The sequence below is a fragment of the Bacillus sp. MYb56 genome (assembly GCF_002976445.1).
GTDB lineage: Bacteria > Bacillota > Bacilli > Bacillales > Bacillaceae_G > Bacillus_A > Bacillus_A mycoides.
In genome coordinates, this window is sequence record NZ_PCOH01000002.1 from 288358 (window position 1) to 346028 (window position 57671).

Genomic DNA, 57671 nt, shown 5'->3' on the forward strand with positions numbered 1-57671 from the left:
TTTCTCGTTTACCAAAGTTAGAAAGCTTCTTTTCCATTCAAATGATGTTTTTAGGAAATACGGAAGCACTTGCAGTTGTTCGTGATCAATTATCTGTGTTAAAAGAAAATCGTTTGTTGACTTTTGGAATTATGAGTATGAGTAGCGTCAGCGGATCCATTCTTGGTGCTTATCTATCAATGGTTCCAGCAACATATATTTTCAGCGCTATTCCTTTAAACTGTATTAATGCATTAATCTTGGCTAATGTTTTAAATCCTGTAGAAGTTACTAAAGAAGAGGATGTTATTTATTCACCTTCAAAAAATGAAAAAAAAGATTTCTTTTCTACTATTTCAAACAGTATGTTAGTTGGGATGAATATGGTTATTGTTATTTTAGCGATGGTAATTGGCTATGTAGCATTAACAGCATGTTTAAATGGTATTTTAAGCTTTTTTGTAGCAGGGTTAACAATTCAAAAAATCTTCTCGATTATCTTTAGTCCCTTCGCTTTTTTACTCGGTTTATCAGGAAAAGATGCTATGTATGTAGCTGAATTAATGGGGATAAAAATAACAACGAATGAATTTGTTGCAATGATGGATTTAAAATCAAACCTAAAATCTTTACAACCACATACAATTGCAGTTGCAACTACATTTCTAGCTTCTTTTGCAAACTTTAGTACAGTAGGTATGATTTATGGAACATACAATTCTTTATTTGGTGGGGAAAAATCATCAATAATCGGTAAAAATGTTTGGAAGCTTCTTGTTAGCGGAATGGCTGTTTCCTTATTAAGTGCTATGCTTGTGGGGCTTTTTGTGTGGTAAATGAATAATTGTAATAAGATGAAGACACTTAAACTGAATTGGGTGTCTTCATCTTATTACTTGTTCTTTTATAATTTTTATCTTCGAATTTGTCCATTTCCACGAATCACATATTTTGTGGAAGTTAATGCAGGAAGCCCCATTGGTCCCCTTACATGTAGTTTTTGCGTACTGATGCCAATTTCTGCGCCGAAGCCGAATTCAGATCCATCTGTAAAACGAGTCGATGCATTATGGTAGAGTGCTGCGGCATCAACAGATGTGAAAAACTTGCTGACATTTCCCTCGTTCTCTGTAATAATCGCTTCGGAATGCATGGATCCATACGTATTTATGTGATGAATCGCTTCTTCCGCAGATGAAACCACTTTGACTGCTAGCGTGAGAGATAAAAACTCTGTTTCCCAGTCTTCTTCTGAAGCTAATGCAATAGAAGAATCAATTGCCAATGCTTTATTATCACCACGTAGCTCCACGCCTCTTTCCTTCAAGGAAGAAAACAGCTCGCTACCAAATTGCTGCGCCCAATTCTCATGAAGTATAATCGTTTCAATTGCATTACATACAGATGGACGCTGCGTTTTTGCGTTTATAATAATATTAAATGCCATTTGTTTATCCGCTGTTTCATCAATAAAAATATGACAATTTCCCGCACCTGTTTCAAGTACTGGAACAGATGCTTCTCTCACTACAGTATCAATTAATTGTTTGCCACCTCTTGGGATAAGAACATCCAAGTACTCATTCAATGTAAACAACTGCTTTGCACTATCGCGCGTTGTATCTTCTATGAGCTGCACACTTTCTGAAGGCAAGCTTGTTTGTTTGAGCGCCCTGTGAATAACGCTAACGATGGCTTTGTTAGAATGAATAGCAGAAGAACTACCACGTAGTATTACTGCGTTTCCTGTTTTTAAGCAAATTGTAGCAGCATCCACTGTCACATTCGGCCTTGCCTCGTAAATCATTCCGACAACACCAAGTGGTACGCGCATCTCCTGAATAGATAATCCATTTGGTCGTTCCCATGCACTAACACATTCTCCAACAGGATCACGTAAATCAATTAGTTGCTTAATACCTTCAGTCATATCAATGATACGCTGTTCATTCAGCATAAGACGATCAAGGAGTGACTCAGAAAATCCTTTTGTCTTCCCTTCTTCAATATCCCGTTTGTTTTCCTCTAAAATATAAGCTGTTTCTAATATCAGCTGATCAGCAATTACGGCAAGTGCTTCATTTTTTTGATCTGTAGATTTAAGCACAAGTTCTCTAGCAACCTCTTTCGCCTTTTTCCCCTTTGCCAACACTTCATTCATTTTTATTTCCTCCTTTTTAAGGTTAATCAGTTTTTATTTGAGAACCATTTAACACCAGTATCTAAATCTTTCCTGCCCATTAAAATTTGAGTGCTCTCTTTTCTTAAAATGAAACCCAGTGATCTCTATGGATGACTTCATAATTATGCCTTTCGCCTCTTGCTTGAATATCTTGGCTTTGCATACCTTTTAAATTCCTTAGTTCCTCTGCGCTATATGTGCATTGTCCTTTTCCTATTACGCGCCCTTGTTGCGTAACTACTTCCACGACTTCACCCACTTGGAAAAATCCAGACACACTAGTAACACCAGCAGGAAGAAGACTCTTACCATGCTGAATGATGGCAGAAGCTGCCCCCGCATCTACTTCAATTTGTCCGCTAACAAGCGAATGCAAGGCGATCCATTGCTTGTTCATCTTAATCACTTTTTGAGGAGCATTCCCGATATATGTTCCATCACCTTTGCCCTTCATAACATCTAAAAACTTCTCCTGTCCACATCCCGTTCCGATAAATACACTCACTCCAAGAGATAGTGCCATCTTTGCAGCATCGATTTTTGATTTCATACCGCCAGTCCCAAGTTTTGAGCCAGCATCTCCTGCAAGAGAAGCAATTTCTTCCGTTACCTCAGGAAGGAAATGATATTTTTTCGCATCCGCATTTTTCTGAGGATTTTGGTCATATAAACCGTTCACATCTGTAAAAATCATGAGCATATCCGCCGATACAAGCCCGCTTACTAAAGCTGACAGCATATCATTATCACCGAACGTTAGCTCTTCTAAAGAAATGGAATCATTTTCATTGATTATAGGAAGAGCAGAACGGTTTAGTAGCTCTCCTAAAGTAGCGTAAGCGTTACTGTATTGTTCTTTTCTAGAAAAATCACTTCTCGTTAGTAAAAGTTGTGCAGTAACGATACCATATTTACGGAATTCCTCCGTGTATGCCTGCATTAATAAACTTTGCCCGACAGCGGCAGCAGCTTGTTTCCCTTTAATTGTCACAGGTCTGCTAGGATACCCTAGAGCAGAAAAACCTGCAGCGACTGCCCCGGATGTAATTAGTAAAACTTCATGCCCTTCCTCTTTCAATCGAGCCAATGCGGCAACGTGATCTGAAAGTTGTTCTTTAGAAATGCCTCCGTGACTATCTGCCAAGGAACTACTCCCAATCTTTACAACAATTCGTTGTTTTTTCACTTTTGTATCCCCCAAGTCTAAAATCAAAGTTTTTTATAAATTTCACTTCTATTCATACAGCTTACAGCGGCTTCTATTCTTATCAGTGCTGCACCTAGCCTATTAAAGAGCAAAATAAAAATGACCACTTCGCCCTTAATAAAATAAAAAGGACGAAACGGTCATTGTTCCGCGGTACCACCTTAATTGATATACATAGATATCCACTTGGCGCCTATAACGCAGGCGAACGCCTAAACTTTCATTTAAGACTCAGGGATAGGTTCGATATATTCTATACGAGGAATCTTTCAGCCGGTGAATTCCACTCTCTTTCGCAAGAAGACATATGTACTATTTCCCTTCAACGATTTTCGGTTTAATTTTTTATATTATGCGATATAATTTGATTTGGTGTCAAGAAGTATTTTTAAAAATAAATAGAGCGGCAAGTTACTTGTATGAAATTATTACCCTACTGAATGAAAATACAAATCGATATAAGTTTAACTCATATTCATCAACATAAAACCTAAAATTAAAGTGTATATATTTACATATTGTCGAATATAATTGATTTTCAACTTTTGGTGTTGCAAAAAGGAATATATTCTCTTAGAATGTTTCTTTATATTGCATGGAGATGTTATTGTTATTTTAAGATAACAATTTCAAAATGATATAATTTATTATAAAAGGAGCAAGATTGAGTTATTATGGATAAACAAATTGGATTCATCGGTTGCGGAAATATGGGAATGGCTATGATTGGTGGGATGCTAAACAAAAAGATAGTGTCTGCAAATAATATTCTTTGTTCGGATTTAAACACTACGAATTTAAAAAATGCTAGTGAAAAATATGGGCTAACTACAACTACTGACAACAATGAAGTAGCTAAAAATGCTGATATTTTAATTTTATCAATTAAACCTGACCTATACGCATCAATCATTAACGAAATAAAAGAAATAATCAAAAACGATGTTATCGTCGTAACGATCGCTGCCGGGAAAAGCATTAAAAGTACTGAAGAGGCTTTTGCTAAAAAATTAAAGGTTGTAAGAGTAATGCCTAACACCCCTGCTCTTGTTGGAGAAGGAATGTCTGCGTTATGCCCTAATGAAATGGTGACAGAAAAAGATTTAGAAGATGTGCTAAACATTTTCAATAGCTTTGGTCAAACAGAGATCGTAAGCGAAAAATTAATGGACGTTGTAACATCTGTAAGTGGTTCGTCGCCAGCATACGTATATATGATTATAGAAGCGATGGCAGATGCAGCTGTATTAGATGGTATGCCTAGAAATCAAGCATATAAATTCGCTGCTCAAGCTGTGTTAGGCTCTGCAAAAATGGTACTAGAAACAGGCATACATCCAGGTGAATTGAAAGATATGGTTTGTTCTCCTGGCGGAACAACGATAGAAGCTGTAGCAACATTAGAGGAAAAAGGCTTACGAACAGCCATCATTTCAGCTATGCAGTGTTGTACGCAAAAATCTGTTGAACTATCTAGGCAAACTAAAAAGTAATAAATTAGTGTAAAGGAACCCACTTTAAATACATTCACATATCTTTAAACAGTTTTAGACTATATACACATTTCATTTACATACTCCTCCTTTTTCACCAGTAACTGAACGGACAAATTCAAGGGTAATTGAGTTTGTCTGTTTTGCATTTTATTATCCTAAAATAATTAGCCTGTTCTTATTATCATTTATTTTATAGCGTAATACCCTTTTATTATTAAGGGAACATCATTTTCATATGTATTTGCTGCAGATTTTATCAAGTTTTAAATTATACGTTTCTTGTAAGACATGATACACACCAGATGAAATATACTCAAAGACTAAGCATCATATCTATTGAAAAAAGTAATATCAATCTCCTCAAATTGTTAACATAATATTTTTATCGTCCTCTAATATTAATTACTATTTCCTAATCCACCTCCATTACAATTTAAATCATTTAAGTTTTCTCCATATCGTGCATCTACTAGTTAAACAAAAACTCCCCTTAAATCGAAAATGATTAAGGGGAGTCAGTCATATTTGATGAAGTTATAGTTCTGATTTCACTGGAATAGAAACATTATTTTTCACTAAATTTTTAACTTCTTTAAAGCTAACAAAATTGTTGTTTTGCTCATCCCAAAGACGGAAACGGAGTGACCGCAAACTTGTAGCAAGAGTAATCGTTGGTACATTCTTTAAAGGAAGCGTATTATTGTGTGCCTCTTCTAATTTATAATTAGGTACTCTTGGACTTAAATGGTGAACATGATGAAATCCAATATTACCAGTTAAAAATTGCAAGATTTTAGGTAGTTTATAAAAAGAACTTCCTTCCACTGCCGCTTTCACATATTCCCACTCTTTATCTTCTTCAAAATAAGAATCCTCGAATGTGTGCTGTACGTAAAACAGCCAAATACCTATTGAACCTGCTATTAAGAATATGGAACCATGTACTAAAAGAAACGATTGCCATCCGAGTGTCCAGCAAAGTAACCCTACTAAAGCAACGATTAAAACATTCGTCAAATAGGTATTCATGCGTTCCTTCTTTCTAGCACCTTTTCTGTTAAATCTATTTTTAAGTAGGAAAACATAAATCGGACCTAACCCAAACATAACCAATGGATTGCGATATAAACGATATGCTAAACGGAGTCTAAATGGCGCTGCCAAATATTCATTCACTGTAAGTGTCCAAATATCTCCTGTACCTCGCTTATCCAAATTACCACTTGTAGCGTGATGAACGGAATGCTCATGCCCCCATTGATCAAACGGGAATAAAGTTAAAACACCCATACATGTCCCTACTATTCTATTTACACGACGGCTTTTAAAGAAAGAATGATGGGTACAATCATGAAAAATAATGAAAACCCGTGTCATAAATCCCGCGGCTAACACAGCTGGAACTAATGCTAACCAATAAGAAACGGACAAACTTTTATAAGCAAGGTACCATAAGATAATAAATGGCACTACCGTATTGATGATTTGCCAAACACTTTTTTTTGCCGTTGATTTTTCAAAAGGAGCAACTTGTTTTTTTAAATTTTTAGTATTTTGTAAGGTCATTTTTTCTAATTCCTTTCCTTTATGTTGCTAATTTGTATTATAACACATTATTAGTAGTAGGTGTTATACGTAGGTATAATAAATATTTTATACTATGAAAATCTCTTTTTTCTTACTCATTCCTTACAAATTACTTACGTCCAGAATAGCTTCTATTATAGGATAGAAGGAGCATTTGTGCCGGAAATTTCGAAGTTTTTCCCAATAAATATATTAATTAAAAAGAAACACAGAATTTTTCCACTTCTGTACTGCCCCGTTTCCACAATCAGAAGTGAACTGTCCCATAAGTCGGTGTCACCGACTTTGATATGCTCCTCTTAGTTTCGTAATGTTCACTTGTTGCAATTGATTTTACCGGAACTGGATCTATTTCATGAAACTAATCAAATTACATTTCAAATAAAAAACTAGTCTATTTTGAAAACTTCCCTCACTTTTATTCTATATAAAATGTAAAAATTTAATGTCCGTTTATTTAATTTCAAATCTATGATATATTCAAAATATTAATCAAATAAAGTTAATAAAATGAAACTAAGGGAAATTTATGAAAAACACATTTTATATTCATACTAAAATCATATGTTTTTAGTATAGAAAGGAGATTCAAAATTTGAATAAGAATTTAACCAAAATTACATTAATAAGCGGTATCGCTCTTATACTTTATCATTTTTTCAAATGGTATTTAGTTGAATTCCTTACCCCATTTGTTATGCCATTTCTTTCAATAATAGTTCATGGATTGTTTTTTTAAATATTAATTTTTACAATCATACATCTCATTAAATACAAAAATTGGAAACCGTTAATTGTTCAACTAATCATAGTGATTACTTGGATATGTATACCATTTAATGAGATTTATATAAATTTAGATTTTATTATCTATAAAGAAGACCGTGAAAAAGTTATAGCACTTATAGAACATAAAGAGTTAACTCCTAATGTTCATTATGATAGTAGACAAATTCATTTACCTAAACAGTTTGCATCCACTTCCAAAAACGGTGGGGATGTAATTATTCAACAAAATAAAAATGGTATTTCTGTTTTCTTTTTTACTTATCGTGGTATATCAGATAATTTTTCAGGATTTATTTACACACCAAATGATACTAGACCAAACAAATACGACTTTAATAATGAATATAAAGAGATCACAAAAATAGAAAAAAACTGGTATTATGTCACATCATATTAAAGAACACAAAAATCTTCTTTTAATTATATTAAAAACATACCGTATTTATAGAAAGGGAATGCTTGTATACTATATACTGATTTGTACTGCATTCCCTAATTAGGCCCGACACGAATTCTTGTCGTATTAGCTCATTCAAGGCGATACATCTTTTTTATCATATACGTCGCTTTAACACCACTCAATATAGAGGTTGCTGTTTCAAATGACTCGAACCTTAACATAGGAGTAGCATCATACATACATCAACTTAAGAATTTTCTCGTTTTGGATTATTTGTTTTTCTCAGCTTGATTGTGACAGGGCACTGCCAACAAAAAGCGATTTTCGTACGCTAAGCGATCTTTTATATAAAAAAGTCGATTTCCTGTAATCTAAAGGATAATCGGCTTTTTACTATTCATTTATTTGTAGTAGTTGAAGACATTCTAAGGGTATAATCATATTAATTATTATCTATAAAATAATTCGCTTCTCAGTTTTAGAGTCGAAACAATGAACTTTATCCATATTCAAAACTAAATCTATATTAGATTGACTTTGCACATCTAAAGATGTGTCCACACGTGCAACAAAAGATTGACCATTAATGTTAGAATATAAATATGTTTCTGTCCCCCATTAATTCTGCTACATCAATCGGTACTGTTACTTTTGCGTTATATGGTAAGGCCTCGATTGCTTTTCCATAATAAAAGTCTTCCGGACGTATCCCTATTATGATTTCTTTATTCGTATATCCATTGTTTCGCAAGCTCTTCATCTTCTCTTCTGGCACTTCAATTTTCCACTTATCAATAATTACTGCATTATCTGTTAATACTCCTTTGAAAAAATTCATTCCAGGAGAGCCAATGAATCCTCCGACAAATACATTCTCTGGATTATCATACACTTCTTTCGGTGTACCGACTTGTTGTACAATCCCGTCTTTTAGCACAACAAGGCGAGTGCCATCGTCATAGCTTCTATTTGATCGTGAGTAACTTTGTTCGGTGCCTTTTTTCATAAAGAGCAGTACTTTTTATTTTCATCTAAAATTTAAATTTACTTAACAATAAAAACAAGATTAAAATAAATAAAAGCTTATTGTTAAACGATAAATTTCATGTTAGATTAAATAGATAATATTTAAATGAGGTGCTTTATATGAAACAAGGATCAACACTCTTTTTAAAGACAGCTATTATTCTGATTGGAATCCCTGTTCTTGCTTTATGTATATTTTTAGTTCCTAACATAGGGAAATATGCAGCGGAATTGTTCCCGGATATTGCATTTATAAAATATCTTGTTTTAATCAATCTATATGCAACCGTGATACCTTTTTATTTTGCTCTATATCAAGCCTTTAAACTTGTAAGCTTCATTGACAAGGGTAACGCTTTCTCGAAATTATCTGTTAGTGCTTTAAAAAAGATAAAAAACTGCGCAGTAACAATCAGTATTTTATATGTGGTAGGTATGCCACTCTTCTATCTTGTAGCAGAGAGAGATGACGCACCAGGTATTATTATACTTGGCATGCTCCTAATCTTTGCTTCAATGGTTATCGCAGTCTTTGCTGCCGTTCTCCAAAGACTTTTAAAAGATGCGATAGATATAAAATCAGAAAATGATTTAACGGTCTGAGGTGAATAACATGGCAATAATAATTAATATTGATGTAATGTTAGCTAAAAGAAAAATGAGTGTAACAGAGCTTTCGGAGAAGGTTGGAATTACAATGGCTAACCTTTCTATATTAAAAAATGGAAAAGCAAAAGCAATTAGAATTACAACTTTAGATGCTATTTGTAAAGCATTAGAATGCCAACCTGGGGATATTTTAGAATATCAACCTGAAGATACCGAATAAAAAAGAGTCCTTCTATTAATGAAGGACTCTTTTTATTGCTCATTACGGCGCGAAGCTAACTTGACCCGTCAAAACTAAAATAATTGCGATGATCCAAAATATAAAAAATGATGAGGACAGTACTAATGAAATAATAGCTATCCCCTTTTTCTCTGTTTTTTTCGTCATTGTGATTATTGAAAGTATAATACCTACACCTGTAAGAGCAATCGTTACATAATCTCCAACTATATTTCCCGCATTCGCTATTCTCGTCGGAGTTATAAAAACGAATAAAAAACACATAATTCCGATGAGTAAAGATATATAGCTTATTATACTGTACTTCTTTTTGGGAACTATTTCGGTTTTCATAATACCCACCCCTTTTATATAGCTATGTGTTCATATTAGCGTGAATAACCATAATTTGGTTAAAATATAAAAAACAGATACAGTGGAAACTTCCACTGTATCTGTTTTTTATTTAATATATAAACCTGCTATTTCCTCTTTATCATTATAAGTTATGATAAAGGTACGTTGTTCTTTACTATATTTTGCTACAAGAACAACAGTATATAAACCATCTTTTTCTTCAATCGACTTTTTTTCAATCTTTTCGAATATACCAGCTTTTTCAATTACATGTAAAGTGATAATAATGTTATTTAATTCTGATTTAATAATATAAGAGCCTCGCTACAAATCATATTGTAGTAAGGCTCTTTAAAGTTGTTTAATTTCTAACCTTTTAAATGAGTTTTTAGACAAATATAAATAATAAATTTGTTTAAATCTTGTTCAACTAAAGCTCCCATTAGTTGAAGTGTAATTCTTCACAAATTATTGAGATTCTTCTTCTAAAAAATTAAAATCACCATCAATAAGATCCTGTAAATACTCATCAAAGCTGTTTGCAATCACTTCATATTCATCAGGGTCGTGCAAAAAACGAATTATTTGACCACATACACCTTCATCAGAAGGGTTAAAATCAATATAGAGTCTTGATGTTCCACCATTGTTCATACAGTCTGAAAAATGAATATAAGTGCCAGGGAGAAGTCCTTTTGGATTTATCTTAGAATCAACAGTATCCTCGTCATCTTGGTATTCTAAAAGATAGGAGACGTCTTCTTCTTCTTTTGAACTTTCGAGCATCTGCTGTGTAGAAAGCAAATAATATGGATACTCTTCAACATCTGAGCCTAAAATACATACCGCAACTTTGTTTGCTCCATATTTCCGCCAATATGTACCATCAATATTTTCAATTAAAGAGATTAGTGATTCTGGACAATTTGGATATTCTGACCTTAATGTATCAATATCATCTTTTGTAGCACCGTACGCTTTATTTAGTGCCTCGAGGTCATCTGTTGATAATGCTGCTCTCAAGCCGTTTAAAAATTTGTTTACCAAATCCATTATTTCGTCCTCCCAATAATAAAATATAAAAATTTTTTATTAGTCTATATACCTAACATAAATAAGATTATTCACTTTTATCGAAAGCCTTATTTCATCTTTTTGTTCAAGCAAATGTAAGCAGATAATCCCATTGTAATTATTGATAGGATGAGTTGAGCATATTTTCCCACTTGAAATATGTCCGTAAATATCAAAATTAGGTCATTTTCACTCTACTATGATAAAACCTTCTAACTCGAATGCCATTGATGGTTCACTATTTACTTGTGTATGTAAGTTACCTTCTTCGTCTATTACTACAACTGTGTCTATTAACCTATCTGCACTTAATATATCACCTAATTTTAAGTCTTGACCCTTTACCGTTTTGATACCTAGTTCTATATTTTGAATCATGTTCCTACCCTCCTATTAGAAATTAGAAATTATAATTTAAAAATGGTAACTTTACACTAGTGTCTACTTCTCCTGTATACAACTCTACAAATACATTTGAAGTTTCATGCGGTATATAGATTGTTGTGACTTTCTCGTCAATATGTACGTAAGCAATTACTTCCATGTATTCATCACAGTCTTTCATAGGTACAAAGGTTAGACAAGGAGATACCCCTAAAGGTACTTCTTTCTTATCTATAAATTCCTTACACATGACAGTCTTCTCTACTTGATATGTAGTTATATGTACATTGTCTACTTCTGTTATTTTTACATTAGTCGGTATCTCTATCCCTAATAGATTACACCAACTGTTTAAGATGGACCTTTTCTCTGTACTTAATATAATGTCACCTTCACCATTTAAAACAAAAAGAGACTCCTTTTGGTCTCTCCCTACTTTTACCTGTTTCATCTCAATCATATTGCATACCCCTTTGTGAGATATTAGTTGAAGTATTGTTTCAGTAACTCACTACCTGTTTTAAGTCTTGTATAATATTGCCCATCTTTCTTCTCGAATTCACCGTTGTTAGCAAATTCTTTCTTTACACTTTCTAAGTTCGATGAATCAATAATACCAAACACATCGCCTATTTCAAAGTTACCTTCTTCATTTATACACTCTTCTAATAAGTAGTATTTGTCTTCTTCTAAAGGAACTATCTTACCTTTTGTAATCGAATACAGATGTTTTGTTTCCTCTACCTGTACCGTAATAAAAATCCAACCAACTTTTACAATGGTACATGGCGTTAACCCCTCAAATGTAAGTGCAACTACTTTTTGGTCTTTCTTGAATTTCCCCATCCTTGATACCCCTTTAAATAGATTTATTTCTCCTAAAGTCTACTATTTTATAGCGTAACCATAGTCTCTCAAACATCTATCTGCCCTAAGTAATACATCTCTAAGAGTTTCCTTTTCTGTATATCCTAGTTCACTAATCTTTTTTTTTGCATATTCTAGTTCACTATCAATCGTATTCCAGTATACTTTACCGTATTTCGTTACAGTTTCTACATGAATATCCTCAACATAAGCTTCGTGTCGTTCCATTACATCTTTACCGTTTTCTCTATATCCTAAATACTTATAGAATTCACCTACCCCTAGTACCACTTACCTTAGTAAAACCTGCTCTTGCACTACCTATATGGAATGGCATGTTCTACCCCTCTTTTATTTTAATATGCTATTATAGCGTTCTCTTTGTTGTGAACTCATAAACTGCCCTACAAATTGTAGTTCATGCCATTTAAACTCTTTCATGGCAACATAGATGACAGTTAACTTATTGTCTACCATTCCATAATATACCCATTCTTGCTTTGCCTTTGAAAAATTATGCTTTTCTACACTTTGTAATAAATTGAATTTTTTTTATAGAGCTAACCTGCATGGTTAGTTCTATAAGAATTAAAGAACTTTATTATTTTTTAAAGGATTTTATTATTTTTTAAACAACTTTATTATCGCTTAACATTACAGGCGTAAGATCTTTCATTTTCCCCTCTGATAATGCGGTTTTCATCTTGCTATCAAATTTTTCATGCATTTCTTGATACTTAGCTTCATTTTGTAATTACTAAATCCGCTCTCTCCCTCGGCAATTCCACTTCCAAATAATACTCCTCAGCCTTCCAATACCTACTTTGAAACTTTGGAAGGTTCTTCTGCGTTTCCGGACTTTCACGTAGAAACCTTGTCTCTCTTGAACAATCCAAATACACCATATAATGAAAGAAATCTCTCCATTCTTTTCGTTGAAGAAAAACTCCTTCTACAATTATTACACCTACTAAAGGAAGCTGTATTTCTTTCATTTCACATGAGTCTGTTTCATCATGATAGTATGGCAACTCTAATTGCATGTCACTTTGTAACTTTTGAAATAAGTTTTGCTGCAAGCAATCGATATCCCATTGAAGGTTATAGTACTCATACCATTCTGCAAATCCAGTATTATATCGCTTGTTACGCTCGGTTATGTGATCATCAATATGAAAAATATGAAACGGGATTCCATTTCGTTTCATATTTTCTTCTAATTTTTTAACCAACTTTGTTTTACCCGAACGACTTAGTCCGTCTATACCTAATATAAATCGCTCATCTTTATGGTCCTTAATAACCTTCATTATCTCATTTGTGCTCATTACTTTTGCCAATCTTCTTTTAATAATGAATAAACGACCGTGTCATGAGAAACATCATTTTGAATCATATATTTTCGAAGTAATCCTTCTTCTTGAAATCCGGATTTTTTTAATAAATTACGGGAAGCTTCATTTTCTATATATACGACAGCTGCAATTCTTATAAAATGCAACGTTTCAAATCCGTAAGCTAGCATTGCTTGCAGTGCTTCGGTTGCGTATCCTTGTCCCCAATATGTATCATCTAGCTCATAACCAATTTCAGCTCGTTTATGATGCTTGTTAATTAAATGAAACCCACACGTACCAATTAATTGATCCGTGCCTTTCTTCTCTATTCCCCAGCGAAATACGCTTCCCTCTTCATTACGCTTTCTAAACGTTTGAATAGTCGTTTTCGCTTGCTCAATATTTTCGAAAGAGTCCATTCCGAAATAACGAATAACGGATTCTTTTGAAAAATAATGGAACATCGCTTCTGCATCTAATAGTGTAAGTTCTCTTAATAGTAAACGTTCTGTTTCTAATTTTGGAAACCCCATCCTCTTTTTCTCCTTCTATTCTAATGAACTACAAATTTCAATATAATTACCGTCTGGATCGGCAATGTACGCAATTGTTTGTCCCCACGGTTTTATGATTGGCTCAACTAGAACTTTAACCCCTTGTTCTTTTAATTTCTCAATCGTTTCCTTAACATCATCTACAACAAACCCTAACTCAAAATGAGAAGATTGTAGTACACCTTCTGTAAGAGGTAGTCCCGTTAACTCCTTAACATCCTCTCGTGTATTCATCGCTAAAATTGTTGCTCCTGTTTCAAATTCAATATATGTACCGTGCTCTGCTCTTATTGGCAATCTTAAAATTTCTTTATAAAACTGAAGACATTGCTCAAACTTTTCTACATATAAAATAATGTATTTCATTTTTAAGTTCATAATTATTCCCCCTTAACCTTCACCTCTAAAAATTCGACAAATGTTTTTAAAAACCTTGTAACTTATTGAGATGAGCACAAAAAAATGAGGCCGATTTCTCGGCCCCCCAGCTTATTGGCATAAAACAGGAGATTTGGTTTGGACATAACCAGTTCTTACATTTATTATATTTTATTTTTTCTGAATTTTAAATATAATAAACACCTATTTATATTGAGAAAGTTTTTTTACTTGCATAAAATCATACCGCTTAAGAAATGCTACAAATGGAGGTGTATACATATGGAACCAATGCTTTGTCCAAGTTGTAAAACGAACCGAACTCGCTTTAATATTCTCGAGCAACAAGTAAAACCAGTAAAATTAAATCCACAAACTGGTCATGTAGAAGAAGAATACACGAATGAAACGATGAACGCTTTTCATATGGCTTATCAAGGACCTACTTACCGCGTCCAATGTGCTGTATGCGGGCTTGTTGAAAACCCAGAGCAATTTATAAAACCTGCGCAAAATCAGTCTTTCTCATAAAATCATTACTATCCCTTATAGAAATAGATTTTTCTTTAAGGGATTTTTCCTTTTAATGAGGTAGTACAAAACGTATTCTCCATACTCTTCTGGTAATATTTACATAAGAGATTAGTTTGCCACATGATCATACTCTACTTTTGGATTTTCGATTGGAAGAAGATAACAACTCCTTACGGTCTAGCTATTTGGATTGTTTCTACTGTTTGCGGCTTTTTACTTTATTACCACTTTAAACATCAAAACTCTAATAAAATAGTATTAATCAGTAGTTCATTATTATTAATCGTTTCTTCATCATTTATGACTTTTTTAGGTATTATTACTAGTATTATCTTTGTAACCGTTAGTTCTATGCCTTAAATATACAGTCTTTTATTATGTAAAAAAGAGTGAACAAAATAAAATTACATAGAAATGAAAGAAGATGATTCCCGTATATAATATCTACGAAATCATCTTCTTTTAAAATCCAATCTTTATTATAATATTTCGCTTTTCAATTTCTTAATTTTCCAAGAGAGCCTTATAAAGAGATACATCCACATACAACTAACAACCCCCACCATAACTTTCGCCCAAATAGGCACTCTTGATTCTATCGGACTTAAAAATACGTTATACATTGATGGTAATATAGTTGCTAACATAATAACAAAGAATAGTGATAACTCCTTTAGTTTTTGTATCCTCGTCTCCTTTTCTGAATATATATCCGGCAACTCATTTTCCTCTTCTACTTCCTTACAAAAATAATTCCATTTTGTAAAACTCGTTACATGTTTCCAGCCACACATTTCATATAGTTCAATATATTCTTTTTGTTTTTCTTTTGAATCTTTATAATCCAATCTAAAATCCGCTTTATATATTACATCTTTCGGCTCCGTTTTCTTAAACGTATACATCACATTGTATTTTTGTAGTGCCCAGCCTTGTTGATGCATTTTTCTTAAAAAAGCTTCCTCTTTCTCTAAACTCCATGCCGCGAAAAATTTGAGTACCTTCTTTGTCTCCATCTTCCATTCACTCCCCTAATATACTGCTTCCATTTCTTACAGATCTCTGCAGTCTGTTATACTCTAGCTCTAACACTTCTCTCCCAAACGGTGTTAACTCATAGCACTTCTTTCTGTCTGTAGAGGCAACTTCAACAATCAATTTCTCTTTTAATAACTTCGTAGTATTCCCATATAAAGTACCAGGACCGAGCTTTACTTCCCCATTTGTCATCTCTTCTACCATTTGCATAATTCCATAACCATGCATTGGCTTTACAAGTGACAACAATATGTAATATGTCGCCTCAGTTAATGGAATGTATTTTTGCGTTTTCCCATTCATTATAACTACCTCCGATACATCGCTTCGTGATATATCGACTAGCGATACATCGTATAACGATATTGTATAATCATATTCCAAAATATGCAAGTGTAATATTAAAATTAAATATCCATTTCTTTGAATTAAAAAATCATATCAATTTTCTGAATAATTTGTTAAAATATAGAAATATCCGCTTTTATTTTGAAAGGAATGATACATATGATAACTAAATTGAAAGAAAACATAGGATCTGTTTTTGTCGGTAAGGAAAATGTAATTGATTTACTCCTCGTTTCACTGCTTGCTGATGGACATGTACTGCTTGAAGACGTACCTGGTACTGGAAAAACATTACTAGCAAAAACAATTTCTAAAAGCATTGGTGGTAATTTTTCTCGCGTTCAATTTACCCCTGATGTACTTCCGAGTGATGTAACAGGTATTGAATATTTCAATCCAAAAACTAGTGAATTCGAGTTAAGACTTGGACCAGTCGTGACAAACATATTACTTGCGGATGAAATTAACCGTGCGATGCCGAGAACACAATCTAGTTTGTTAGAAGCGATGGAAGAACGACAAGTAACGCTTGAAAAGCAGTCTACTCCTCTTCCGAAACCGTTCTTTGTTATTGCGACGCAAAACCCGATTGAATCACAAGGAACTTTCCCTCTTCCAGATGCACAACTTGATCGCTTTTTAATGACGATTTCAATTGGTTATCCGTCTCCTGAAGATGAATTAAAAATGATGCGCCGTTTTCGTAACAATGCACCGTTAGAAAGCGTCACATCTGTCATTTCTTTAGAAGACATTTTAGAAGCACAGAAACAAGTGAAAGAAATTTTCGTATCAGAACCATTAGAACATTACATTATTAAGCTTGCTCACGCTACAAGAAATCATGATTACATTGCTAACGGTGTAAGCCCGCGTGCTACATTAGCTTTAGTACGTGCCGTTCAAGCATTAGCCTTTTTACGCGGGAGAGAATATTGCACGCCTGAAGATATACAATTTTTAGTTCCTTCTGTTTGGAATCACCGTATCGTCTTGTCAATGGAAGGAGCTTTACGTACGACAAAAAATGAATTAATGCAAAGGATTTTAAAAGAAGTAGACGTACCTGTGGAGATTGAACAAGCATGAATGGACAGCGCGTTGTAACTGTACCTTTATTTTTTCAGCTCCATATTATTCAATTAACTGTGCCAGGCGCTATACTATTTACGTTTTTTCTGCCGCAACGAATTATTATGTTTCTCTTTTTCTTCTACTATTTATTTGCGATTTTTATTTATAAATATGTCGCTTACATAGAGAAAAAGGTTCAAGTAATAAACGAGAAACAAACAACTCGGCTTTTCCCTGATGAATCTGGACAGTTTTTTATTCATTTAAAAAATGGGGCAAATATACCACTCGTTAATGGTGTTTGTTATTTTCATTTAGATTCTTCCCTTATACCGCATAAAGATCAAGGGATTGAACAAATATCAAAAACGTTATTTTCTTTCCCATTTTCACAACCTGCTCATTCGGCACAAAAATGGGATTTAACATTAACCGCAACGAAGCGTGGTGTCTTTCAAATTGAACAATTTGAATGTGTTTTAAAAGATCCTTTTCATCTTTTGACTGTACATTTACCTGTTTTCGATAAGTTAAAGACTGAAATTATTGTGTACCCTTCTCCTAAAGAGATAGCCGGTTTACAAGAACTTCAGCAACTATTAACAGGTTCGTATCGAACGAATTTCTCTTTTTACAATGATGAAACATCCATTATCGGTGTTAAACGATATGAACGTGAATCTTTCCGCTCTATTCATTGGAAAGCATCTGCTAAAATGCAGGCGTTACAAGCGAAGCAATATGAACCTGTAAAAAATTATAGTTGGACAATTTGTCTTTCTTTAGCTGCTGATCGTGGGTTTGGTTGGAAAGAAAATGTAGAAGACCTTATTTCTTTTACAACATACATTTGCCAATACGCAACGCAGCATCAAATTCCGTTTGAGTTATTTATTAGTGTTTTAGCAGAAACTGGTGCATTACATTTACCATTAAACGAAGGACAAACACATTACGGGAAGGCTTTAGAGGAATTAGCGCGTATTTCAGATGATAGTACGTTACTTCCGAAACAAGGATTTCTTCATTATGTAACGAGAAAAAGGGAACGCTCATCTACAATGATATACATTGGTTTGCAGAAAAAGGAGCTCCCTCTTCTATCTCAGCCTACGTTCCTCATTAATAATGAAGGGATGGTGGAAAAGCTTGAAAACTTGGCTCTATCACGTTAATGACTTTATTCTGCTCCTCCTTCTTTCATTATTAACGGAAAGAGATGAACTCATTGGTATTGCTATATTTTTAGTGACCGGTTATGTAGGAGTATTTCTTATTCATAAATTTATGAAGAAAAAAACAACAGGTTTTGTACTACTGTTAGTTATTCAAATAATCGGTTGTTCTTTATTTCTACCTTTCTCTATTTTAGGCACAATATTATTACCACTGTTTTTCTTTATCGTACACTCTGTTGGACCGGGATATCCAGTACAAAAATCGTTAGGCGGTATTGTATGGTTTGTCGTTTCAGCTATATTTTATGCCCCCTTTCCACCATTGTGGAAATTGTTACTATTAACTTTACACATTATGATTACATTTTGGTTAACAGGTTCCAATCGTAATCAACAGCTATTGCGTTTCACTTCTATTATTACGATTGGAATAATTAGCGCTTTACTTATTCCGATATTTCCTTATATTCGGCTTCTTTTTTCTTATATCATACAAGTAGTTGCCTTAGGATTTGGTTATGCTTTAAATCCATTGTTCTCGGCAGCTGCATTAAAAGATACAGACGACTTTTGGTCGAATAAAGGAAATTTAAAAGATCCTCAAATTAAAGAGGAATTGGGGCAGCGTCCTTTTGATCCAACTCTCATAAATAGCATTACAATAATAGCCTGTACAGCCATCGCTATTTACGTCGTTTGGAAAATAGTAAAAAAACGAAAACATTTAAGTTTACCAAATATGCCTGTCTTTGAATCTACAATCATTACTGATAAAGAAGGCATTAACCAAAAACGCTTCAAACGAAATAAACCACCACATAACGAAATTCGAAAAGAAATTTTCAAACTCGAGAGTAAGCTATCTCCTCCTTTAAACCGAGAACGAGGAGAAACTGTTGAAGCTTGGCTAGAGAGAATTAATGATGAAGAAGAGGTAAATATTCAGAGTCATATTATTATAGACGCGTATAATGCAGTGCGTTATTCAAATGGTGAAAACACTGTACTTCTGCATGAATTTAAGGAAGAGGTTCATAAGCTTTATGCGTATCAGAAGAGTTTGAAGAAGAAGAGAAAATGATGTATACAAAAAGACTCCTATTAAACTAGGAGTCTTTTTGTGTAAAAGTCCACGTTGCTTTTCACAAATTATGCTTTTTTTCCTGCTTCAATTTCTAAAGATTCTTCATGCCACCAAAGTGTTTCTTCAGGATCCTCTTTAGCAATTTGATGTGCTTCTTTTTTCGATTCTACAGTAGGATAAGAACCTTTTAGTGCACGTCCTGAGGTTGTGACAAACAGTACACTAAACACAATTAATCCAATTACACTTACACCTGTTAAATAAAATGCTGGTGCCAGTGGATTACCAGTAGCATGAACTAAGTATGAACATACGAGCGGTGTTGTACCACCGAATATAGATACAGAAATATTAAAGGAGATAGAAAGCGCACGATAACGTACATCGGTGAAAAAGAGTGCTGGTAATAACGAAGGCAATGTTCCTTCATATACACTAAGGAAGAAACCTAAAATGAAAATACCCGCAAACATGGCTACAATATGTCCGTTACCAATTAATAAAAATGCTGGAATTGAACATAATGCTAAACCAAGTAAGCCAATTTGTACTACTCGTTTATTACCTACTTTATCACTTAATTTACCGAAATAAAGTGCCAGTGGAATCATAAGTGCCATCGTAATTGAAATAATTAATAAGCCCGTTGTTTCTTTGACTTTTAGTACTTGTGTTAAATAAGAAGGAATATACGAAAGGATCATATAGTTTGTAATGTTAAAGAAGGCAACAATTACTGTGCTTAATAAGAAGTCTTTTTTGTGATATTTTAATATATCCATAAATGAAAATTGTTCGTTGTCTTCAGATTCCTCTTGTGCTTTTTCCATCTCTTGAAAGATTGGAGATTCATCTAAATGACGTCGTAAATATAAACCGACCAAACCAATTGGTGCAGCAATTAAGAAAGGAATACGCCATCCCCAGCTGAGCATTTGCTCATCTGTTAATAATAACGTCAAAATGGTAACAATTACCGAGGCAGCAATGTAACCTGAGAGTGTTCCAATTTCAAGACCACTACCGAGTATACCACGCTTTTTATCTGGAGAAGATTCTGCGATATAAACCATTGCTCCTGAATATTCGCCGCCTGTAGAGAAGCCTTGAATCATTCGAGCAATTAAAAGTAGTATTGGTGCCCATACACCAATTTGTTCATAGGTTGGTAGTAATGCGATGAATAATGTAGAAAGTGCCATTAAAATAATAGTTGTACTTAAAACAATCTTTCGGCCGTATTTATCTCCTATTCTACCAAAGAAAATACCTCCGATTGGTCGAACGAGAAAGGCCGCCGCAAATGTACCAAATGTTAGTACAAGTTGCAAACCACTATTATCCACACCTGAGAAGAATAATTGACTTAATATTACCGCTAAATACGCGTATAATCCAAAGTCAAACCACTCCATTGCATTCCCAATGCCAGTAGCAATAACTGCTTTTTTCGCTTGTTTAGAATTGACAATATTAACGTCTTGAGGTTCAAAATTTAAATCATTATTTTGTTGCATATAGTAAAACAGCCCCTTATTTAATTTAACTTCTTTAAGCACACCTTCTCTTACTAGAATAAATTCAATACGAAGCACTTAAGGAAAAGCAACGTCTCCTTATCTGTTATTATTGTTTCACATAATTAATTATTTGTCCAACGAGATGCTTCCTAGATTAAGTAATTTACTATTTTAAAAAGCTGAAGAAGGCGCTATACGAGTACCTTTTTCAGCTTTTTATTTTAATATGTAAATTTATTTTTTTCACCCCTATTTTCTTCCTATTTGAATTAAAAATAAGGTGCTTTTTTATAAAGTTTTTTAAACACTCGCTATAGCTGATAAGCTATGAATACAGGAGATAAACTCATAAATAAATGCATCAATTTCTTCTTTAGTAATTATATATGGAGGAAGTAAACGGATGATGTTCCCTTGTGTAACATCAACTAACATTCCTTTCTCCATTAGCTCCACCTGTAATTTCTTAACATTTTCATTCTTATCATTCAAACTAATTCCAAACATCATTCCAGCATGACGTACTTCCTGAATATAATAAGAATTTTCTTTCTGAATTTCTTGCAATTTATCATTTAGATAGTGTGATGTTTCATACGCTTCTTGCATTAAACCATCGTCAATCAATGTATTTAAAACCGTTAACCCTAAAGCCGTTCCCATTGAAGAATGAGCAAACGTTGTGCCGTGATCTCCTGGTGCAAATACATCACATAACTTTTCACCTACAATAATTCCGCCAAGCGGTATCCCGCCTCCTGCTCCCTTACCAATTTGAATAATATCCGGTGTAATATTGAAATTTTGATAAGCAAATAGTTTACCAGTTCTGCCCATACCACTTTGAACTTCATCAACGATAAGAATGACATTATATTTATCACATAAATTTTGAACACCATGTAAATATTCACCCGATAAAGGGTATATCCCCCCGCTACCTAATACAGGCTCTAGCATAATCGCAATTGGATTTTCTTTAACAATTGTTTCTTCTAATTGCTCTATATTCTCGCGCTCTACTTCATATACTGGAATCGATGTTTTAGGGAAATTTTGATATACACTTTCTTGTCTCGTAAAATGAAGTGCCCCTAACGTACGCCCGTGGAAGCTATTCTTCAGCACTACGATTCCTTCACGTTCCTCATGCGTATTCGCTCTATATTTATCAATTAATTTCAACGTTGTTTCTGTCGCTTCCGTACCAGAGTTTGTAAAAAAGACTTTTCCATTTTTTAAAGAGCAATCAACTAATTTCTTTGCATACTCAATCGCAACTGGGTTTAAAAAATGAAACGGAAGATGCAGAGATTTCGTAACTTGTTCCATTGTCGTTTGCACGATTTTCGGGTGATTATACCCTAATACGTTCACTCCGACACCAGAAAATAAATCTACATACTCTTTACCATCCACATCATAAAGCTTGCACCCTTCTCCTCTTTCTATTGCAACCTTCGTACGACAATACGTAGGCATCATATATTCTTTATCTAATTGAAACCAATCCGACATTTTAAATTCCTCCTAGTTATTTTCCCTGTTTATTTATGTTCATTCTCTATAAAGTCATGTATAAATTCATTTTTAAGATTGTAATTTTAATAGTAATTTTCTTCCCGATATTCATTTTTCCATAATTTCTTCTATTTCAACAGGTCCACTACATACACGTTTTTTTCATCTAGCGGTCTGTTACTATTTTGAACTTTGCGTGTCATACATAATCAAGGCTATAAAATCATATTTAGTAACAATGGAAAAAAAAGATTTGGAGGCTATATCGATGTCTGAAAACTATGATAAACAGGGACAATCTTTACTAGGGAAAGGCTTTAATGAAAATGGAGAACGTAATGAACAAGCTATACTTCAATCTCAAACAGTTGGTTCACGTGGACCTATTTTAAAGCAAGATAATGTACTGCACGAGGCGTTACAAGAATTTATTCACGAAAAAATTTTAGAAAGACCTGTTCATGCAAAAGGATTTGGTGCATTCGGTTATTTTCAAACGATATATCCGATGTCTGAACATACAAAACTAAGCTTTTTACAAAATTCTAATGAGAAAATTCCTGTTATGGTTCGATTTTCATTAGCTGTTAGTACGAAAGGAACACCTGATACTTCTAGAAATGTACGAGGTTTTGCTACAAAATTTTATACAAAAGAAGGCCTATTTGATCTTTTATGTAATCACCTTCCTGTCTTTTCTGTTCGTGATCCGATGCGTTTCCCTGAAACTATTAATGCGTTATTGCCTTCACCTAAAAATAACTTAATAGACCCTGATAGATTTTGGGATTTTGTTGCTAGAGCACCCGAATCCATTCACTTTGTTGTCCGTTTATACTCTGATGCTGGTACGGCAAAAAGTCTTCGCCACATCCCAGGACATAGTGTAAATACATATGTTTGGAGAAATGCTCAAGGTTATCGAAAGTATGTAAAGTATCATTGGTATCCATTTGAAGGTGTACAATTCATTACTAGTGAGGAAGCAAATAAACTGGCCGCCGAAAATCCTGATTATAGCGGGAAAGATTTATACGATACAATTGAGGCTGGTAAAGCAGTGGAATATGGTTTATATGTCCAGCTCATGGATCCTAAAGATGAAACACACCTTTCTTATGACCCTTTAGATGATACAAAAGTATGGGATGAAAAGGAGTATCCTCTTATACCAGTAGGCAAAATGGTATTAAATAAAAATCCTGAAAACTATAAAGAACAAGTAGAAAAAGTCGCTTTCTCCCCTTCTAATTTACTAGACGGTGCAGAACTATCAGATGATAAAATGCTACAAGGTCGTGCTAACATTTATAGTGATTCTCAAAGAAGAAGAATTGGACCTGAATTTCGTAAAATAGCGATCAACCAACAGCAAGATTGGACACCTGCTAATCAAGCAACTAGCGGTGACGGAAGATACGTTGAAGGAAAACTTGAAAGAGCTTCTATAACTAAGAAAGACGACTTTGGGCAGCCTGGTGAATATTATGCGAAGTTATCACAAATCGAAAAAGAACATCTTGCCGAAAACTTAGCTAGTGATTTGAAAGTTATCTCCAATGATATAAGAAAGGTAGTTTTAGGGTATTTCCATGAAGTGTCAGCTGATTTAGCAAAGAGGATTGAGAGTGCGATGCAAAGGCTTTAATAATAAAAAAAACGTCATTTTCAATGATGAAAATGACGTTTTTTTATGGCGAACTTACTAGTGATTTCTACCGATTAATTTACATTTATTTACGAAAACTTTCCCATTCAAGATTTTCGTTACATCATTTTATATTATGGTATTCATTTCTCTTTTTCAGATAATCTTTTTCACATTGTTATGGTCTGTATTCCACGATTTTCCCTTGCTTCTTTTTCGTTTCGGTAACAATCCATTCCCCTTTTTCAAGGTTTAGGCGTTTCATTACATTAGTATCGTCTATTTCTTTATAAAGTAAAAATGCTTCTTGCGCCTTCACAAATAATCTAGGCTCTCCCCTATATCCACCACTATCATAAACTTTAGTTAGCGAATTATAATAAGAATCATTTTCCCTTCCGCCATACATCAAATGCGCAGCCTCTAGGTCTCTTTTACTAACTTCCAAAAAACTATTTTCATCAATCTTTAAATCAAATGTAGATATAATGTCATTCATAATGTTTTTCACATACTTTTCATCACGAATTTTACTTTCTTCCAGACAATCTGAAGATAACCTTGGTGCATTTGACTGAGAATGTACCACATGCTGTATAGATACGCACAAAATAAATACACTTAAAACATACAATAGTTTTTTCATATTTAAGTATCACCTCAAATGATTTAGATACTATATTATTTGAGGTTTAGGATATTCTTATGCTAAGAATGAGTAAGGTCCTATAAAATAGATTTTTTATAGGACCTTTCCTTTTAATATTGATTTATCAGTTTCATCGGCGAAGCAAGTACCTTACTACTTTTCACATCATATAATCCTATAGGTGTTACCCGTATAAAAGGCAAGTGCGTCGCAGAAAAGAATAAAATCGTAAATGCTGGATCATTATAGGTGTATCCTCGCTCTTGTAGTAATTCCACCATTTTTTTCTCTTTCTGTATTAATTCACTCATTTTCAAATTAGACATAATCCCGAGCAATGGTAATGCAATTTCGTGTAACACTTCATTTCTTTCCGCTATTACTATACCGCCACCTAGCTCTTTTACTCTATGAAAAGCTGTAAGCATATCTTCTTTCCTTTTTCCAATAAGAATGATGTCACCTGTACCGGAATAAGAGCTAGCAAGACCTCCTAATCCATTCGTAAAACCTTTCACAACTGTATTCACTCGCCAAGTGCCATCACGAGCAATCATCATAAGGAAACATTCATCATGCTCAATAGAAAGTTCTTCACCGTTTAAGTCGATTTCAGTTACATATGGTTTTGAAATAACATCATTTAATAATTTTATACCTGTTGTTTCAGAAAAAATCATATCTTCTTTCTTTAAAGACCAGTCTAATGATAATTGAGTTACTTTGAATTTACTCCAGTCTATATGTAATGATGCATTTTTGTTTATTCCGTCACGCTTCATCCATTTCCCCTTTGCAATTACACTTATTGGAATCGGATTTTCTTTACTTTCCAAAATATTAATATTTGCAATTCTTCCTGTCGCGATCGCGCCGTGTAAATGCTCCATATTATAATAACGAGCAATGTTATAGCTTGCCATATTATAGGCATCAATTACTGGCATTCCTTGCTTTATCGCGATTTCTATCATCCTATTCGTCATTCCGTTTTCATAAAATGACGGATGTGAACCATCTGTTGTGAACATGAATCTATCAAATTGCTTGACACCTAATTCCAGCAATTCTTTCAGTAAAACTTCTAAATCTGGACGGATAGAAGAGTTTCTAAGAGTAACGGTGTAACCTTGCATAAGGCGTGTTAATGCTTCCTGTCCTGTCATCGCTTCATGATCGCAATCAGTACCTAGTAACTTTAACTTCGCTAACGTTGATTCAGACGCACCGGGAAAATGACCTTCTACTTTTTTCTGTAAGCGCTTTGTTTCCTGTACCCAATTTAACATCTCATCATCGCCATTTAATAGTTTTGGCCATGCTGTTAACTCGCCGCCTTGAAGAACCGCTTCATGCTTTAGCCACTCTATTATTTCTTCACTATTAAATAAAGATTCACCATTTTGCAGCTCAGTTTGTCCATCAAAACGGCACCACCAATACATACTTGCTGGAATCTTTTCAAATTCATCTAATAAACGAAATGCTACTTCACGTTGTAACGTGAAAAATAAAGTTAAATTATCATTAATGAAAGTCGTTGTCCCAAATTGCATCGCATAATTTGCTAAAGTCTCTGGATTATATAATTGATATGGATGTGCATGCGGTTCTATGTAACTAGGAACTACATACTTTCCATTACAATCAACGACTTCACATTCATGTATTTGCTCTGGTAATTTTTCTCCTACATATATAATTCGGTCATCATAGACCCAAATATTTGCTTGCACCCACTCGCGCATATAGGAATTTAAATATGTTGCATTCTTGAATAAAATGTGCGGGCTTCTTGTGCCATCTATTACTTCAACATGTTCTCGTAATTGTGTGTTACTCCATCTAAACTGATTTTGTCCCAATGTATTTCACTCCACATCAATTTCCTTTTATTTATTAAAACAAAAATAATTAACTAACTAAAGTATTCTCCATTCATAACTCCCCTGTATATCCCCTATACCCTTTATTATATGGAATGATTACAAAAATGACAATTTTCAAAATTTACAAACATACCTCTTTGATCCTCAATAAAAAGGATGTCTTGTAACCGACATCCTTTTTTATACTAAACTATAAGATTGAATTACACTTGTATCCGTATTTATGTTCTACATATACTTGATTGCTGCCATACCATGAATGCTAATACTGTCCTTTAAAGCAGTATCTCATTCGCTTTCTTTTCATCTATTTCTTAAATTCAATTTGCATCATTTTATTAAACTGCGTATTAATATCAATCGCACCTAAAGAGTTAATACTAATAGCCAATGTATGTTTGCCTCCAATTGCTCCCCCAGCAAAAGTGGTAAATCCAGGAATCCCTCCTGTATGCCCCCAAACTGAAACACCGTTTGGAAGCTTAGTCTCATAGATTCCAAGACCATATCCATGGCCAAGTTCTTTAATCCCTGTAGGAACTGTAGTAAGCATTTCTTTTAGCTGCTTTTCCTTCAGTAACTTACCTCCAAGTAAAGATGAAAAGAATTTGTTTAAATCGTCCGCATTAGAAATCATATCTCCAGCTGAATTAGCTATACTTGGATTATAATACGTCATGTCTTTCAATTCACTTGTTTCTTCTATTTTCATATAACCACGAGCATGATCCTTTCCTGGAATAACGGGTGAATTCCCTGGTAAAAACGTATTTGACAGATCCAAAGGTTCAATAATTCGCTTTTCAATTTCTTCCGCATAACTATTTCCAGTTATTTTTTCAATAAGCATTCCCAATATTACGTATCCTGTGTTTGAATACAGCCATCCCTTACCTGGTGAAAAATCTGGAGGTAGAGAAAGTCCTATTTTCACTATTTCTTCTGCTGTATACGTTTTTCTCGAATTCATTATGTCAGCATCTTTTGACTTTAAGTATTCAGCTATACCACTCGTATGATTCAAAAGTTGACGTATCGTAATTTGATTGCCATCATACCCATTACCTTGAATGAGACCCGGTAGCCACTTTTCAATTGGATCGTCAAGTTGCACGCGATTTTCTCCTACTAATTGAAGAACAGTCGTAGCGGTAAAAGTCTTCGTCACACTCCCAATCCGAAAACGATAATCCGATTTCATTGTTTTCTTTGTATTTAAATCCGCGACGCCAGCAGTATAACTACTAATCTTTCCATTGTTAGACGTCTTCGCTAATATTCCTGGGGTTCCAAGCTGTACTGTTTCCTGCATTACTTGTTTCCAACCATTCCGATTCTTTTGATCATGTGATTGTGACGGACTAGATAAATTTTGAACAGACTCTGCTTTCACAGTAAAACCTGGTGTGAATAGAGTAGTACCCGCTAATAAAACTGCCAAACTTGCTAACTTAATTGAATTACATTTTTTCATAAGGCTCCCTCTCCTCTATTAATATAAGATTAATTCAAGTTATACTTTAATCCTATATGATAAAACTCTCTTTTTTCTTATCCATTCCTTACGAAATACTTACGTTCAAATTTTGATACGATAAACTGAGAAAGAGCTATGCATGAAAATAAAAAGGGCATATAAAATAAAGACAGCCACTTAACTGCCCTTATTTTCATTTCACCTCGTCTTTATTATTTTTAAGATGATTCATTAATTGTGTTCGTTTCAAAGGTACATATATGTTTGTTCCAGTAACATATCTTTTTCTCAATCGAATTATCTTATAAATTTAAGGAGTTCATATTAAGATTAACAATAAAAAAGAACGTGTTTTCAATTTATCAGAACACGTTCACTTACATACTTAAAACCCTATATCAACTTTTTATTTCATTCACTTTTACCATCCTGCACTAGCATTCATGCCGTTTCCAATAATAGTAAGAAATAGTGGCCACAATACTGGTCCTAACGTAAGAAGTAAATTTAGAAGTATAAGTAATCTATATACCCCGGGGAAATTTTGCTCTTTACGATTTACAAATACTAAACTAACTAATAATATTATGGTCGTTAAAAATAAAAGTAGAGTTAGCAACCAATACCAAACCATTAAACTGAGACTCCATGGTGTTAATAGCTCGTGTATTATACCAAATATGATTCCTAATACTCCAAAACTAAAGGTAGTAACTGTTGATTTTATAAGCACTATATTTAATGTTTTTTCGTATGTATTTTTACAATATAAATCTATTAAAGTGTATAAAGATAAATATGCCATTAATACACCTATCCAAGACAATAACCAGTCTCCGCCTCCTCTAAATAACATGAACAGCAGCCAACACATCCCTACTGCAGAAAAAGTAAAGGAAATAAGTATGCTTTTCAATACCGGTTTCATTATATTTTCACACCCTTAAAAATAAATTATAAGTTTTTACTAAACTCATGTAATTTTTTATTAACATGCTACCCATTAATCGTTTAGCTCTAACGTATCCTTTTTTCATTCTATATTAATAAAACAAAGATATACTCATGAACAATTAAAGAAGCAATACTCTACAAAGAGTTCCATATAGCTTGTATATTCTTTTTCCATTGGTAGAGATATTAAAAAATTAAGTATACATTAACATGCAATTAAATATAAGTAAATAAAATTAATTTACAGCTAATTTTATTTACTTATATAACTTTCATATTCAGATTAACTCAGCCACCATTTTATTTTCATATAATACATTCTACTATTCATATCGCCCTTTTCCATCCCGCTCTATCCACCGCATAGTCTTCTTAACATCTAACTCCGTATACGTCTTTTCACCATAACGAACAGACTCATATATTGGAATAATGTCTATCGTTCTACAAATTCTTTTCAGCCATTGTTGCATCGTTTCATAGGGCCTTCGCTGTTCGTGAAATGGTAAAGTTCTTTCCCATTCAACTAATGTTTTCCTTATCGTGTCTTTAGGTAACGGCTGTTCAAACTGATGCTTCACTTTCTTGTTCTTTTCGGTTCTATCCGTATTTTCTTTTGTTATCGATTGTTTATCCTGTTCTATTTCTGATTTCGTTACCTTTTTCCTCATTAATTTATAAAAAGCATATAGAATGACCACTGCAATAATTACATAAAAAACGACACTAATCCATGAATTTGAAAGAACAGAAAACACATCAGTCCATGAATTTTTTCGTACAAAAAGTGGAATTTTCCTATCTATTTTTGTTCTTGTATCTACAACTCCTGTTTCTTCATCTATAATTCTTTCAGGTTCATCAAACTGTTCGTCTAAACTAGTAAAATCATAATTTCTTTCTGATATTGTCTCCGTCTTACTAAAAAAACGCTCTTTTACTATGTCCTGTACATGCACAACACCTTGTGATAACGTTATCGCACTAACCGCAAAGAAAAGTATGATTAAAGCTTTTACACTCCACAACTTCACCTTCATATGCCGCTTTTTATTCACCATGACATAAGCCCTTTCTTATTCTTTAATTACAATCCATTTATTCGTTCTACTATATTCCCTAGGTGAAGTACCAAGAATTAAAGGAACTGCATCCAATTCCTTACGACGAAATCCTGCTGTGTAAAAATAAGTAGAAGATACAGGCGTATCTTGATCCGATATTGAGGCAAGTATCTTTAATACATTTTGCAAATGTTTCCGATTATCCCCGTTCTTTACATGTAACAATCCGTTACCTTTCACACTGTTAATCCATAACTCAAATGAACAATCTTGCATGAGCAGTTGTTTGCATATGCCTGCGGTTAATTCAATAAGCTCTTCAATATCATTTCGTAAAGAAACGCCACTTTTATTTTGTAAATTGAGATAAATCGCGTATTTATCAGATTGTGTTCGTTCATATTTTTTCGCAGTTATCGTCCCTGTTTTTGCTGTTGCACCCCAATGGATAGAACGAAAATCTTCATTTTCATAAGACTTCACTCCCATTACTTTCGTTTCATCATATAGCGGAGAAGACATCGCTTTTCGAAATCCGCGTGACCATTCTTGTAATTCAGGAACTTGTATTTTCGGAACGGCTGGTAAAACTAAATAGGACGGCGTATCAACTTGTTTATATGTTATATGTTTCGTTATGAATCCAAAGGGATCAGTAATAACAATTTCAACTTCTTCCCATTTCGCGATTCCTCTTTTTAAAGCTACAGCTTGCAAATCAAATGAAACTGCCTCTCCTCCTTTTATATTGAAATTCAAATAATAATTTGAACCTGTACTATGATTTTTGTTTAGTTCATCATGATTCCAAGTTAGCTTGTTTTCACATTTAAATCGAAATACGATATTAAGAATAGGAAATAACGACTTGTTTGAAATTTTTATTTTGCACATATTCGTTTCACCTATAAAAACGTTTGAATTCCCTTGACTGTATTCCCATTCAACACGAGATACTTTACGTATGTATACATGCATAGTACCTATTAAAATTACATACAAAAATACGAGAGATAATATGAGTAGATTACTTGAAAATACACATAAAATAACGGCTACAACTGACATAACTCCTATTACGAAAGGCTCCGCTAAAGGTGTATACACAAGCTGTTGATTCATCGTACATTCTCCACTGGCACACTAATCGTATGAAGAATTTCTTTCATGATTTGTTCTTTTGTCGTTTTCATCTCCCCTTCAATCGTTAACGTTAAACGATGAGCACAAACGGATGCAGCTAGTAGTTTTATATCATCTGGTGTACAGTAATCTCTTTCATTTAATATTGCTCGTGCTTGGATTGCCCGCATAAATGCCAATGTGCCTCGCGGGCTTACACCAATTTCAATTAACTCATGCTTACGGGTTGCTTCAATAATTTCAAGAAGATAATCTTGCACATCATTCCCTACTAACACTTCCCTTGCACGTTTTTGTATATTTATTATTTCTTCACTTGAAATAATAGAATGTAGCGTTTCTAATGGATCATTCGTTTGGAACCGATTCATCATTTCCTTTTCTGCTTCTCTCGTAGGGTAACCTTGTCGAATAGTAAGTAAAAATCGGTCTAATTGAGCATCAGGTAAAGGAAATGTACCCGCCGATTCAAGAGGATTTTGCGTTGCAATAACTAAAAAAGGTTCTGGTAATGAATGTGTCTGTTTCGCAATCGTAACGGTACGTTCTTCCATAACTTCAAGTAACGAAGATTGCGTTCTCGGCACAGCTCGATTAATTTCATCTACTAATACTATATTTGCAAAAATAGGCCCTAACCTCGTTTTAAAATCCGATTCCTTCACATCAAAATATTCGAGTCCAATAACATCTCCAGGCAAAGTATCAGCTGTAAATTGAATTCTTTGGAACTTAGCGTCCACACTTTTAGCCAAACTTTTCGCTAATGTTGTTTTCCCTGTCCCAGGTACATCTTCTAATAAAATATGTCCTCTTGCTATAAGAGCTATAGCTGCTAGTTCAATCGATTCATCTTTTCCTATAATGACCTTTGAAATATTGTTAGTGATTTTCTTTAATATGTTCATATATTTCACTACCACCTTTAAATGTTTTTAAAATTAAGAATATTTATTTTCCAAATTATAACACATTACGTTAGAAGTAAATATATTCCTATCTAAATAAAAAAGATGACCTCAGCCATACGCTAAAGTCATCTTTTTCTACCTAATTATTTTACTAGTTCACCGCTATAAACCTTTATATCAAGCGGAGCAGTTAAAAACTGTGATGCTTTACTAACGAAAGATGTGAAGTGTTCACTCGTATTATGACTCGCAACTGCTGCTTCATCTTTCCATACTTCTACCATCGTATAAACACTTTCTTTTTCAGTATCTTTATATAAATCGTAAGATACATTTCCACTTTCTTCTCTTGAACCATGAAGTAGTGGCTGAATTTCTTCTAAAAATGATTGTTGTTTTGCTGGATCTACTTGAAATATTGCGTGAATAATAATCATGGTGTTTCCCCTCTCATATCTCACTTATTTCTGTTTTGTTATAAAATTACTTCCACTCAGCAACTTTTTCAATTGGAAGACGTACTGATGGATAACCACTGTCAGCAGCTTTTCCGATTGAAATTAACATAACTGGTACGTGACGCTCTTTGTCTAATCCGAAAGCTTCTGCGATTTGGTCTTTTTCAAATCCACCAATTGGGCAAGTATCATAGCCGTGAGCACGTGCTGCTAACATAAATTGCATCGCTACAAGACCACCGTCAATTAGTACAGTATCTTTCATTACTTCTGGTGTAACCATTGAGAAGTAACCTGAAAGTTTTTTCATTTGATCTTCTTTTACTTCAGCTGGCATAAGTCCGCGCTCTACTGCTGTACCGTAAATTTCTTCTGCGTTATCAAAGTTGTTTAAGTCACCAAATACAGCAATCATCGCTGAAGATGTTTCTACTTGAGATTGATTGAATTTCGCTAGTGGCGCAAGTGTTGCTTTTGCTTCGTCACTTTCAATAACTAAGAATCTCCATGGTTGCATGTTTACTGAAGATGGTGCAAGTGTTGCTTCTGTAAGAATTTCAGTCATTTCTTCTTTGCTAATTTTCACTGAAGGATCGTACTTACGGATTGAACGGCGTCCTGTTAAAATTTCGTTAAAATCATTTGTTTTTACTGAGTTAGTCATAGTTGTATTCTCCCTTTTTTAAAGTTCTTTTATATTTTCTTGAATGCGGTCTAACATCGTTAAAAGATTGTCGCGTTCTACTTCACTTAATCCTTTAAATGCTGAAGTAGCGAAACGCTCTTTTTCCTCTTGATACACTTGAATTTTATTTCGTCCCTCTTCTGTAAGAGAAACTAACGTAATTCTGTTATCATCTGGATTTTTACGTCTTGTAATCATTCCGTTTGCTTCCAGCTGTTTTAAATGCCTCGTAATCGCGGCATTATCAATATTTACTTCTTGCTGAAGTGCTTTTTGACTAATTTCATCTACTTCAAATAACTGAAGTATAAGCTCTAATCGAGACTGACTCATACCCGTACACCCTTCAAATTTCGAACTTACTTCTTTGTTGAGAAAGTGTAATTTATATAAAATTATTGCTTCTTTTGAGCATGAACTTGTCAAATTACCCCTCCTTTACATCCAATACAAAAAACATTTGATGCATCAATAGTTGATATGTCAATTAATATAATCTATATCGATTTAGAATGCAAGCATTTTGTTTTCATTTTTATTTTTTCCAAATTAAGGCGCTTTGTCGCGTTACAAAAAATGTAAATTACATTATAATAGTAATAATTTAAATGACTGGAGAGTGATTGTAATGCGGCAATACACAAATAGAAATGAGGAATTAAAAATGGAAAATGAAATGAGGATATTTATATATGACAACAATAAATATAGGGATTGTCGCGCACGTAGATGCTGGCAAGACGAGTTTGACTGAGCGTATTCTTTATGAAACGAATGTGATTAAAGAAGTTGGCCGAGTAGATAGTGGCAATACGCAAACTGACTCAATGGAATTAGAAAGACAACGCGGAATTACGATTAAAGCATCGGTCGTTTCTTTCTTTATTGATGATTTAAAAGTAAATGTCATTGATACACCTGGACATGCTGATTTTATCGCTGAAGTGGAGCGATCATTCCGTGTTTTAGACGGTGCCATTTTAGTTATATCTGCCGTTGAAGGTGTGCAAGCACAAACGAAGATTTTAATGCGGACATTACAGAAATTAAACATACCTACTATATTATTTGTTAATAAAATAGACCGTAGTGGCGCAAATACTGAAAAAGTTGTGAAACAAATAAAAGCAATCCTTTCAAATGACGCATTCCCCTTCTACTCTGTAGAGAACGAAGGAACAAAGAAAGCTCATATTATTGAATATAAATCATATGACGATTGTATTGAACTATTAGCGCCATATAAGGAATCATTGCTTGCATCCTATGTAAATAACGAAATAATACCGGATACACTATTAAGAAAAGAACTAGAAAAACAAATGCAACAAGCAAATGTGTTCCCCATCTTTTTTGGTTCAGCAATGACAGGTGTAGGTGTAACTGAACTACTTGAAAATATTTCAGCGCTAATTCCAGTTAATAAACCGGTGCAAGATAAAACATTATCCGGTGTTGTTTTTAAAATTGAACGTGAACCTTCTGGTGAAAAGATTGCTTACGTAAGAGTTTTTTCAGGTAGTTTACACGTTAGAAAATATGTTGATATACAGCGTGGAGAGTCTCTACCACATAAGGAAAAGATTAAAAAAATGTGCATGTTTCATAATGGAGATGCCGTTCAATCTTCTACTGTTCATAGCGGAGAGTTTTGCAAAGTATGGGGACTTACGAATATTAAAATTGGTGATATTATCGGTGAACGGACGGATTATATAAAGGATATTCACTTTGCCGAACCACAAATGGAAGCTGCTATTGAAGCAGTACAAAAAGAACGAATTCATGATTTATACGCTGCACTTATGGAACTATGCGAAGAAGATCCTCTCATTAAGGTTTGGAAAGACAATGTTCACAATGAACTATACATTCGCCTTTTCGGTGAAGTGCAAAAAGAAGTTATTGAAACAACACTTTATGAAAAATACCGTCTACAAGTTACCTTTTCAAACACGCGAGTTGTATGTATTGAAAAACCAATTCGTATAGGAAATAGCGTTGAAGTAATGGGCGAAAAAGCGAATCCATTTTACGCAACAATTGGGTTCAAAGTTGAACGTGGCGCGCTTAACTCTGGGATAACGTATAACTTAGGTGTCGAACTTGGATCACTGCCTTTAGCATTTCATAAAGCGATTGAAGATACTGTATTCCAAACGTTAAAACAAGGATTATACGGATGGGAAGTTACTGACATTATCGTCACGTTAACACATACTGGTTATGCAAGCCCTGTTACAACAGCGAGTGACTTTAGAAACTTAACACCGCTCGTATTAATGGATGCTTTGAAACGGGCTGAAACATGTGTATATGAGCCATTAAACGAATTTGAATTAACTGTACCAGAGCACGCAATTAGTACCACAATGTATAAGCTCGCTGCCATACCAGCAACTTTTGTAGAGCCTATATTAAATAATGATTCTTACCAGTTAACAGGATCATTACCTGTTGCAAAAACAGAGGATTTTAAACGAATACTCCATTCATTTACTGAAGGAGAAGGTATCTTTATAACAAAGCCAACTGGTTTCACAAAACTTACGGCTCCCTTCCCTACTCGAAAACGTGTTGACTTTAATCCGCTAAATCGGAAAGATTATTTGCTTCATGTTTTGAAGGCTTATTAAACAAAAGAGAGGTGCAATTTGCACCTCTTTTTGCATGTGTTGATAAATTAGTTTGTCCTAACAACTTCTTTAAGTTTTTCTATTACTTTCGCTATAGCTTCAATTGAATTCTCCGTTTCAAATTCCCCAACATTTAAAGAATGGTTTGCATTTTTAACAATCTCAATCTTTAAATTGGATTGCTCTAATCGCTCCATTTGACTTGCATTATATTGATGATCTTTGTCTCCAATTACTAAAAGCCCGTCGTGATGACTATGTAAGATGGACTCAAAAATCAAATCAAACGTCAGTAAAGGTGTAAGTAGTATCATTTTTGACTGTGCAAATTCCTCTTTCTTCATTAAATCATTCGCAATGGGAATTGTTCCGAGTGATTTCCCTAAAAACATCGAATCTTTGTATTGTCCACTTCTTAGCACTTCATTAATGATAGGATTAATATCATCCATCATTACTTTCGTTACTTCTTCCATTGGTTTTTCCATTAACTGTCCATCATAGGAATAATGAATATGTACTACATCTATTTTATTTTCAAGCATAAGCATCGTTGCATAATAAAATAACGGCTTGTCATAATTGTAGCCTGAACCTGAGAACATAAAACAGATTGTATTAGAACCTTTTTCGATATGTGTGTAACGAATGACTTTATTATCTATATGTATCTCTTTTTTAGTCCCCTTCACCGTTTTCCCCTCCAAACACGCTTATTTTTGCAAAACGATATGTTCTGTATGAATTGATATATCCTTTACTTTATCTTTTATAAACGCTGGCTGTAAGTTATACGCATCTAACTCTTCTACCGGCACCCACATAAATAAATACCTTCTACCTTCTTCTTCTAGAATATATTGATCAGCCCCATTTGCAGGTAATTCATGCAATTCTACTTCATAATAAAAACTAATCTCATGAAACTTTCGCTCAGAAAGGGTGAAGAAATTTTCTACTGACCATATTAATCTCTTCACCTCAATAGGAACACCTACTTCTTCTGCAAGCTCCCGTTTTAACGCGTCCTCACTATTTTCTAGCATTTTCACTCGTCCACCTGGCACGTACCAATAATTTTCCCCTTCGTCTTGAAGGATAAGTATTTTATTATCATATTTACAAATTGCTCCGACGCGGTAATTAAAACATGTTTCCTCTACTTTAAGTGTAAGATCCACAATTTTGTACCACCTTTATATAGTTTTGGATTATGATATTAAGCAATTGTAATTACAAGTAAGTACACTAAAAAACTTTTTTCACATGCACTTAACCTAATTACACTCTATTATTTATAAATTAAGGTTACTAAATCCACTCAAGTCTTTCAATGTTTTTAGATAAAAACCACTATTCTAACTATTGATTCATTATTTGTTGTTAACTACCTCGTAGTAATTTATAAAAATAATAATCTTCATCATCTAATTCCAGTTTGAATATTCTCAATTTTTTTATTGTTTCTTTTGTTATTATCAATTAATATAAATATGTGGAAGAACAGTAGATATTTGGATGTATCTACCGCTATTAAAAAACAAAATTGTTTCATGGGGGGGAAATATGTGTTTACTAAGTGGAAAATAGGAATGGTTACTTCTCTTCTAGCTTTCACAGCATTTACATCTGTGATTTCTGCTGAAGAGAAGCCGAAAGATCAGCCCAAATGGGAAGAATGGATAAAGGAAAATGCACAAAAATTAAACGAACCAAACGCACAGACAAATGAAGATTTATCCTTTTTAAAAGAAAAAATAAAGGATAAACGAATTGTTCTGCTGGGTGAAAGTACACATGGTGCTAAGGAAATAAACCAATCAAAAGTACGTATGATTAAGTATTTACATGAAGAAATGGGATATGATGTAATTGCATTTGAAACAGGATTTGCGGAGGCAAATGCTGTAAATCAAAATCTCGACCAATTAACTGCTTTGCAGGCTATGAAAAAATCTTTATACGGTGTTTGGCATACTGAAGAAATATTGGAGCTCTTTCAATATATAAAAGATCAAAAGGAAAAAGGAACACCTCTTATATTAACAGGGTTTGATACTCAATTCAGATGGTATTCTTATTTCCCTGAGTTTGCAAAAGAATGGTTAGAAAAAATTAATCCTGAAATTGCTAATGATATAGAAATAGCTCATAAAGAATTACTCAATATAGAGGAGAAAATTGAATCTATAGATAATAAGTACCCCTACGAACAATATAAAGCGGACGTTCAGCAAGTAATAGCGAAATATGAAAAAATTAAAACGTTTGTTCAACAACATAAAGCCGAATTAAATAAGATAGCTCCATCAAATACATACGATGTAAATCTATTAGAAAAGACTATCAGTATACGCATTGATACAATTAAAACACTCCAAGATGCTACTGTAAAAGAAAAAAACTTTATTTATCCAACAAACTTTAAACTTACAGATCTATCTCTTTATATTCGAGATCAAAAGATGGGACAATCTTTAGCTTGGTTAAGTGATATTCAATACAAAAATAAAAAAATCATTGTATGGGGACATAACTACCATATCCGAAAACAAAATTCAAAAATGATACTCGACTTGTTCAAATTCCAACAAAACAATTTGAAAGCACCCAATATGATTGATTATTTACCTCAACGGATAAAAGATCAAATGTACACAATTGGTGTATATGCATATAGCGGAAATAGTTGGGATAGTAGTGACCTTAATAAAATAGTCCCTATAGATACAGACCATGCTGAACAAAGTATCGAGAATATATTACGAACATCTCAAAATCCTAATGTATTTGTTAATTTAAAAGGAGAAAGCAATCGCCCTGAAACATCTTGGATGTTTACTCCTACTACCGCAAGACACTGGGGCGTTAAAAAATCCGAAGAAATTTTGAGGCCGATTGAACAGTACGATGGCATACTATGGCTAGACCGCATTTCACCATCACAATATAAGTAAGGAAAAGAGCACACTTTCGCTATGAATAAGTGTGCTCTTTTCTATTCATAATAATTACTATAGTTTAGAAATTTATAGAATATCTTCTAGAATAATGATATATACAATAAATTATAACATCCTTTAAAATCAAATCATTCTAAAAGTACCCTTGTTTGCCCTTCTTTATACCACTTCTCTATTAATACTCTCTCCCTCTCACCTGAAATACCTGCCTTTAATTCCCTTCCTTGCATCTCTTTCATCCACCCATACACGTCTGTAACTGTATCTTCTAAACTTCTAAAAGTAAGCCCCTCTTTAACTGCGCTCTCTATATTAATAGAAAATCCACCTTTCCATGGCTCTGTTTCACCTTCTAATGCAAAAGTTTCGGGAAGCCATAATGGTATTTCCGTCCATGGCTGCACTTTATTCTCATGCATAAACGACTCATCAACCCAAACGAATTCAGCATCGCTATTCGTAACCTTTTTACACGTATTTAATAACTCTTCCATCGTCAATTCATCTTTCTGACCCGTTACATTGAATGTACCTACTTTATTGTTTTCTGCCATGTTTAGTCCAAAACTTGCGACATCTTTTATATCAACGAACTGTACTGGGCGGTCTTTCCTTCCTGGCACTAATACTTTCCCACCCTTTGCTACACGCTGAACCCAATATGGAAGCCGATCTGTATAATCAAACATTCCTGAAAGAAGTCCTGCTCTTACGTGTAAAACACACCCCGGCCAATACTTCTCTGCTTCTTTTTCACATAGTACTTTAAGCGCACCGTAATACTCATAAGGGGATACTTCACCATTCTCCACAGCCTTTATTTGATCACTTGATGGTTCGGGTTGTAATATATAATCTTCTTTTATGTGATACGGAATCCAATCTTTATATACGGAAAGGCTTGAGATGAATGTATAATGCTTTATATTATCTTTAAGTACTTCTCCTACATTCCTAATGTGATGAGGAGAAAATCCACACGTATCTATGACCAAATCCCATTTTCGATTTTCTAAACTTGAAACATCATCATTTCTGTCACCGATTAACTGCTCCACTTCAGGAAAAATTTCTTTATTTGTTCCACGATTAAATAATGTAACTTCATGCCCTCTTTTTAAAACCTCTTCTACAAAAGCTCTTCCTAAAAATCGTGTACCACCTAGAATTAGAATCTTCATGGTTCTCCCCCATTCGTGATAAAAAATCTATTCATTTGTTTAACGATTTTTTGTTGTGAAAAGTTACGGGGGATTTGTTGTTTTACTTCAATTAAATATTTAACTATTTTCGGGCCGTGACCTCATTATATAAGAAAAAAACAACAGAAAAGTTAAAACATTCTTTTAATTAACGTTTTTACGTATTTTTTACATTTACTCTAACAAAATGACATAAATTCTAAGTTACGCTATTTTTAAAATTGACTGCTGATTTTCATACACTAAGATTTTTCCTAATCCTGCTTTATTTCTCTCTGTACATTCAGATGAGCAACTTACTGATCATTAATATCCCAATAATATACCCTGTTTTAAAAAAGCCTTCTGTAGTTATACGGAATGTTTACTTTTCAACATTTTCATAGATTTAGACCTGATTAATATTAAATCTTAGTTGCTCATGTCCACTCATTAATCTATAACATGAGGTCATCTAATCTAAATCATTCATATTCATACAAACAATGCTCCTATCAAATTGACAGGAGCATTGTTTTTTTCAACCCCTATTTACTTTTATACATTTGAATTGAAATTATCGAAATTAAACTGAGAAGCCCCATAAATAAACAAATCGCACCTAGAATTGTATAAGAATTTCCGTATCCTTGTAATAAAGCTAAATACGTACTTGTATCCATATGACCGCCCTGCTCTGCAACAGATTCACTTGTTGCCTTACTCCCCATTTCTGGTGCATTTATTAGTACATACACACCGATAATAGCTACTAATGCTGAAATGATTTCTACAACATTAGACTTTGTCATCATACCCTCACCTTTCAAACAACGCCTTTTATCCATCTAGTGAAGTCTCTTTCTATCTCTTACTATACTAGCAAAAAAAAGAGATATAATTTAATCCCCTTCTCTATTACTAGAATCAACAATATGAAAATATCCAATATTTGATTAACAAATTATACGTACTTAGGTAGGTGATAAATATTAATAAAAACATAGTTTATCATTCAACATTTTACATTTATTCTCTCACATCGTTCTTTTATATCTTTTTGCTAAACATAGAAAATGGTCGTAGTTATTTGGGTTTCACGATGGTTGTTCCGTTGTTAGCCGTTCTTTTATATCAAAAAGCATATAAGAAACAAGAAATTTTTCATACATTTGGCATTTCACGTCCAACATTAAAATCACTAATTTTCTCCATTTTATTCCCACTACTTCTAGGTCTATGTCTCCATTTCTATTTTTATATTTATAATATAAAGTTCTTATTTAATCACTGCAATGAATTGGGATTTCTCCTACTCATTGGTCTTACAATTGCAGCTTTGTCTGCATTTTTAGAGGAAATTATTTGGCGCGGAAATCTTCATTACTATTTACGAAAAAAATATTCATTAATACAAACCGCAATAATTACAGCTTCACTTTGGTCTTTATGGCATTTACCAGTAGCACTCTTTTATAAAAACTATGAGTTATGGTTTGTAGGAATATTAAGTTATCTATCGTTATTATTTATATTATCTATAATTTTGACGTACACGAGAGAGTACGGTCGTTCTGTACTACCACCCTCAATTTTACATGGTATGTTTAATGTATTTTTTTTAACAGATGGATTGCAAAACAAGTGGGATGCCAGCCTAATGGAGTTAATTAAATTTATCTTTTTAGCAATTGCGCTCTGCATTATGCATCTTATACATCGAAAAGTTAAAAAATAGTTAACAATTAAAAAAAGTGTTGAAGTACTTAATGTACCTTAATTAGCTCATTAAGTACTTCAACACCTTTCAATTATTCAATAATCGTATAAGGTGTTGAAGTTTTCTAATTTTAATTGAACGACTCCGTTCTCACAGCACTTATTTCAATCATGGAGAATATAACAAGTATAACTAAACCTTTCATTTTCATTTTCATTTTCATAAAAATACACATCTTAATCTTTTAAATAAGGAAGTATGCAGTCTTTAATTAACTTCCATCTATCTCCCACATTCGCCATAATTTCAGAAGAAATCACCACCACCAATTCCTTCTCCGGAATACAACAAATCACATTCCCACCATCGCCCATTGCACAGTATGAAAAGATTCCAGCCTCTTCTCGTAACCACCATAAGTAACCATATTGATTTTGGTTCATTTTTGTCGATTCTTTTATCCATGATTTTGATAGTATTTGTTTTCCATTATGAATACCTTCATTCAAATACAGCTGTCCAAACTTTTCCATATCTCTAACCGTTAACGTCAGTCCCCAGCCACCCGTCGAAATACCATTTGGATCGTGAACCCATCCTTTTACATCTTTTCCGAATAAGTCATCGAATCCAAATGCTTTCATATTGTAGTTTGGAATTTCTCTCATGCCGAGTGGTTGAAATAAGTACTCATTCGCAAATTCACGCGCACTTTTGCCTGTTGCGTTCGTTATAATCGCTGATAGTATATGAGCTCCTGCAGATGAGTATTTAAAAGATCCGATTTCTCCACTATCCCCCATTCTATTAAGTGTATACTGTACCCAATCCTCTTGTGTACATAGTTCTTCTAACGGTTCCTGCCAGTCTACAAAAGGATGTGGAGCCGTCATCGTAAGAAGATGTCGTACTGTTATTTCAGATGAATTAACGTTATATTCCGGGAAAAATTCTATTACTCTTTGATCAACACTTTTTATATACCCTTTATCTACACATAGTCCAATTAACGCAGAAATAATCGTTTTTGTGACTGACGCTATATGAAATGCATCATCTGGCCCGTGTCCGTTATAATATTTTTCAAAAATAACATTACCTTTTTGTACTACTAACATACCATTAATATTTTTATATTCTTCTTTTATAATATTATCTAACTTTTTAACAGTTTCCATCCTTCTTCCTCCTTAATTTACAATTTAAAAGGTTCGATAGGTACATATATATCAACTATATGTTTATGTTCGGGATGCTGCCTTGGATCATTTCTATATACTTCAAAAGGGTACGAATCTCTCGGCTTATATCCGCTATTTGGAAGCCAATCACCGTATAAGAAATCCCATGCTCCTTTATATTCATCTTGGAATATTTCAAAATGACCTACCGCATACTTTCCAGAAGGTATTACCATTATTCCAATGTCGCTCGTTTCTACTGCGGACTCATTCGGAATTGTTATACATAGACTTGTTCTTAAATGATAGTCTTCTGTGAACTCATGATGATCATGGTAAATTGTTAATACCTTCGTATCCTCGAATGCATGATAGTTTTGCTCCGATGCGTAATGAAATAGTTTTTCGATCATTTTCGGAAAATCTATAGCTAAATCTTTATATGTACCTACATGTCTTATGTATGCGACGTTTACTTTGTCCGCTGTTACAATTTCGACCTCTCCTCGAACCTTCTTACACTCATTGTATTGAGAATCTTCGCTAACGTCTTTGCAATTCTTGCTATTGTGATTTCTATATTGAGACGGACTTACTCCGTAATAACTTTTAAATGTCCGGGAGAAAACTGCTGAATCTGTGAACCCGAAGTAATACGCAATGTCTGTAATCGTCATATCTGTACGATAAGTAAGAAGGTGTGTTGCCCTCTCTAACTTCAAACGATTCACATACCGAGATAACGGCTCATCCATCATCCCTTTAAAAATTCTATGAAAATGAAATTTTGAGAAGCCTGCCACATTAGCTAAATCTTCAATTGAAAGTGAATCATTTATATGTGATTCTATATAGTCTTGCACTTTATAAATACGTCGTAAATACTCGTTTCTACTTTGAGAACTCTCCATATTTATCCCTCCTCACAACAAAAAGGCTAACTTTACGTCAGCCTACTTTACACATTTTTTAAAAATAAAACTCTACTCCCGCCGTTCCCATCATAATTTGTATGTACGGATACACCTTCTATTTCATCATCCCCAGCTTCAATTTGAAATCCGATTTCTTGATGAAATTCAATTGACTTTTTATTAACTGGTGACGTTATCGCTTTTACAACTTTACGGTTATTTGCACGAGCGACATCGAAGAAATAAGAATATAACGTCGATGCGATTCCTTTTCGTCTAAACTTCGGATTTACACCGATAAAATGAACGTACGCTTCATCTTTATGCGTTTGCGAAAAAAATCCACATAAGAAACCTAACGTTTTTCCATCTTCTTCAATGATAAAACTCGTTTCTTGAAAATGGACGAAAAACAACTTCGGCAACATACTAGCCATATCTCTTCCGCCCCACCAATCATTTAATACAGAATGAATCTTTACATAATCTTCCCCTTGAATGTTTCTTACTCGCATGTATTTCTCCCTCTCACTCACTTCATTTTTTCATATATTTTAATAACCGTTTCGACTAACAGAATGAATACCCAAATACCTGAAAATACAAGAACAGACTGGAATATCGATCCAATTATCATAACACCAACTGCACCTGTTATTGAAAATGATATTCCACCAAGCCCTGGATCCTGTATAAGTGCTCCAGCAGAAAAAGCAGTTATAATAGATACTATTAAATAAATAACACTCATTATTTTTAATATTTTTATAGAAAGATACGAGGTTTGTTCTTCTTCCACTTGTGATAATTCGATTTCCCCGCTCGCAATTCCTTTTTGTAGACAATCTTCACACAAAAATTCTTCCTTTATTTTTTTACCCCCATGTATTGTACCCGTTATTTCTTTACACCTTGAACATTTTCGATTTATCATGTTGTTATCACTCCACTCCTATAAGATTATACTTATATAATTCTACATTTTCCTTAATATTCCTTTTATGTATTTTATAGAGAAAGGTCGTGTTTTATGATTTCAAAACTCACGTTTGGCTCGAAAAAACGTACCGTTCATTATGTATTAAGGCCTAGTTGTTATTCGGTTATTTTTCATTCATCTTCTTCAAAGATTGCTGTTATCCAAAAAGGAGACCGTTACTTTTTACCTGGTGGCGGTATGGAAGGTAATGAAACAAAAGAAGAATGTTTACATCGTGAACTACTAGAGGAATTAGGATGGGCAATTGAAATTGATCAATATATCGGTAATGCAGCAAGATATTTTTATGCAGAAAAGGAAGATACATATTATTTAAACGATGGGTTCTTTTATAGCGCAAACATGGTACATCAGCAAAGTAATAACTGTGAAGATGATCATGTTTTAAAGTGGATGTCTCCTTTACTTGCTGTAGAGCTTCTCATTCATGATCATCAAAAATGGGCCGTTGAACAAGCGCTTTTATTACGAAATAAAAAAGGATCTCCTTCTATATGAAAGAGATCCTTTTTACTGTTAGCTTACTTTTTTCAAATTGAGAGCTGGCTTTTTGATTCCACCTTTTTTTACAACATATAAGCCGATAAAGATAATAAGTCCGCCAACGAGTTGCATCATATTGATTTGCTCTCCAATTGTTACAGCTGCAAAGATAACTGCGAACAATGGTACTAGATACATATAAACCATTACTTTCGTTGAACCTATTTTACTAATACCGACATACCACATTGCAAGTCCGAAAATTGTCGCAAAGACGATTGAATATGCTAGTGATCCCCAGCTTGGCATATCTACTGGCCACGTTAATGTATTTACGTTGAATAAACAGTATATAACGAGAGGTACAATTCCAATTAAAGTAGACCATGATGTGACTCTCATTGCGGAGTATTTTGTAATAAGTGGTTGCGCTAAAATGGGATACCATCCCCACGCAATTGCTGCGACTAATCCAATTACATTTCCGAGCCACGCATACTCGTATGTAGCTCCTCCCGTATGACCTGTTAATAAAACGAATGCTGCACCAATAAATGCTACTATTGAACCAATTTGTACTTTCATCGAAAAACGTTCTTGTTTGTGCAATACTGCTAATATCCCTGTAAATATAGGTGACATCGCAATTAATAATGAGGCGTTCGTTGCTGAAGTATATTTCACAGATAGCATAAACATCGTTTGGTACATTGTCGTTCCAACGATACCAACTGCTAATAATCGTAACCAATCTTTTCTTTCAATACGTAATGAGCGTTCCATAATAAATGTAATAAGTAATAATACCGGTGATGCTACTAAAAATCGTAAACTATTAAATTGAATGGATGACATAAATGCCACGCCATACTTTCCAATTGTATAATTTGCTCCCCATACTAATGCAACTGATACTAGGAGCCACTCCATTTGCCATCGTTTCATCCGAATCTCCCCTTCCCTATTTAGCATAGTAAAATTGGCTGGATATAACACCGTCCAATTGGCTGTTTTTTTACCCAGCCAATTTGTTATACTTAATGTATATAAGATTTGCGGAGGCGTTTGTATGGAATGGAAGCTAGATAACGACAGTAAAATCCCTATTTATCAGCAAGTTGTTGACTTTATTGAAAAACGTATTACATACGGAGAACTTCCTCCAGGTAGCTTCCTCCCTTCAGAACGGAAATTAGCTACGCAGTTAAATGTAAACCGAAGTACGGTAACGACCGCTTATAATGAACTACGTGCTATGGGAATTGTAGAAAGTACGACTGGTAAAGGTACACGTGTGAGTACACATATGTGGGGCGTTTCTCCAACATTAACGCCGAACTGGAGAGGTTTCGTAGAAGGTGGTACTTTTTTACCAAACTTACCGTTACTTCGCCATATTCGGGCAGAAGTACAACAAAATGAGAACATTATAGATTTCGCAAACGGAGAGCTCGGTTGTAATCTCTATCCTCACGATCAACTACAAACAATTTTGCGAGAACAACCGTTAACGCAGTCATTAAGTTACGATCATCCCCAGGGGTATCTCCCGCTAAGACAAGCGGTAGTAAAATATATGAAGGAATATTTAAAAGTTGAAGCGACCGAACAATCGATTATGATTACATCCGGCGCCCAACAAGCACTTCACCTTATCGTACAATGTTTATTAAATCCAGGTGACGCAGTCGCTTTCGAAAGCCCTTCACACTGTTATTCATTACCGTTATTCCAATCGGCAGGTATTCGTATTTTTCCATTACCTGTCGATGAACACGGTATTAATCCAGACGATGTGCAAGAGTTATATAGAAAGCATCGTATTAAAATGATCTTTTTAAATCCAAATTTCCAAAACCCTACGGGAACGATGCTGCATCCAAACCGTAGAAAGAAACTGCTATCACTTTGCGCAGACTTACGAATCGCGATCGTTGAAGATGACCCGTCCAGTTTACTTACGTTAGAAAATAAACAACCTTGCCCTACTTTAAAATCGATTGATGAAAACGGAACAGTCATTTATGTTCATTCCTTATCAAAAATGATTGCGCCAGGGTTACGAGTTGGCTGGCTTGTCGCTCCGCAGTCTGTCGTAGAGCGATTATCAGATGCGCGTCACCAAATGGAATTAGGAATGAGTATATTCCCGCAGTGGCTTATACAACAATTTTTCGAAACTGTACCATTTCAGTCGCATATCGTACCGTTACGAAAACAACTTGCAGAAAAAAGAGACATTATCGTTCGTTCCCTAAACGAGCAACTTCACGATAAAATCTCTTTCTCAAGCCCGACCGGTGGTATATACATATGGGGAAAATTAAACGAACCTATAAACGAAAAACAACTTATTATGCAAAGTTTAAAACAAGAAATTGCTTTTATGCCAGGTAGTATTTTCGGCGCGAAAGATGGTTATATTCGTTTATCTTATGGAAAAGTGAATATTGATCAAATTGAGGAAGGTATTTCTCGTTTGCGTGAGGCTATTTTGGTTTGTGGAAAATAACTTTAAATAAAGCTTTCTCGTTTGACAAAAGAAAAATCTACCATTATCATCAACTCGAACCTAGTTTTAGGAGTGATAAAATGAAAATTTACGTTGATGCAGATGCTTGTCCTGTAAAAGATGTGATTATTTATGAAGCTACGAATGCTGAAATTCCTGTTACCCTCGTTACTAGCTTTTCTCATTATTCTAATGCTAAGCAGCCAACAGGAGTAGAAACAATTTATGTTGATTCCGGAGCGGATGCTGCGGATTACCGGATTATGCAGTTAGCAAAAAAAGAAGATTTAATCGTAACGCAAGATTATGGTCTTGCTTCGCTTGCTTTAGCAAAAGGCTGTATCGTTCTACACCATAAAGGCTATAAGTATACGAATGAAAACATTGAACAATTGTTACAAACACGGTATTTAAGTGCAATGGTTCGAAAAAGCGGTAAGCGTACAAAGGGACCGAAACCATTTACAGCAGAAGATAAAGAGAAGTTTAGAGTGCTCTTTAAAAGTATCATCGCACTTTAAAAATGAACCGTCTATTTGCAAGGAAAACTTCGCAAAACAAAGAAGAGAATATCCAAATGAACATTCTCTTCTTGAGGTTTACCTGTTTAAAATGAAGGTAAATTATCTAAGTTATTTTCCTTTATTCCATCAGGTTCACTACGTATAATATCTCTACCATACTTATGAAATACGTCCACATGAACTAACTTCCCTGATTTCGCTTCACTAAGAGCAGTAATATAATCTAACTCTCTCCCGCTACTTGTCTTAAAAGCAATTAAATCCCCATCATCATTTTTACGAACGGCAACAATTTGTTCTGCTCCTGAATCAACTTCCTGAACTACTTCAAATTGAGCTTGCTCTTCTCCTTGATGTAAGTAATCATTATAAACTTTTTCAAAGTCTTTTTTGTCCATAAATTTCACCTCCAACACATTTTATTAGTATGGTTGTGAGGTGTTGATTTTATGTACTTTTCCCATCAAGTTAACAAAAATACACTACCACAAAGAGATTACCCCAATCATATTTTTTTCAATCTATTAGAAATTCATTTTTAAATTTTATAGAGTAGCTCGCAATATAAGTGAATTCGAACTGTTAATATTTACCTGATGATATTATAATTTATTATATCGAAAATATTTAAGAAACGGAGAATTATCATGTTGAATATAGATATTAATCGTTTAACTGATATTTGTTTAGAATATCAGCAGTCTAGATTTTATGTTACTAGAATCCCTAAAGATTTCTTATCAGTCGCAAAAAAACGTTTTTCTATACCAATTGATGACCGAATTTTTGCTTTTTTAAGTTATAACTTGTTTGGATCAGGAAAATATGGTGTTTACTTTACAAGTTCGGGTTTATACTGGAAAAATTGGTTATTAGGTACAGGGAATATGACATGGGATCAATTAAATGAAGTGCAACAAATTGAAATTGATAAAGATGGCTTTTTATCTTTTGATGCACAAAAAAGCTTTAATATTAGCGGAAGCGATTATCCGCCACTGTTATTTAAAGAATTACTTATGACTCTTATAAGTTCTTTCCATAATTCAAAGAAAAATGATATACATCCAGTTATAAAAATTAATGAGATAAAATCAATCTGTTCTTTGTTTGAGACGCATGATGAATTATTAGAACCTGATAATGGTTTATTTGTAGATACTCATATTTCACACAAAAAGTTAAAGGAAATTGGAGCAAAATATATTATTCCAAAAGAAGAAAAAATCATTGCTTTTTTAGATACATCAGTCCTTGGTAATTTGGGTAAAGGATCCGATGGAGTATTAATTTGTGAACCTGGTATATATTTTAGAGAAACTTTTGTACACTTGTATTTCCCATGGCATGCCTTTAGAAATGTTCCTATTACTTTGACTTCAAACGAATTAGAAATCGGAAAAGGAAACATATTTCATCTTCAACATGCTAGAATGCCTAGTCAGGATATTCTATTATTCATCAAGAATTTAAAACAATATGTGAATACTTTATATGAGGAAAATCCGCAACTACATATTTAATAAATTCGTTACATATAAGCTCGTGTATAATTAATTCTAAAATTTCAATTCAACTAAAAAACCGATTATTTTTGTAGGGAACCCACAGAAATAATCGGTTTTTAAATCTTATTCTTTGTTTAAATGCTCTTTTATGATGGAATCTGGTGATGAACCACATGCTCTAATTCGGTAGTCTTTTTAATATCTATGTCGTTTCTTCAAAATCTTCAATATAGCATCTGTGTAAAAAACGTACTCCACTCTTCTTCAGTTAAAAGCTTTTGGTTCTGTAACGACATGATAGATGTTACTAATACAACTTACACTAGAAATTTAAATATTCTTTTGAGTGTTTTCAAATGAAAACATAGTCCCCTCACTATTTGATTGTAAAGTGTATTTTATATCGAACATCTTTGATATATCTTCAATATTTTTTAAGCCGAGTCCCGTTCCTTTACTATTCATATCAAACCCAATCCCGTTATCTCTAAAGGAAACAATATCATTGCCTATGAGGATCTCAAGTTTTCTAGCTTGTGAATGTTTAAGGACATTTTGAAAAATGTTATCAAATAGCCTTTGAATCCATAACTCATTACTATTCCATATCAACTCTTCATCTTGTGGATTATATACTAATTCAATTTTATGAATGCTATACAAATAGCTCCATTTTTTAATCATATTTTCTATTAAATTATGTATATTCACTTCATCATTCACAATATAAGTATTCTCTAATGTCTCTGTAGATTGAACATTAAATTCGTTAGTTAAATCACTTATATATTGTATCTGCTCATACAGTGATTCAAGTACTGGTGCTTGTTCCTCGTATTCGCCTTCTAAATAATATAATTGTAATCTAACCGCTGTTAAGGGTGTATTAATATCATGCCGTAATTTATTTAATAGTTCTTTTTTTATTTGTTCCTGTTGTTGTAGTTCTAATTCTCGATAAGTCGTTCTTTCTATTAGCAAGTTTACTGATCTAATCAGTTCCCCCATTTCATCATCGCTTTTGACATCTATTATATTAGGGATTTTTTTATCACTTGCTAAATCTCGAATCGTTTGATTTAATACATTAATTTTATTTAATAATGAATTAATCGATTTTGAAAATACAAAAGCTAATACTAATAGTGATAATAAAAATATGATTAACATAGTAGGATATGCAAAGGATTCATGAAAAGGAATGTTCTTGTTTTTAGTTTTAAAGGCAACATTATAAATAACTGATACAAAGATACTAATCGACAATAATAACAATGGTACGCTAATAATAGCAGTGAATAGTAATAACTGATATTTCTTCTTTAATTTCATTTCTTCATAAAGGTATTTAATCTATACCCTTCTCCATATATGTTCTGAATTATGTTACCTGTTTTATCATCGATTTTGGTCCTAATTTTCTTTATATGTACGTTCATGATATTTTGATTTCTATCTTCGAGTTGCCATAAGTAATCAAAGAAGTGTTCTTTTGTTAGAATTCTATCCCTATTTTCATACAAATAGAAAAATATTTTACGCTCAATCGCTGTAAACACAACTTCATCACGCAAACCATTAATGAAAACCCTTTTATATTCTGCATCTATAAATAAATGTTTAATTTGCGTGAAAGTACCATATTGATTATCTAACATTTTCTGAATTCTTAACAATAATTCTCGAGGATCAAAAGGTTTTATCATGTATTCTTCTCCAATGGTAAGACCTTTTAGTTTACTATCAATATCATTCCGAGCTGATAAAAATATGATTGGAATATTTAATCCTAGATTTTTTATTTTCTTTGTAATTTGATAACCATCTTCACCTGGTAACATAACATCCATTATGACTAAATCTATTTCATGGATTACATCTAGAACATTCTTTCCTTCTTTCTCCCAATACACTTTATACTTCTCACGCTGCAAAATTTTTTGTAATAAATCTCCTATCATCAAATCATCTTCAACAATTAATATGTTATATTCTTTCATTATGTAGACCTTCCATCACTAAAATAACAATAGCTTAGTTCTTCACTACTTTATTATTAATAAAATCCATTACAAGTTTGTATATTTCATCAGGAGCGTATAAATAAATACTATGTGTACCTTCAATTTTTTTCACATCAGCTATCAATAACTTGCTAGCAAACTCCTCATAATCTCTGTTTTTTTGCTTTGTATATTTCGAGTTTTTATTTTCCCTAGCAATCGCATCTATAAATAAAATTGGTGTTTCTTTTGGGAATGATAAAGAATTAGATTTGTTACTGTTATTGTAACTTTGTAAAAGTTCTTGCTTCATATCATCATTAAAAGCTTGTTTATATGAGAGGGCTTTATAAATAGTTTTTTCCTGTTCGGTTAAAAAGGATTGCTGAATTACTTCGGGATTATAAGTAATAGAAGGAACTAATCGCTGAAAACCAATTTTCGTTAAAATATTCATCCCTTTTATTATTAATGAATCAACCTCGTCTATTTTATGAGTTACGTACTGATTAGGTAAACCAATATCTAACGCAATAATCCCTTTTACTTCACTTGGGTATTTTTGTGCCCAATAAATAGCCTCTATACCCGATAGAGAGTGTGGCACTAAAATATAGGGAGGTTTATTTCCACTTCTAATAAGCGCTTCTCTCGTTTGTTCTAATATCGTATCAATATCTCTATCATCATGAAAAACATCACTGTATCCATAACCAGCTCTCTCAATTACAGAAACCTTGTTTTCTTTCGAAAATTCACTATATAATCCTTTCAATTCATAAACAGGAGCGGCAATTCCAGATCCGGCCATAAATACAAAAGTATCCTTCCCGCTCCCCTCGTTATAAACATTCACTTTTTTATTATTGAAATTAACAAGTTCCCCTTCATTGTTCATTAATTTCGATTCCATTCTTAATTGATAGTTATGATATATGAATACAGCGCCTGTTCCAAGAAAAATAATGCTGCTACAAACAAAAAATATAATCTTTACTATCTTCAATATTTTTTTCATTTGACACCCCTTTCAGCCTATACTGAAAGGGTACAATGTAAAAATAAATTTCTAATAAATTTTTCAAAATTAATATTTTCTCTTTGTTTCTAAGTATGGATTTCTTTTAAAATTTCCAATTCAAACGCTATTTTTAATACCTACGCAAATCCTTCAAAGTCTTCAATATATCATCTGTAAAGGCAGTAGCACCCTCATTCTCTAAAGCTGTAAAATATAAACTTCTTAAGAAAGCTCTTATATTTTGTACTAAAATAGCATGCTGAGGATGTCGGATGTCTTCAACAATTGCTATACTATGTAGCCAATTGCTCCACTCTTCTTCAGTTAAAAGATTTTGATTACGTAACGACATAATTGGCGTTACTAATCTCTCATCCTCAAAGTGTATGTATACGTAGTCATTCAATCGAACCTTCTGACGAACAGCAGCTAGTATTGCATATGAAAACTCACGATTTTGTATTGTACGTGCTAAAGCATCTAGTGCATCTGCCGCATGTGCAGTAGAATGTGCCCAGCCTTTTCCTTCTACGTAACCTCTTACATCTTCTTCTAAATAGACATATTCCAGAACTTGTTCTGCCACACTATACAGTTGTTCTTCAGATAACAGTGGTTCTCTTTCATGAACAGATAAAATAAGCGGCGGAATTAATACGGAGAACGCACGTTTAAATACAGAATCTGTGCCCTTTTCACCAATTTTATAAAATAAATAATCAGGACTAATCGCTTGTAGCATTAATCCTCGTAATTCTTTTTGTCTAAATACATCATTTGTAATCCATTTGTGAAGCGTACTATAAATCAAATCATCACGTAATTCAGCATCAGGTGATCCGATATAATCTAGCATCCACTGTGCATATGGATATGCATCTACATCTTCTGGCACAGCATAATTATTATTTTGAATTTGTTGTAATTCTTCTTTTAGTTCTAGTACTTCTGTCATTATATTTCCTGTCCCCTTTTTACGTTTTTTAACTTCTTTTCGCCTTATCCCCTGTAATTTCCCTCATAAAATTAAGTCGACTTTTAATATAGTTTTAGTCCCTATCTTTCTATGAACTTGATTCAATTATATAAATTTCTCCCGAGAAATAAAAGGAAATACATTGGAACACCAAAGCTTCTCACTTTGTTTGCATGCATTTCATGTAAGTTTAAGTTATAAAATAAAGTATTTTTTTCATTTGTATTCAAACGTATTTACAATCAAAAATTAAATCATTTTAGAACTCGTTTAATAAACTCTGTTTTAGCTTTTGTGTATGCTTCTCTATCTTGGTTATATCTTTTAGCTAAATCTTGTTTCAGATTTGAATAATCATAAACTAATTGTGGATTTTCTCGTAAGCGGTTACGAAATAAAAGTTGTTGCTCCCATCGCTCAGTTCCTTTAACCATTAAATGCAGGTGAGCTACACGCCTATTATTCTTCACTTTCACAAAGAACCTTCTCCAAGGTCTTTCATCTAATTCCGGGCCTACATAATGCCAATCATATATAGACAATTTTGCTGAAATATCGAGCACTCTATCAAATGAGTCTGTTTCAGCCATTAGATCAATGATAGGTTTTGCAGGTAAACCAGGTATGGATGTACTTCCTATATGTATTACTTTGCTAATACCGAGAGGAGTAAGCAGTTCATAAAGTTGCTGTTCTTCACATCGTCCTTTATCTTGCCAATCAGGATTTGCATTAACTATCTCTACTGACTCATTCGCCCATACAGGCCAATCGTTCGGATTATCTTTTTTATCCACCCAACACATCCCCTTTCACGAACTTTTTGCTATATAAACGATTTTAAATTCATTTAAATACAACTACCGGATCATCAAAATTACTATTCTGAAATATAACATTCGCACATTCTTTCGGATTATGCTCATCTATATACATCTTACAAGCCGCATGATATCTGTTTATAAACATTTTCTCTGCTTCTTCATAACTTCCAAAAGCCTCAGTCTCGCGCTCTGCACCACGGTTTCTCGCAGTCTCAAAATCTGTATCTACGAAAATTTTATAGTCAAATAGATACTCAATTTCTTTTTTCAATAAAAATGTTCCATCTACTATTAGCACCATAGTTGGCGAGGCCACTAGCGGCGTATTATGTACAGGCATGTCCGTTATTAAGTTATGAGAAATCGTTTCATACTGTAAATTCCCGTTAGGTCCTAAAGGTTTTAATAGCCTTTCTTTGAAAGCTGTATAATCGTGTGCATCTTCATAATACCCTCTTGCAGACTCTTTTCCTTGTGCATAACGAATCACTCTCGGGTTATGAAAATCATCAATGCTGGTGCGTATTACTTGCACTCCCCGATTTTTCATTTCCTCTGCCAGTTCGTTTGCAAATGTTGTCTTTCCTGAAGCTGTTATACCATTTACTCCAACTCTTATTGGATGGGTTAATTTTAACGTTAAAATATGATCAGCAATTTCTTTCATGTATTGTTTTCGGAGCATGACATTCCCTCCTGTATGTTGTTTACATAATATAATTGCAGTAAATTAAATTTATCGCTATTTGTTGGTAAATCGATATATTAAAAAAATCGTTGAAATATTTTAAGTTATGATAGATATATTTTTATTGATTTATATTTTCCTTATTTCCCCTTAAAACCTCGATATAAAGCAGTCCGTAACTCTTGTTTGTATTCCTCAATTTCTGGCATATCCAACTCTTCAGCTAATCGGATGGCTAGTTCAATATCATATGGTACACGTACGAGTTGAATCGAAAAGCTTGCTGCTTCTTTTTCATTGTATGTTCCTTCAAAAATTAAATAGGAAGCTTGTGTAATTTCAAGTGGATTACCTACACTACCAGCATTACATAACGTTTTCCCTCTAAAATTTTGCACATACGCCTGATGAACGTCACCGTAACAAACGACATCTGGTTTTTTTTCCCCTTCTATATTCTCTGTGAGCTCACTATTTTCGAACATACTAATACGCTCTTCTCTTGTTGCATGTGGTTGAATTCTTTCATACAAACTTCTCGGTGAAGCGTGGAACATACGAATCAGTTTCCCACTCATATAAAACTCGATTGAAAATGGTAAGCTTCTTAAATACTCATTTTGTTCTTCTGACAATTGTTTTTGATGCCATTTTAACGCTTCAAATTCAGTCGGTTTTGTAATGAAATCATCCCAGTTTCCCATTACGGTTCCTTCACATTCTTTACGAACGATTTCAATTACTTCGCTAGAATGCGGACCTTTTCCTACTAAATCTCCAAGACAAATAATACGTTCAATTCCTCTTAATTTAATATCTTTCAGTACTGATTCTAATGCCGGAATATTACCATGTATATCTGAAATTACCGCAATTTTATCCAAATGAATCCCTCCGTTATTTATTGTTTATTATATCCTCATGTTGTGATTGATACCATTTTGGAATATAAGATGAAAAATGATTATGATCTTCTATAATTCGGTTCAATCTTTCTTTCATATCCTCTACTAAATGTGGTGTAGTTCGGTTTGTCCATACGATATCCGCTGGGAATGTCATCGCTGCATATAATGAATACAGTTTCCAAAAGTGGATTGACGGATCGCCTCCGCAATAACCGTGAACTTGTCCAACCGCAAATGGTTTGCTTATTCTTGTAGTAAAAATCGCTACATTATAAAAATCGTGTATTGGATCGCCAAAATCATATCCACCAAAATCAATAACGATAAACTCTTTATTGTGAATCATACTATTTGCTGGGTGGTAATCATCGTGTAAAAATGTGATAGGCCGATTTTTCAATAAATCTTTATGATGTTCTACAAAGGTGAATACTGGCTTCAAATCCAGAAAATTCACCTCATAATCTGCTAATGCCTCTATGTACCTTTCATACTTATTCCACCTAAATATTTCCCATTTATTACTTGCACTTTCTCTTTCTATCGAGTGAATTCTCTTTAATATTTCTCCTGCTTTTCTTCCTGCATTATACTGTTCTTCCACCAATAGCTTGCTTAAGATTTCTTCACCATTTACACCTTGGGTCCATTCAAATACTTGAACACATTTATTTAATCCCTCAAGTTTTATGAAATGAATTAACTTCGGCGTTGGAATATGTAATAACTCCAATTGTTTCATATACATATATTCTTCTTGTTTTCGTTCATAATTAGCAGAATCACACACTTTTACAAAATAAGTTTCTCGATTCTCTAGGTCAATTTTATACTTCTCTTCATGTGAAAAACCTTTTGTAATTGCTGTACATTTTACAATACGTGACCACTCTAGTTTTCTTTCTATCTCTCTTAACATTTCTTCCACAAAACTCACCTCTATTAATATACGAACAAACTACCTAACACTTCATACTCTCGTTTATTTTCCCCTTTAAACTCCACTGC

General features: G+C 33.6%; 62 protein-coding genes, 4 pseudogenes and 1 other annotated feature (2 of these 67 only partly in view). Of the genes and pseudogenes, 18 read left to right on the top strand and 48 right to left on the bottom strand.

What is annotated here, in order from left to right; genetic code table 11:
* Nucleotides 1–815: the 3' portion of a NupC/NupG family nucleoside CNT transporter gene (locus tag CQ058_RS03990; protein ID WP_002190002.1), read on the top strand. 379 nt of this gene lie to the left of the window's left edge; 815 of the gene's 1194 nt are visible here — the last part of the coding sequence; its start codon lies beyond the left edge, outside the window; its stop codon occupies nucleotides 813–815.
* Between the two features lie 77 nt (nucleotides 816–892).
* On the opposite strand, the gene CQ058_RS03995 is transcribed toward CQ058_RS03990, so the two are convergent.
* Nucleotides 893–2140: a glutamate-5-semialdehyde dehydrogenase gene (locus CQ058_RS03995; RefSeq protein WP_002190003.1), complete on the bottom strand. Its 1248-nt coding sequence runs from the start codon at nucleotides 2138–2140 to the stop codon at nucleotides 893–895.
* 103 nt (nucleotides 2141–2243) lie between these two features.
* Nucleotides 2244–3347, bottom strand: a complete 1104-nt coding sequence (gene proB / locus CQ058_RS04000; RefSeq protein ID WP_002190004.1) for a glutamate 5-kinase — start codon at nucleotides 3345–3347, stop codon at nucleotides 2244–2246.
* A gap of 145 nt (nucleotides 3348–3492) precedes the next feature.
* Nucleotides 3493–3703 (bottom strand) — a binding site (T-box leader).
* 339 nt (nucleotides 3704–4042) lie between these two features.
* Here proB and proC point away from each other — a divergent pair.
* Complete coding sequence (proC, locus tag CQ058_RS04010) at nucleotides 4043–4861, top strand: pyrroline-5-carboxylate reductase (protein ID WP_002190005.1); 819 nt, start codon at nucleotides 4043–4045, stop codon at nucleotides 4859–4861.
* Nucleotides 4862–5398: 537 nt separating this feature from the next.
* On the opposite strand, the gene desA is transcribed toward proC, so the two are convergent.
* On the bottom strand, nucleotides 5399–6430 hold the full coding sequence (gene desA, locus CQ058_RS04015) for a Delta(5) desaturase DesA (protein WP_002013512.1): 1032 nt from the start codon (nucleotides 6428–6430) through the stop codon (nucleotides 5399–5401).
* 616 nt (nucleotides 6431–7046) lie between these two features.
* Here desA and CQ058_RS04025 point away from each other — a divergent pair.
* A pseudogene (locus CQ058_RS04025) lies at nucleotides 7047–7637 on the top strand (hypothetical protein).
* A gap of 456 nt (nucleotides 7638–8093) precedes the next feature.
* Here the strand turns inward: CQ058_RS04025 and CQ058_RS04030 are convergent.
* Nucleotides 8094–8624 (bottom strand): annotated as a pseudogene (locus CQ058_RS04030) (ATP-binding cassette domain-containing protein); the annotation flags it as partial.
* Nucleotides 8625–8786: 162 nt separating this feature from the next.
* Between CQ058_RS04030 and CQ058_RS04035 the strand changes: the two are divergent.
* Together CQ058_RS04035 and CQ058_RS04040 are read left to right on the top strand one after the other, a co-directional pair.
* Nucleotides 8787–9269: a DUF2975 domain-containing protein gene (locus CQ058_RS04035; RefSeq protein WP_002190008.1), complete on the top strand. Its 483-nt coding sequence runs from the start codon at nucleotides 8787–8789 to the stop codon at nucleotides 9267–9269.
* A gap of 10 nt (nucleotides 9270–9279) precedes the next feature.
* Nucleotides 9280–9495 (top strand): helix-turn-helix domain-containing protein, encoded by a 216-nt coding sequence (locus CQ058_RS04040; protein WP_000974615.1) that lies wholly within the window; start codon nucleotides 9280–9282, stop codon nucleotides 9493–9495.
* Between the two features lie 42 nt (nucleotides 9496–9537).
* On the opposite strand, the gene CQ058_RS04045 is transcribed toward CQ058_RS04040, so the two are convergent.
* The 11 genes and pseudogenes from CQ058_RS04045 to CQ058_RS04090 form a co-directional block, all read right to left on the bottom strand.
* Nucleotides 9538–9849: a hypothetical protein gene (locus CQ058_RS04045; protein ID WP_002190010.1), complete on the bottom strand. Its 312-nt coding sequence runs from the start codon at nucleotides 9847–9849 to the stop codon at nucleotides 9538–9540.
* 108 nt (nucleotides 9850–9957) lie between these two features.
* Nucleotides 9958–10122, bottom strand: a pseudogene (locus CQ058_RS04050) (DUF3887 domain-containing protein); the annotation flags it as partial.
* 198 nt (nucleotides 10123–10320) lie between these two features.
* The gene (locus CQ058_RS04055) at nucleotides 10321–10905 is read right to left on the bottom strand and encodes an SMI1/KNR4 family protein (RefSeq protein ID WP_002190011.1); all 585 of its coding nucleotides are present in this window, start codon (nucleotides 10903–10905) and stop codon (nucleotides 10321–10323) included.
* Between the two features lie 210 nt (nucleotides 10906–11115).
* Complete coding sequence (locus CQ058_RS04060) at nucleotides 11116–11304, bottom strand: hypothetical protein (protein ID WP_002190012.1); 189 nt, start codon at nucleotides 11302–11304, stop codon at nucleotides 11116–11118.
* A 22-nt stretch (nucleotides 11305–11326) separates the two neighbouring features.
* Nucleotides 11327–11770 carry a hypothetical protein gene (locus CQ058_RS04065; protein ID WP_002032882.1) on the bottom strand — a complete coding sequence of 148 codons (444 nt, stop codon included), beginning with the start codon at nucleotides 11768–11770 and terminating at the stop codon, nucleotides 11327–11329.
* A gap of 23 nt (nucleotides 11771–11793) precedes the next feature.
* Complete coding sequence (locus CQ058_RS04070; protein ID WP_002190013.1) at nucleotides 11794–12156, bottom strand: hypothetical protein; 363 nt, start codon at nucleotides 12154–12156, stop codon at nucleotides 11794–11796.
* 42 nt (nucleotides 12157–12198) lie between these two features.
* Entirely contained in the window at nucleotides 12199–12468 is a 270-nt protein-coding gene (locus tag CQ058_RS04075) for a hypothetical protein (RefSeq protein WP_002192818.1), read from the bottom strand.
* A gap of 361 nt (nucleotides 12469–12829) precedes the next feature.
* Nucleotides 12830–12931 (bottom strand): annotated as a pseudogene (locus CQ058_RS33045) (DUF3887 domain-containing protein); the annotation flags it as partial.
* Nucleotides 12921–13505 (bottom strand): kinase, encoded by a 585-nt coding sequence (locus CQ058_RS04080; RefSeq protein WP_002190015.1) that lies wholly within the window; start codon nucleotides 13503–13505, stop codon nucleotides 12921–12923. The pseudogene CQ058_RS33045 and the gene CQ058_RS04080, both read right to left, overlap by 11 nt.
* Entirely contained in the window at nucleotides 13505–14047 is a 543-nt protein-coding gene (locus tag CQ058_RS04085; RefSeq protein ID WP_002190016.1) for a GNAT family N-acetyltransferase, read from the bottom strand. The genes CQ058_RS04080 and CQ058_RS04085 overlap by 1 nt, the downstream gene beginning before the upstream one ends.
* Before the next feature lie 15 nt (nucleotides 14048–14062).
* Nucleotides 14063–14446, bottom strand: coding sequence for a VOC family protein (locus CQ058_RS04090; protein WP_002190017.1), 384 nt, complete (start codon nucleotides 14444–14446; stop codon nucleotides 14063–14065).
* Between the two features lie 282 nt (nucleotides 14447–14728).
* Between CQ058_RS04090 and CQ058_RS04095 the strand changes: the two genes are divergently transcribed.
* Both CQ058_RS04095 and CQ058_RS04100 read left to right on the top strand, forming a co-directional pair.
* Nucleotides 14729–14977 (top strand): hypothetical protein, encoded by a 249-nt coding sequence (locus CQ058_RS04095; protein ID WP_002013535.1) that lies wholly within the window; start codon nucleotides 14729–14731, stop codon nucleotides 14975–14977.
* Nucleotides 14978–15100: 123 nt separating this feature from the next.
* Nucleotides 15101–15340, top strand: coding sequence for a hypothetical protein (locus tag CQ058_RS04100; protein WP_080019321.1), 240 nt, complete (start codon nucleotides 15101–15103; stop codon nucleotides 15338–15340).
* Between the two features lie 119 nt (nucleotides 15341–15459).
* Here CQ058_RS04100 and CQ058_RS04105 read toward each other — a convergent pair whose 3' ends face one another.
* Nucleotides 15460–15996, bottom strand: coding sequence for a DUF2812 domain-containing protein (locus CQ058_RS04105; RefSeq protein WP_002032894.1), 537 nt, complete (start codon nucleotides 15994–15996; stop codon nucleotides 15460–15462).
* Between the two features lie 7 nt (nucleotides 15997–16003).
* Entirely contained in the window at nucleotides 16004–16321 is a 318-nt protein-coding gene (locus CQ058_RS04110; RefSeq protein ID WP_002190018.1) for a PadR family transcriptional regulator, read from the bottom strand.
* A gap of 204 nt (nucleotides 16322–16525) precedes the next feature.
* Between CQ058_RS04110 and CQ058_RS04115 the strand changes: the two genes are divergently transcribed.
* Genes CQ058_RS04115 through CQ058_RS04125 form a run of 3 tightly spaced genes read left to right on the top strand, consistent with a single transcriptional unit; the run spans nucleotide 16526 to nucleotide 19699 of the window.
* Nucleotides 16526–17455, top strand: a complete 930-nt coding sequence (locus CQ058_RS04115) for an AAA family ATPase (protein ID WP_002032896.1) — start codon at nucleotides 16526–16528, stop codon at nucleotides 17453–17455.
* Nucleotides 17452–18615, top strand: a complete 1164-nt coding sequence (locus tag CQ058_RS04120; protein WP_105589479.1) for a DUF58 domain-containing protein — start codon at nucleotides 17452–17454, stop codon at nucleotides 18613–18615. The genes CQ058_RS04115 and CQ058_RS04120 overlap by 4 nt, the downstream gene beginning before the upstream one ends.
* Entirely contained in the window at nucleotides 18590–19699 is a 1110-nt protein-coding gene (locus CQ058_RS04125; protein WP_002190019.1) for a DUF4018 domain-containing protein, read from the top strand. Before CQ058_RS04120 ends, CQ058_RS04125 begins: the two co-directional genes overlap by 26 nt.
* A 68-nt stretch (nucleotides 19700–19767) precedes the next feature.
* On the opposite strand, the gene CQ058_RS04130 is transcribed toward CQ058_RS04125, so the two are convergent.
* Nucleotides 19768–21219 (bottom strand): MFS transporter, encoded by a 1452-nt coding sequence (locus tag CQ058_RS04130; protein WP_012261183.1) that lies wholly within the window; start codon nucleotides 21217–21219, stop codon nucleotides 19768–19770.
* A gap of 303 nt (nucleotides 21220–21522) precedes the next feature.
* Nucleotides 21523–22740 (bottom strand): aspartate aminotransferase family protein, encoded by a 1218-nt coding sequence (locus CQ058_RS04135; RefSeq protein WP_002190021.1) that lies wholly within the window; start codon nucleotides 22738–22740, stop codon nucleotides 21523–21525.
* Nucleotides 22741–23011: 271 nt separating this feature from the next.
* Here CQ058_RS04135 and CQ058_RS04140 point away from each other — a divergent pair, with 271 nt between their 5' ends.
* Nucleotides 23012–24391: a catalase gene (locus tag CQ058_RS04140; protein ID WP_105589481.1), complete on the top strand. Its 1380-nt coding sequence runs from the start codon at nucleotides 23012–23014 to the stop codon at nucleotides 24389–24391.
* Between the two features lie 178 nt (nucleotides 24392–24569).
* Here the strand turns inward: CQ058_RS04140 and CQ058_RS04145 are convergent, their stop codons facing one another.
* From CQ058_RS04145 to CQ058_RS04190, 10 genes are all read right to left on the bottom strand, one after another.
* A complete protein-coding gene (locus CQ058_RS04145; RefSeq protein ID WP_002190023.1) occupies nucleotides 24570–25037 on the bottom strand; it encodes a hypothetical protein in 468 nt (155 codons plus the stop codon).
* A gap of 113 nt (nucleotides 25038–25150) precedes the next feature.
* Nucleotides 25151–26905, bottom strand: a complete 1755-nt coding sequence (locus tag CQ058_RS04150; protein ID WP_002190024.1) for an adenine deaminase C-terminal domain-containing protein — start codon at nucleotides 26903–26905, stop codon at nucleotides 25151–25153.
* A gap of 331 nt (nucleotides 26906–27236) precedes the next feature.
* On the bottom strand, nucleotides 27237–28403 hold the full coding sequence (locus CQ058_RS04155) for a serine hydrolase domain-containing protein (RefSeq protein WP_002190025.1): 1167 nt from the start codon (nucleotides 28401–28403) through the stop codon (nucleotides 27237–27239).
* Between the two features lie 424 nt (nucleotides 28404–28827).
* Nucleotides 28828–29334 carry a DUF3902 family protein gene (locus tag CQ058_RS04160; RefSeq protein WP_002190026.1) on the bottom strand — a complete coding sequence of 169 codons (507 nt, stop codon included), beginning with the start codon at nucleotides 29332–29334 and terminating at the stop codon, nucleotides 28828–28830.
* A gap of 349 nt (nucleotides 29335–29683) precedes the next feature.
* The gene (locus tag CQ058_RS04165; protein WP_002192817.1) at nucleotides 29684–30421 is read right to left on the bottom strand and encodes a hypothetical protein; all 738 of its coding nucleotides are present in this window, start codon (nucleotides 30419–30421) and stop codon (nucleotides 29684–29686) included.
* Between the two features lie 15 nt (nucleotides 30422–30436).
* The gene (locus CQ058_RS04170) at nucleotides 30437–31546 is read right to left on the bottom strand and encodes a DUF58 domain-containing protein (RefSeq protein WP_002190028.1); all 1110 of its coding nucleotides are present in this window, start codon (nucleotides 31544–31546) and stop codon (nucleotides 30437–30439) included.
* Complete coding sequence (locus tag CQ058_RS04175; RefSeq protein WP_001023371.1) at nucleotides 31543–32475, bottom strand: AAA family ATPase; 933 nt, start codon at nucleotides 32473–32475, stop codon at nucleotides 31543–31545. The genes CQ058_RS04170 and CQ058_RS04175 overlap by 4 nt, the downstream gene beginning before the upstream one ends.
* 146 nt (nucleotides 32476–32621) lie before the next feature.
* On the bottom strand, nucleotides 32622–32915 hold the full coding sequence (locus CQ058_RS04180; RefSeq protein ID WP_000583822.1) for a putative quinol monooxygenase: 294 nt from the start codon (nucleotides 32913–32915) through the stop codon (nucleotides 32622–32624).
* 46 nt (nucleotides 32916–32961) lie between these two features.
* Nucleotides 32962–33600: a nitroreductase family protein gene (locus tag CQ058_RS04185; RefSeq protein WP_000185377.1), complete on the bottom strand. Its 639-nt coding sequence runs from the start codon at nucleotides 33598–33600 to the stop codon at nucleotides 32962–32964.
* A gap of 18 nt (nucleotides 33601–33618) precedes the next feature.
* Nucleotides 33619–34047, bottom strand: a complete 429-nt coding sequence (locus CQ058_RS04190) for a MarR family winged helix-turn-helix transcriptional regulator (RefSeq protein ID WP_105589482.1) — start codon at nucleotides 34045–34047, stop codon at nucleotides 33619–33621.
* Nucleotides 34048–34313: 266 nt separating this feature from the next.
* On the opposite strand from CQ058_RS04190, the gene CQ058_RS04200 reads away from it, so the two are divergent.
* The gene (locus CQ058_RS04200) at nucleotides 34314–36257 is read left to right on the top strand and encodes an elongation factor G (RefSeq protein ID WP_002032917.1); all 1944 of its coding nucleotides are present in this window, start codon (nucleotides 34314–34316) and stop codon (nucleotides 36255–36257) included.
* 47 nt (nucleotides 36258–36304) lie between these two features.
* On the opposite strand, the gene CQ058_RS04205 is transcribed toward CQ058_RS04200, so the two are convergent.
* Together CQ058_RS04205 and CQ058_RS04210 are read right to left on the bottom strand one after the other, a co-directional pair.
* Nucleotides 36305–36949, bottom strand: a complete 645-nt coding sequence (locus tag CQ058_RS04205) for a hypothetical protein (RefSeq protein WP_002190030.1) — start codon at nucleotides 36947–36949, stop codon at nucleotides 36305–36307.
* 21 nt (nucleotides 36950–36970) lie between these two features.
* Nucleotides 36971–37438 carry an NUDIX hydrolase gene (locus CQ058_RS04210; protein WP_002190031.1) on the bottom strand — a complete coding sequence of 156 codons (468 nt, stop codon included), beginning with the start codon at nucleotides 37436–37438 and terminating at the stop codon, nucleotides 36971–36973.
* Between the two features lie 387 nt (nucleotides 37439–37825).
* Between CQ058_RS04210 and CQ058_RS04215 the strand changes: the two genes are divergently transcribed.
* Nucleotides 37826–39214, top strand: a complete 1389-nt coding sequence (locus CQ058_RS04215; protein WP_087946974.1) for an erythromycin esterase family protein — start codon at nucleotides 37826–37828, stop codon at nucleotides 39212–39214.
* A 134-nt stretch (nucleotides 39215–39348) separates the two neighbouring features.
* Here CQ058_RS04215 and CQ058_RS04220 read toward each other — a convergent pair whose 3' ends face one another.
* Nucleotides 39349–40401 (bottom strand): SDR family oxidoreductase, encoded by a 1053-nt coding sequence (locus CQ058_RS04220; RefSeq protein WP_002190033.1) that lies wholly within the window; start codon nucleotides 40399–40401, stop codon nucleotides 39349–39351.
* A 548-nt stretch (nucleotides 40402–40949) separates the two neighbouring features.
* A complete protein-coding gene (locus tag CQ058_RS04225) occupies nucleotides 40950–41249 on the bottom strand; it encodes a hypothetical protein (protein WP_002190034.1) in 300 nt (99 codons plus the stop codon).
* Nucleotides 41250–41383: 134 nt separating this feature from the next.
* Here CQ058_RS04225 and CQ058_RS04230 point away from each other — a divergent pair, with 134 nt between their 5' ends.
* Complete coding sequence (locus CQ058_RS04230; protein ID WP_105589484.1) at nucleotides 41384–42139, top strand: CPBP family intramembrane glutamic endopeptidase; 756 nt, start codon at nucleotides 41384–41386, stop codon at nucleotides 42137–42139.
* Nucleotides 42140–42357: 218 nt separating this feature from the next.
* Here CQ058_RS04230 and CQ058_RS04235 read toward each other — a convergent pair whose 3' ends face one another.
* The 4 genes from CQ058_RS04235 to CQ058_RS04250 are packed head-to-tail and all read right to left on the bottom strand — an operon-like array spanning nucleotide 42358 to nucleotide 45150.
* The gene (locus CQ058_RS04235) at nucleotides 42358–43299 is read right to left on the bottom strand and encodes a serine hydrolase domain-containing protein (RefSeq protein WP_002190036.1); all 942 of its coding nucleotides are present in this window, start codon (nucleotides 43297–43299) and stop codon (nucleotides 42358–42360) included.
* A gap of 17 nt (nucleotides 43300–43316) precedes the next feature.
* Nucleotides 43317–44213: an AraC family transcriptional regulator gene (locus CQ058_RS04240; RefSeq protein WP_002190037.1), complete on the bottom strand. Its 897-nt coding sequence runs from the start codon at nucleotides 44211–44213 to the stop codon at nucleotides 43317–43319.
* Nucleotides 44214–44260: 47 nt separating this feature from the next.
* Nucleotides 44261–44731 carry a GNAT family N-acetyltransferase gene (locus CQ058_RS04245; RefSeq protein ID WP_002190038.1) on the bottom strand — a complete coding sequence of 157 codons (471 nt, stop codon included), beginning with the start codon at nucleotides 44729–44731 and terminating at the stop codon, nucleotides 44261–44263.
* Between the two features lie 17 nt (nucleotides 44732–44748).
* On the bottom strand, nucleotides 44749–45150 hold the full coding sequence (locus CQ058_RS04250) for a DUF3980 domain-containing protein (protein WP_002190039.1): 402 nt from the start codon (nucleotides 45148–45150) through the stop codon (nucleotides 44749–44751).
* Nucleotides 45151–45246: 96 nt separating this feature from the next.
* Between CQ058_RS04250 and CQ058_RS04255 the strand changes: the two genes are divergently transcribed.
* A complete protein-coding gene (locus tag CQ058_RS04255) occupies nucleotides 45247–45714 on the top strand; it encodes an NUDIX hydrolase (RefSeq protein ID WP_105589485.1) in 468 nt (155 codons plus the stop codon).
* A gap of 18 nt (nucleotides 45715–45732) precedes the next feature.
* Here the strand turns inward: CQ058_RS04255 and CQ058_RS04260 are convergent, their stop codons facing one another.
* On the bottom strand, nucleotides 45733–46644 hold the full coding sequence (locus tag CQ058_RS04260; protein WP_002190042.1) for a DMT family transporter: 912 nt from the start codon (nucleotides 46642–46644) through the stop codon (nucleotides 45733–45735).
* Between the two features lie 124 nt (nucleotides 46645–46768).
* Between CQ058_RS04260 and pdxR the strand changes: the two genes are divergently transcribed.
* Together pdxR and CQ058_RS04270 are read left to right on the top strand one after the other, a co-directional pair.
* Nucleotides 46769–48211 carry a MocR-like pyridoxine biosynthesis transcription factor PdxR gene (pdxR, locus tag CQ058_RS04265; RefSeq protein ID WP_002190043.1) on the top strand — a complete coding sequence of 481 codons (1443 nt, stop codon included), beginning with the start codon at nucleotides 46769–46771 and terminating at the stop codon, nucleotides 48209–48211.
* A gap of 80 nt (nucleotides 48212–48291) precedes the next feature.
* Nucleotides 48292–48732: a YaiI/YqxD family protein gene (locus tag CQ058_RS04270; RefSeq protein WP_002190044.1), complete on the top strand. Its 441-nt coding sequence runs from the start codon at nucleotides 48292–48294 to the stop codon at nucleotides 48730–48732.
* 86 nt (nucleotides 48733–48818) lie between these two features.
* Here CQ058_RS04270 and CQ058_RS04275 read toward each other — a convergent pair whose 3' ends face one another.
* Nucleotides 48819–49133 (bottom strand): DUF3892 domain-containing protein, encoded by a 315-nt coding sequence (locus CQ058_RS04275; RefSeq protein ID WP_002190045.1) that lies wholly within the window; start codon nucleotides 49131–49133, stop codon nucleotides 48819–48821.
* A gap of 249 nt (nucleotides 49134–49382) precedes the next feature.
* On the opposite strand from CQ058_RS04275, the gene CQ058_RS04280 reads away from it, so the two are divergent.
* On the top strand, nucleotides 49383–50258 hold the full coding sequence (locus CQ058_RS04280; protein WP_002190046.1) for a hypothetical protein: 876 nt from the start codon (nucleotides 49383–49385) through the stop codon (nucleotides 50256–50258).
* A gap of 315 nt (nucleotides 50259–50573) precedes the next feature.
* Here the strand turns inward: CQ058_RS04280 and CQ058_RS04285 are convergent, their stop codons facing one another.
* The 9 genes from CQ058_RS04285 to CQ058_RS04325 form a co-directional block, all read right to left on the bottom strand.
* Nucleotides 50574–51575, bottom strand: coding sequence for a sensor histidine kinase (locus CQ058_RS04285; protein WP_002190047.1), 1002 nt, complete (start codon nucleotides 51573–51575; stop codon nucleotides 50574–50576).
* On the bottom strand, nucleotides 51572–52243 hold the full coding sequence (locus tag CQ058_RS04290; protein ID WP_002032977.1) for a response regulator transcription factor: 672 nt from the start codon (nucleotides 52241–52243) through the stop codon (nucleotides 51572–51574). The genes CQ058_RS04285 and CQ058_RS04290 overlap by 4 nt, the downstream gene beginning before the upstream one ends.
* A gap of 34 nt (nucleotides 52244–52277) precedes the next feature.
* The gene (locus CQ058_RS04295) at nucleotides 52278–53264 is read right to left on the bottom strand and encodes an alpha/beta fold hydrolase (RefSeq protein WP_002032975.1); all 987 of its coding nucleotides are present in this window, start codon (nucleotides 53262–53264) and stop codon (nucleotides 52278–52280) included.
* A 133-nt stretch (nucleotides 53265–53397) separates the two neighbouring features.
* Complete coding sequence (locus CQ058_RS04300) at nucleotides 53398–54222, bottom strand: DUF2785 domain-containing protein (RefSeq protein ID WP_002190050.1); 825 nt, start codon at nucleotides 54220–54222, stop codon at nucleotides 53398–53400.
* Between the two features lie 275 nt (nucleotides 54223–54497).
* Nucleotides 54498–55040 carry a GrpB family protein gene (locus CQ058_RS04305; RefSeq protein ID WP_002142334.1) on the bottom strand — a complete coding sequence of 181 codons (543 nt, stop codon included), beginning with the start codon at nucleotides 55038–55040 and terminating at the stop codon, nucleotides 54498–54500.
* A gap of 49 nt (nucleotides 55041–55089) precedes the next feature.
* Nucleotides 55090–55752, bottom strand: a complete 663-nt coding sequence (locus CQ058_RS04310) for an AAA family ATPase (protein WP_002142335.1) — start codon at nucleotides 55750–55752, stop codon at nucleotides 55090–55092.
* 143 nt (nucleotides 55753–55895) lie between these two features.
* Complete coding sequence (locus CQ058_RS04315; RefSeq protein ID WP_002032968.1) at nucleotides 55896–56639, bottom strand: metallophosphoesterase family protein; 744 nt, start codon at nucleotides 56637–56639, stop codon at nucleotides 55896–55898.
* Nucleotides 56640–56652: 13 nt separating this feature from the next.
* Nucleotides 56653–57591 carry an aminoglycoside phosphotransferase family protein gene (locus CQ058_RS04320; protein ID WP_002190052.1) on the bottom strand — a complete coding sequence of 313 codons (939 nt, stop codon included), beginning with the start codon at nucleotides 57589–57591 and terminating at the stop codon, nucleotides 56653–56655.
* Nucleotides 57592–57605: 14 nt separating this feature from the next.
* Nucleotides 57606–57671 carry the final stretch of a VOC family protein gene (locus tag CQ058_RS04325; protein WP_002032964.1) on the bottom strand. Its footprint extends 732 nt past the window's final position, so 66 of the gene's 798 nt are visible here — the last part of the coding sequence; the start codon falls outside the window, past its right edge; its stop codon occupies nucleotides 57606–57608.

Coding starts and splice junctions, on each gene's coding strand:
- CQ058_RS03995 (WP_002190003.1), bottom strand. CDS start 2,140: ATGAATGAAGTGTTGGCAAAGGGGAAAAAGGCGAAAGAGGTTGCTAGA.
- proC (WP_002190005.1), top strand. CDS start 4,043: ATGGATAAACAAATTGGATTCATCGGTTGCGGAAATATGGGAATGGCT.
- desA (WP_002013512.1), bottom strand. CDS start 6,430: ATGACCTTACAAAATACTAAAAATTTAAAAAAACAAGTTGCTCCTTTT.
- CQ058_RS04035 (WP_002190008.1), top strand. CDS start 8,787: ATGAAACAAGGATCAACACTCTTTTTAAAGACAGCTATTATTCTGATT.
- CQ058_RS04040 (WP_000974615.1), top strand. CDS start 9,280: ATGGCAATAATAATTAATATTGATGTAATGTTAGCTAAAAGAAAAATG.
- CQ058_RS04045 (WP_002190010.1), bottom strand. CDS start 9,849: ATGAAAACCGAAATAGTTCCCAAAAAGAAGTACAGTATAATAAGCTAT.
- CQ058_RS04055 (WP_002190011.1), bottom strand. CDS start 10,905: ATGGATTTGGTAAACAAATTTTTAAACGGCTTGAGAGCAGCATTATCA.
- CQ058_RS04060 (WP_002190012.1), bottom strand. CDS start 11,304: ATGATTCAAAATATAGAACTAGGTATCAAAACGGTAAAGGGTCAAGAC.
- CQ058_RS04065 (WP_002032882.1), bottom strand. CDS start 11,770: ATGATTGAGATGAAACAGGTAAAAGTAGGGAGAGACCAAAAGGAGTCT.
- CQ058_RS04070 (WP_002190013.1), bottom strand. CDS start 12,156: ATGGGGAAATTCAAGAAAGACCAAAAAGTAGTTGCACTTACATTTGAG.
- CQ058_RS04080 (WP_002190015.1), bottom strand. CDS start 13,505: ATGAGCACAAATGAGATAATGAAGGTTATTAAGGACCATAAAGATGAG.
- CQ058_RS04085 (WP_002190016.1), bottom strand. CDS start 14,047: ATGGGGTTTCCAAAATTAGAAACAGAACGTTTACTATTAAGAGAACTT.
- CQ058_RS04090 (WP_002190017.1), bottom strand. CDS start 14,446: ATGAACTTAAAAATGAAATACATTATTTTATATGTAGAAAAGTTTGAG.
- CQ058_RS04095 (WP_002013535.1), top strand. CDS start 14,729: ATGGAACCAATGCTTTGTCCAAGTTGTAAAACGAACCGAACTCGCTTT.
- CQ058_RS04100 (WP_080019321.1), top strand. CDS start 15,101: ATGATCATACTCTACTTTTGGATTTTCGATTGGAAGAAGATAACAACT.
- CQ058_RS04105 (WP_002032894.1), bottom strand. CDS start 15,996: ATGGAGACAAAGAAGGTACTCAAATTTTTCGCGGCATGGAGTTTAGAG.
- CQ058_RS04110 (WP_002190018.1), bottom strand. CDS start 16,321: ATGAATGGGAAAACGCAAAAATACATTCCATTAACTGAGGCGACATAT.
- CQ058_RS04115 (WP_002032896.1), top strand. CDS start 16,526: ATGATAACTAAATTGAAAGAAAACATAGGATCTGTTTTTGTCGGTAAG.
- CQ058_RS04120 (WP_105589479.1), top strand. CDS start 17,452: ATGAATGGACAGCGCGTTGTAACTGTACCTTTATTTTTTCAGCTCCAT.
- CQ058_RS04130 (WP_012261183.1), bottom strand. CDS start 21,219: ATGCAACAAAATAATGATTTAAATTTTGAACCTCAAGACGTTAATATT.
- CQ058_RS04135 (WP_002190021.1), bottom strand. CDS start 22,740: ATGTCGGATTGGTTTCAATTAGATAAAGAATATATGATGCCTACGTAT.
- CQ058_RS04140 (WP_105589481.1), top strand. CDS start 23,012: ATGTCTGAAAACTATGATAAACAGGGACAATCTTTACTAGGGAAAGGC.
- CQ058_RS04145 (WP_002190023.1), bottom strand. CDS start 25,037: ATGAAAAAACTATTGTATGTTTTAAGTGTATTTATTTTGTGCGTATCT.
- CQ058_RS04155 (WP_002190025.1), bottom strand. CDS start 28,403: ATGAAAAAATGTAATTCAATTAAGTTAGCAAGTTTGGCAGTTTTATTA.
- CQ058_RS04160 (WP_002190026.1), bottom strand. CDS start 29,334: ATGAAACCGGTATTGAAAAGCATACTTATTTCCTTTACTTTTTCTGCA.
- CQ058_RS04165 (WP_002192817.1), bottom strand. CDS start 30,421: ATGGTGAATAAAAAGCGGCATATGAAGGTGAAGTTGTGGAGTGTAAAA.
- CQ058_RS04170 (WP_002190028.1), bottom strand. CDS start 31,546: ATGAATCAACAGCTTGTGTATACACCTTTAGCGGAGCCTTTCGTAATA.
- CQ058_RS04175 (WP_001023371.1), bottom strand. CDS start 32,475: ATGAACATATTAAAGAAAATCACTAACAATATTTCAAAGGTCATTATA.
- CQ058_RS04180 (WP_000583822.1), bottom strand. CDS start 32,915: ATGATTATTATTCACGCAATATTTCAAGTAGATCCAGCAAAACAACAA.
- CQ058_RS04185 (WP_000185377.1), bottom strand. CDS start 33,600: ATGACTAACTCAGTAAAAACAAATGATTTTAACGAAATTTTAACAGGA.
- CQ058_RS04200 (WP_002032917.1), top strand. CDS start 34,314: ATGACAACAATAAATATAGGGATTGTCGCGCACGTAGATGCTGGCAAG.
- CQ058_RS04220 (WP_002190033.1), bottom strand. CDS start 40,401: ATGAAGATTCTAATTCTAGGTGGTACACGATTTTTAGGAAGAGCTTTT.
- CQ058_RS04225 (WP_002190034.1), bottom strand. CDS start 41,249: ATGGATAAAAGGCGTTGTTTGAAAGGTGAGGGTATGATGACAAAGTCT.
- CQ058_RS04235 (WP_002190036.1), bottom strand. CDS start 43,299: ATGGAAACTGTTAAAAAGTTAGATAATATTATAAAAGAAGAATATAAA.
- CQ058_RS04240 (WP_002190037.1), bottom strand. CDS start 44,213: ATGGAGAGTTCTCAAAGTAGAAACGAGTATTTACGACGTATTTATAAA.
- CQ058_RS04245 (WP_002190038.1), bottom strand. CDS start 44,731: ATGCGAGTAAGAAACATTCAAGGGGAAGATTATGTAAAGATTCATTCT.
- CQ058_RS04250 (WP_002190039.1), bottom strand. CDS start 45,150: ATGATAAATCGAAAATGTTCAAGGTGTAAAGAAATAACGGGTACAATA.
- CQ058_RS04255 (WP_105589485.1), top strand. CDS start 45,247: ATGATTTCAAAACTCACGTTTGGCTCGAAAAAACGTACCGTTCATTAT.
- CQ058_RS04260 (WP_002190042.1), bottom strand. CDS start 46,644: ATGAAACGATGGCAAATGGAGTGGCTCCTAGTATCAGTTGCATTAGTA.
- pdxR (WP_002190043.1), top strand. CDS start 46,769: ATGGAATGGAAGCTAGATAACGACAGTAAAATCCCTATTTATCAGCAA.
- CQ058_RS04270 (WP_002190044.1), top strand. CDS start 48,292: ATGAAAATTTACGTTGATGCAGATGCTTGTCCTGTAAAAGATGTGATT.
- CQ058_RS04275 (WP_002190045.1), bottom strand. CDS start 49,133: ATGGACAAAAAAGACTTTGAAAAAGTTTATAATGATTACTTACATCAA.
- CQ058_RS04280 (WP_002190046.1), top strand. CDS start 49,383: ATGTTGAATATAGATATTAATCGTTTAACTGATATTTGTTTAGAATAT.
- CQ058_RS04285 (WP_002190047.1), bottom strand. CDS start 51,575: ATGAAATTAAAGAAGAAATATCAGTTATTACTATTCACTGCTATTATT.
- CQ058_RS04290 (WP_002032977.1), bottom strand. CDS start 52,243: ATGAAAGAATATAACATATTAATTGTTGAAGATGATTTGATGATAGGA.
- CQ058_RS04295 (WP_002032975.1), bottom strand. CDS start 53,264: ATGAAAAAAATATTGAAGATAGTAAAGATTATATTTTTTGTTTGTAGC.
- CQ058_RS04300 (WP_002190050.1), bottom strand. CDS start 54,222: ATGACAGAAGTACTAGAACTAAAAGAAGAATTACAACAAATTCAAAAT.
- CQ058_RS04310 (WP_002142335.1), bottom strand. CDS start 55,752: ATGCTCCGAAAACAATACATGAAAGAAATTGCTGATCATATTTTAACG.